Source organism: Pseudoalteromonas sp. C12FD-1 (assembly GCF_037414265.1).
Classification (GTDB): Bacteria; Pseudomonadota; Gammaproteobacteria; order Enterobacterales; family Alteromonadaceae; genus Pseudoalteromonas.
This window is the reverse complement of record NZ_JBBEVD010000071.1, coordinates 1-57,671: the sequence shown is the minus strand read 5'-3', so window position 1 is coordinate 57,671 and position 57,671 is coordinate 1. Positions and strand designations below refer to the sequence as shown.

Sequence of the window (57,671 nt, the reverse complement as noted above, 5' to 3'; positions counted from 1 at the left end):
GATGAGTAAAGTTAATCGTCAAGATAAACCCATCTAATTAACGCAACCCCATGATACTTATATAAAATAAATTATTTTAAAATTATTTCATATTTTTATTGCACTGATTAAAAACCTACATTATTATCTCGCCGCTTCTTGATGATAGCCAATCCGAGTACATTACAAACCCCGTTTGTAGCAAGGCGATAGAGCAACTATCCAAGAGTGAATTTGACTGTGCATATGCACTATTGATCTCACTCAACCGACTCGTGGATACACCATAACCCGAGCGGTTGCTTAACTGACTCGGAAAACTATAATGGCTTTATCAACTCAACTACAAGACACCGTAACTAAAGTACCTGCAGTAGCGGTTGCTGCAAATCAAACAATTGATTATGTACAACCGACCAACATGCATATAGAACAACTTGCAGCACAATTTGGCGCGCCACTGATGGTGCTTGATTGCGAAGCTATTCGCCACCAATACCGTGCACTTAAGCACGCACTGCCTGGCGTTGTATTACATTTTGCTTTAAAGCCTTTACCCCATGCTGCTGTTGTGCGCACGTTATTAGAAGAAGGCGCAAGCTTTGATTTAGCAACCAGTGGCGAAGTGGACTTAGTCGCTAGCCAGGGCGTGCCAAGTGAACGTACTATTCACACACACCCAATAAAACGCGACAGTGACATTCGCGACGCACTTGCTTACGGCTGTACAGTGTTTGTGGTGGATAACATTAACGAGCTTGAAAAGTTTATTGCCTATAAAGATCAGGCTGAAATTTTAGTGCGCCTTAGCTTTCGTAATAAAGATGCATTTGCAGATTTATCTAAAAAGTTTGGCTGCAGCCCAGAAGCAGCAATTGACATTATTAGCTATGCACAACAGCTTGGTATTCGTATTAAAGGGTTATCGTTTCATGTAGGTTCGCAATCACCTAATCCTACTAAATACGTTGAGGCGATTAATGCCTGTGCAAAAGTGATTAAACAAGTGAGCGAGTTAGGTTTACCAGCACTAAGTACTCTAGATATTGGCGGTGGTTTTCCTGTGCCGTACAGCGCGGATGTGCTACCAATTGATGTGTTTTGTGCACCTATTAATACTGCACTTGCACAGCTACCAGAAACAATGCAAATTTTTGCTGAACCTGGGCGTTTTATTGTAGCAAGTAGTGTTACGAGCGTTGCCTCTGTAATGGGGCAAGCAATGCGCGAAGGTAAAACATGGTACTACTTAGATGATGGCATTTATGGCTCTTTTAGCGGCTTAATGTTTGATGAGGCAGCCTACCCTATCGGTAGTGCCAAACAAGATGGCGAACGTTTTGAGTCAGTACTTGCAGGTCCAACTTGCGATAGTATAGATGTAATAAGTGATTCAATTATGCTGCCAAAATTAAACAACGGCGATTTAATTATAAGCCGTATGATGGGTGCTTACACGCTAGCTACAGCAACCGACTTTAACTTTTTTAAACGTGCTGAAGTTGTTGTATTGAACGAGCAAGTACACAGCCAAGTTTTAACCGGTTAAGAAAATAAGTTCCTCGCTATAGGTACGTTGGCTTGTACCTGTACACTTCAACGCAGTTGCTCATTCCAACTGCGTTTTTTTATATTTTCTGCAATCGATATAAATGTAGCTCTACCTTTGAAGCAATAAAAAGGAGCTAACGCTCCTTTTACAAAAATAACGGCTTGTAGTCGTTTTCTAACTGCTCAAACGATAAGTCACCTATAAATCTGCCAAAGCTCAACCACGTCGCCAAACCACGTAAATCTTTAAAATGTGGTGGTACAAATTTTGGGCTTTCAATAACACCTAAACTATGTAATTGCGATATAAGTCTAAAGTCATCAATAGATATTTTCCCTACTAATAGTAATGGCAGCTGATCAATGCGCCCAAGCTGAATAGCGACACGAATTAAGTTATATACCAGCACAAACCCTTTTATATAAGCAATATCCTTAGTAAAAGGTAAGCCTGTTGCCGTGCTACCTCTAAATACACGTTGTGCTAACGTATAGCTTTCATCTTTAGACAGCCCCTGCGCTAAGTAATCACGGAATATATCTACAAACTCTGCACCATCAATCACTTTGGTAACCGCTTGAATACGATTTACTAACTTTGATAAACGCCTAGGCGTTGATTTGAGGGTAATTATTTCTGTTAAAACAGCTAACCCTTCTTGGGTTACCGTTGAACTTGGCGTACCTTTACTCAAGCATGTTAAGTAAGGTTGAGCTAAGCCATTTTGAGTGGTACCTACATGTATCCAGCCTTCATGAACTTCTAGAATATCAAGCTCACGTTGTGAGAATTTAACATCTTGGTTTAGCTTAATATTATTTGCGCCTGCTGCCGCATCACTAACAATCCCGTCACTGAGCATAACCTCTACATTAATACCTGACATACTACTGTTGACTTGCTCTGATAGTATTCGCACCGCATCGCTTGCATCAATATTTTTAGGGTCATCAGGTAAAATATCGGCTACTAATAAATTTTGGAGCGGTTTTTCTAGCATATTTGCAAGTTCGAAGAGTGAAGGCTCACCCGCATGAAATAAATCTTTAGGGTGCCCAAAAAGCTCTACCGACAAATCATGAAACTCGCTCGTACCTCTATACTCAAGCATACTGAGCACCGTTTTATACTCGCTACACATTTTACCCATATATTGAGAAATAGGATTAAGTTGCCCAAGCTGGTTAATGATATTGCGATGCAAAGTCGAAAACGCTTGGCGTAATTCGCTAGGGGTAAACCCTAAATCACGCTGCTGATAATAAGCGCTATCGACTAACGGATTTTTTTGGCACTTTTGCCTAAAAAAATCCTCTTTTACTTGTTTATCCCAATTAATGGCATCGAGTATTCTAATCGGCGTTTGTAAAGCAATTAATTGCTCCGACAGTTCGCGAGTTTTAAGAAGTAAAGCCTTGTCTATCATGGTGTAAGCTCAACAAAAAATGAGGCTTGAGCATAAGGTAAAATCAGTTAATAGCAAGTATATTTATCACTTTTTAAGCATTGTTTTTAAGGTGATCGTCCCTCATATATAAAACGTAACAAGATAAAATAATAAAGGGGTAATGATGAAAAACGAACTCGATAACAAGCAGATCCTCTCTGTGTACGAACGTATTCAGCAGCGCGGTAGAAAAAACGATATTGGTAAACATTATCAAGGTGTTACAGCTTACTCTGACATTGATGGCTACACTATTTATTTAGAAGGTAGCGGCGTATTATTGCGCTTTGGGTTTCATAATGCCTACCACTTAGATTATGAGCATGACAAACATAAAGACGACTTTTTAAAAAAACTATACAACATTGCTAATGAGGAATAATGCAGCCAAGACGCATTCGTAAACGCACCACAAACAAGCAAACCACCTCGTTTATAAACCAGGTAATTACTGAGCTGCAGGCGCACCCAGAAAAACTGCAGATAATCCGTCGAAACCTAAATGAATACCGCGAACAGACCCACCTTAAACGCGGTTTTTTGCTGGCTATTGAACGCTTTGACTGGGTGTTTGAGGCCAGTAATGATGTTAACTTTATATGCCAACAAATTTTAGCCGATGATTACATAGGTAATCGCCTTAGACGCTACCCGCTTTTATTTAAAGGCGTTATTAATAGCGCCTAATATACACGCTTTTTATAACTTCAGCGTCCCCTATTATAGCCAGTGCACACTGCTACTTTTTAATTAGTACACTAATTAAACGTGTGAAAAGGTGAGGTTTGCTTAATTAAAATACCCTTCGTACTCTAACTATTACCATTCTAACGAATATTTATCTTTTTTATTACTCATACCCCGTAAACAAATCCTTACTATTCTTACCATTTAACAATTAAATAGTAACCTATTGAATATAATTAATTTTATTTATGAAGACCTGCGAGAAGCACTACTAAAAATTACCCCGCATTTGTTAATGATTCATCTACATCTTGGTATCTGGCTGTTTACTTACACCTTGAATTGTTAGAGCTATTACATTAAACTTATCTTTATTGAACGTTCAATTAATAAAAATCATGCCTAAAGTCGGAATGGAACCTGTCAGGCGTCAGCAGCTAATTGACGCGACCATTGAGTCAGTAGCAGAGCGCGGTTTGCAAGGAACAACCATTAACACCATCAGTAAAAATGCAGGTTTATCATCTGGCATTATTAGCCATTACTTTGGTGGCAAGCAGGGGTTAATAGAGGCAACCGTTAGGTATTTGTTATCGAATTTAAAAAATGAATTAATTGAAAAAGTTGAGCCAACCACCAGCGCAATTGATCGTTTGATGTTTATTGTTGAGGCCAACTTTGCACTTGTTCAACAGCGCAATGACACCACACGTACGTGGTTAAGTTTTTGGGCGCAGTCAATGCACGATCAAGAGCTGCACAGGCTGCAAAATGTAAACAGTAACCGCTTGCAAAGTAATTTAGCATTTTCTTTTAAGCAACTAATGCCCGTAAAGCAAGCAAAACAAGCTGCAGAACTTAGCGCCGCCATGATTGATGGCCTATGGTTAAGAGCAGTATTAAGTCAATCTGACGAAAACCAATTTAAACACAGTGAAACATTAGCAAAAAGCTATGTACATTCACTCATCAAGCAATATGGAGCCTAGCGTGACTACACCTGTCTATCAAAACTTTATCAACGGCCACTTCCTTGCAAACCAAAGTGGTGAAACTTTTGATGTAAAAAATCCAGCTACAGATGAAGTTATTTACTCGGTAGAAATTGCCGACGAATTTATTCAAAACGCGGCTATCGAAAGCGCAAAACAAGGCTTTGCTCAATGGTCAAAAATGAGCCCAATAGAACGGAGCCGGATTTTATTAAAAGCGGTTGCTTTATTGCGTGAGCGAAATGACGAGCTTGCCTTAGTTGAAGTAGTTGATACAGGCAAACCAATGCAAGAAGCTAACTGCGTTGATATAGAAACAGGCGCAGATGTAATTGAATACTTTGCAGGCCTAGCACCAGCGCAAGTTGGCCAGCAGCAAATGGTTGGCGAAGATTTTTACTATACCCGCAAAGAGCCACTAGGCATTTGTGCTGGTATTGGTGCATGGAACTACCCGCTGCAAATTGCATGTTGGAAATCGGGCCCTGCCCTTGCTGCAGGTAATGCATTTATTTTTAAACCTTCTGAAGAAACCCCTTTAGGTGCTATTAAACTCGCTGAAATTTTTGTTGAAGCAGGCGTACCTGCCGGCGTATTTAACGTTGTGCAAGGTGCCGGTGATGTAGGTCAGTGGTTAACCTCTCACAGTGAAATAGACAAAGTGTCGTTCACTGGTGAAGTAGGCACAGGTAAAAAAGTAGTGGCAAGCGCTGCGGGTACATTAAAAGACGTCACAATGGAACTCGGTGGTAAATCACCTTTATTAGTGTTTGAAGATGCCAATATTGAGCAAGCAGTCAGTGCTGCCATGTTAGGTAACTTTTATACACAAGGCGAAATTTGTACTAACTGTACCCGTATTTATGTTCATAAAAATGTATATCAACAATTTATTGAAGAGCTTAAAACCCGTACAGAGCAAAATATTATTGCCGGTGATCCTCAAGATTTAAATACTAACTTTGGGGCATTAATTTCTAAAAAGCATCAAGAATTGGTAATGAGCTACATAGAAAGTGGATTGGCCGAAGGTGCAACGCTACTTACTGGCGGTACAACACTTTCTCCTGAATCAGCGCCTAATGGCTACTTTGTAGCACCTACGGTATTTACCGATTGCAACGATAACATGACTATTGTTAAAGAAGAAATTTTTGGCCCAGTTATGAGCGTGCTTGTTTTTGAAGACGAAGACGATGTTATCGCCCGTGCAAATGGTACACACCTTGGATTAGCCGCAGGCGTATTTACAAGCGATATTAAACGTGCACACCGTGTTATTCACCAATTAGAAGCCGGTATTTGTTGGATTAATGCTTATGGTAATTCACCTGCTGAAATGCCTGTTGGTGGTTACAAGCAATCAGGTATTGGCCGTGAAAATGGCATAGAAACGCTTGAACATTATACGCAAACGAAGTCTATTTATGTGGGCATGGCCGACATAGAAAGCCCGTTTTAAGGTGGTAACTATGAGTAACACTTTCGATTATATTATTGTTGGCGCCGGCTCTGCAGGTTGTGTACTTGCAAATCGCTTATCTGAAGATACAAACAATAAAGTGCTATTGCTAGAAACCGGTGGTAGCGATAAAAGTATATTTATAAAAATGCCAACTGCGCTCTCTATTCCTATGAATACAGATAAATACGCATGGCAATTTCACACTCAGCCAGAGCCGTATTTAGATAACCGAGAAATGCACTGCCCACGCGGTAAAGTGTTAGGCGGTTCGTCATCAATTAATGGCATGGTATATGTACGTGGCCACGCGAAAGATTTTGACGAGTGGCAGCAACACGGTGCTAACGGCTGGGATTATCAGTCGTGCTTACCTTACTTTAAAAAAGCAGAAAGCTTTTATTTAGGTGAAAACGCGCACCGAGGTGGCACCGGCCCGCTCGGCGTTAATAACGGTAACGAAATGCAAAACCCGCTTTACACCACCTTTATTAAAGCAGGTGTAGAAGCAGGATATGCACACACAGACGACTACAACGCAGCTCAGCAAGAAGGCTTTGGCCCGATGCATATGACTGTTAAAGACGGTGTGCGTAGTTCGGCCTCGCGCGAGTATTTAGACCCAGTAAAATCACGCAGTAACCTAACAGTTATTACAGGTGCTTTAGCACAAAAAGTGATTTTAGAGGGCAAAAAAGCCACAGGCATTGAATACACAGTAAATGGCACACTTAAAACGGCGCATGCGACTAAAGACGTTGTATTAAGTGCTGGCCCAATTGGCTCACCGCATATTTTACAGCTTTCGGGGATTGGTGATAAAGCCATACTTGAAGAAGCCGGTGTTGAGGTAAAACATCACTTACCAGGCGTAGGTCAAAACTTACAAGATCACCTTGAGTTTTACTTTCAGTACAAGTGTAAGCAACCTATTACCTTAAACGGTAAATTAGGTCTTATTTCAAAAGGCTTAATTGGCGCTAAATGGCTACTGACCCGTAAAGGCTTAGGCGCAACGAATCACTTTGAGTCGTGCGCGTTTATTCGCTCAAAACCAGATGTTGAATGGCCAGATATTCAATACCACTTTTTACCAGCGGCGATGCGCTACGATGGGCGCAGTGCGTTTGCGGGTCATGGTTTTCAGGTGCATGTAGGCCATAACAAACCTAAAAGCCGTGGTAGTGTCACCATTCAATCAGCTAATCCAGAGCAACCGCCGAAGATTTTATTTAACTACTTGCAGCATAAAGACGATATTGAAGGCTTTAGAGCATGTGTACGCCTAACTCGCGACATTATTGAGCAAAGCGCATTTGATGACTACCGCGATGAAGAAATTCAACCTGGTAAGCACATTCAAACTGACGAAGAAATAGATGCCTTTGTACGCCAAGCAGTAGAAAGTGCCTATCACCCGTCTTGTTCTTGCAAAATGGGCGAAGATGACATGGCGGTGGTTAATTCAAATACCCAAGTTCATGGTATTGAAGGGCTGCGCGTTGTTGACTCGTCAATCTTCCCAACGGTACCTAACGGTAACTTAAATGCCCCTACAATTATGGTTGCAGAAAAAGCAGCTGATCTAATTTTAGGTAAAACACCGTTACCGCAAGCATCTGTAAACGTTGCCATGAGCAGTAATTGGCAAACAACGCAACGTAATAGCGAGATTTAATTAAGCCATAGCGTGCCTAACATTGTGTGGGCACGTTCAACTTGCAGTGGCTCACGGCGTAAATTGGTTGCGCGGTGTTTGTGCAAGTAATAAAACAAAAACGGAGAACTTATGAGTTACTTTTATTCATTTTGGGAGGGCGATAATGACTATATGGCTTAGTGCTGGCATTATATTTACGCTACTTGCTGTTATTACTATTTTATTTAAATGGGGTAACGTACGCGTAGTAGGCGTAACACCAGTGAGAACTTTTACCTTTATCGCAATCTTATTTACCTCAGGCCTAGACGTTGGCCTAATCATGTTTCCATTAACCGAATTTGCAGGTTATGCAGACATAAAAGCAAGCCCAGAATACGCGTTTGCAAACCCACTGGCTATTGAGTTTGGCTACTGGGGATTCTTGATCTGGGGATTTTACTTTCTTACGTGTTTTTATTTCTGTGTAATAGAGCCCAAAGTTAAATTTTTCGAAATTTCATGGGTAAAATTCATTAATAACGTAGTTATTATTGGCACATGTGCCTTTACAGCTTACTTACTGCTTTCTAATTTACCGTGGTATTTACCTGAGCTGGGCGATGGGTCGAGCGTTATACCCACCTTTTATTTAATTGTATTTGCGGCTATTTGCTTTGCAGTGTATTCAAGTACAGATATTAAATATGTACGTTTTTTGAGCATTTCTACAACCTGGTTATTTATTGCGTTAATTGCCTTTATGTGGGTTGGTGCATTTGTTGTTGGTGACAGCGAAATGTCGGCATTTACTAATAACCTTGCAGAAATAGGTACTTACTTTGCCAATATAAATGAGTTTGTTTTACCACTTAACGATTATCATGAGTTTTACCTGTTTTGGTGGTTTGCCTGGAGCATTATGATTGGCCAATTTACATCTCGTTTTGTTGGCGGCCTTAAAACATACCAAGTATTAGGTGCAATGTTGATATTCCCTTCTATCCCAATTGCAATTTGGTTTAGCGTACTTTATCACTACCACGAAATGGGTATTTCAACAGCGGGGATTAAAAACTTTGCTATGGTGTTTGTTGGTATCGTGTTTGTAATTAATTCGCTTGATTCATTAATACGCTTATACACAGATAACCTTAACTTAACGGTTAAACGTTTAGGTAAAATGAACTATATGATACTCAATATTGTTGCCCTTTCGTTACTAACCCTATTGTTTAAGCTGGAGTTTTTACAAATTCAGTGGGTTGGCGCGTTAGTAATCGCACTATTTTTTGCCTGTGCTGCATTTATTGGCTACAGCAAATTTAAAACAGTTAACAACATAGATAGTTCGCCAAAAGCAAACAAAATTGACTACACAAAAATAGAAACTGTACATTAGGGATCAACAATGAATAACAAACTAAAACAACTTGCAGTAGCACTGCCTTTCGCGCTTTTATCAACAACTGCAACAGCGAACTGGTCAACAACCATTACAGCGGCATCTGACTATACTTTTAACGGTGTAACACAAACAGATAGCGACCCTGCAATTCAAGCAAGCCTTGATTACGCATTCGACAGCGGTGTTTACGCAGGTGCATGGGCTTCTAATGTCGATTTTGGTGATGACACTGACTTTGAACTTGATGCCTACTTAGGTAAATACGTGCAATTAACTGACAAGGTTAGCGCAGATTACGGCATCGCTTATTACACATATCAAGGTAATAACAGCGATGGTAACTACGCAGAAGCCTACACAAAATTTGGCTATGCAAGTGAGTATGGCCAAACGGAGCTTAACTTTTGGTATAGCTGGGATTACTTTGGTACAGGCGCTGGCCATGTTATCTCTATGATTGCGCACACCTTTGAAATTGCACCAAACCATGCAATTCGTGCAAGCTTTGATATTTCAAATTCACTTGATGGCGAAAAGTGGGCATGGGATGTAAACCAAAAGAAATCATACAAACATTACCGCTTAGCGTATCAAACTAGCTACGAAGGGTTTGGCATTGAGATTGCTGCCGAAGATACAAGCTTAGATTACGATTACGCTGATGAGCGTATAGTACTTGCTATATCACGCACATTCGATTTATAAAATTGTAGTTATTAGATTCTACAAACAAAAATGCCACTTTTAAAAGTGGCATTTTTTTTACTTAATTTTCAGGCTATTGCCCAAAAAAACTTTGCTTTATTTAGGGGCGATTAGCGCAATATAGGGTTTAACTTTTCAGAGCCTACATAGTTGCGCCAGTGAATGCTCAACTTCATTGCCTATAGGTAGTTGAATTTCATCGTATAGCCTAGCCAAAAACCCTACATTACCTTGCATAATAAACAGGCTCTAACCTTCTATTTCCCAGGCGCTGGTACCCGCTGCAGATAAATTAGCGGTATTTTTACGTAACACTTTGTTACCCACATTGATAGATGATTCTGGGCGACTAACCAAATAGCCTTGCACAGAGCTTACTCCCATGCGTTTTACGAGTTCAAACTGCTCTATCTCTTCTACGCCCTCGGCTACTATTTTAAGTCCTAACTTTTGACCTAGTTCGCTGATTGTATTAAGGATGTCATTGTACTTTGGACTTTTATCGGCTTGAGAGATGAACGAACGGTCTATTTTTATTACATCAATGGGTAAATCAGCCAATGTACTTAATGAACTAAAGCCGGTACCAAAATCGTCAATGGCAATTGTCACACCTTCACCACGAAGTCGTTCAAGCTCTTCAATCATACTTTTACTGGCTTTAATAAACGTAGATTCCGTTATTTCTAGCATTAAAGAATGCGATGGCAGGCCTGTGTTTTTTAGATTTTTCATTATCCAATCATACACTGAGCGGTGCTTTAATTGCACGCCTGATACATTAACCGAAATTTTTACTTTACGCATACCAGCATTATGCCATGCGGCCATTTGCCTACAGGACTCATGCATAATCCAATCACCAAGCTCTAAAATAAGATTAGACTCTTCTGCAATAGGTATAAACTCCGCCGGTGAAATCATCCCTTCAATTGGATGATCCCAACGAGTTAGCGCTTCAAAATAATCTATCATGCAATCTTCAACATGAACGATAGGTTGAAAAGATAAGTAAAAGTCTTTACATGCAACCGCTAAACGCAACTCTTCTAATAAATAGTGATAGCGGCGCATTTTATTACCCATCTCTGGGGAGTACACTTTAAAAATGCCTTTACCATCGCTTTTTGCACGGTACATTGCCACATCCGCTAACTGTAAGAGTGCTTGTGGTGTTGATGCGCTCTCTGGGTAAGTAGCTATTCCTATACTGGCGCTAATTTTTACTATTTTATTACCTAGTACAAAGTCTTTTTCAAGTTCACTGAGTACGTGCTTAGCAATATCGACCACTTTATTATCGCTATCTACTGACTCAATAAAAATTGAAAATTCGTCACCGCCTAAACGTGATAAATTTTGTTCTAACTGATTAGCGCCATTAATATTACTTAGCTTATGATGGCGTAATACATTGGCTAGACGCGTAGCAACCTGCACCAAAATTTCATCACCAAAGCTGTGGCCAAACGAATCATTTACTTGTTTAAATCCATCTAGGTCAATAAACAACAAGGCGCATTTAAGCTGCTCTTCATCAGTAAAATTTATTTGCCTATCTATATGCTCAATATAAGCATGGCGATCAATAAGCAAGGTTAGCTTATCTTGGCAGATACTTGTTTGTGTTTGCTTTAAATAATTAGCAACATGGGTGTTTAAATTGTTTATTGACTGGCTTAAATTACCAAGCCCTGATGGGTTATCGTTTTGGGGTTGTAAGTTAAATGCAACAAGCAATTGATTAGCATTGTTATTTAGCTGTGCAATTTGTTGCTGATAAGATATTTTTCTACGCTCTTTACGAATAATCGAAAAGCCAACAAACAATACCATACACACCAAAATAAAGTTTATTGGCGAGGTTAAAGTCATTAAAATAAGTTTTGTTGCGTTTGCAGCTATAAATTCCGTGTCGGTAGTTTTAACTAATAAAAAATCGGCAGAGGGCTGATGTATTAAATAATGCCCATTAAGCAAAGGGTTATACCAAGGCGCCATTTCGAGCGTTGTATCTACAATATCAAAGTGGCGTAAATCTATGTCAGGGTTGAATAAATTAATGCGGTTAATTTGATTTGTTAGTTCGATGTTTAAACAAAAGCAAAACAAGATAAATACAAAAAAAATGCTGCCTAAGGGTTTAAATTTATTCATCAATAAAATCCATCTAAATTACTTATCCTATAAACCCATTACTAAAAGGCGATTATATCGTCTGTTTTTAGTACTAAGCAAGCCATAGTGCAGTCCTAAGTTATTAAAAATTTTTAGAACTGCACTTTAACAGAATAAATTAGTGCTTAATAATTAGCTAATTATAGAGTGTGATGAATAAAAATAAACCTTAAGCTTAAAAATGTTTGTACAACTAATATGGTAAGTATTTAATACATGCCATCAATTAGTTCGATAATTTTTTCCTTTGCATCTATAAACTTATCTAGCCCACCGCCAGTGCGATAAGATGCTTGCGCAATCTTTTTATTCGTTTTAGCGTCAGTAACCCAAATATTTGCATATGACATGTACAGCGCTAAATCCCAATGCCAGTTAGCTACGTAATAAGCAACAGCATTACATCCTGAAATATCAGCATTGGGTAACTCAGTTTGATATTCCTGATGTTTTAAAACATAGTTAGCAGCAATTACACGTGTTTTAACGTTATGCTTTGCAAACCCTTCTTCCATCGCAGTAACAACACCTTCTTTAACTGCTTTATGTTCAGCTATACAAACTACTTCAGGTTTCACAGTGTCAAAGCGAGTTATATCTTGCTTAGCAGCACAACCTGCTAAAGTAGCTACCATTGCTCCTGCAATAGTTATTTTTATTGTTTTCATATTCATCCTTTTATGTTTATTTAAAGTTGCCATGCATAGCTCACTTTTGTAAAAAATGTGCGTTGATCTCTTTCAACGTGTTTTAGGGAATCGTCTTGATAGCTTTTATCTGAGTAGCCTAAATAAAATAATGTTTGAGCATTAATTTTGTACGAGTAAACTAATTGGCTGCCATAGTCTTTATTAATGTGACTAACTTGGTAATAGTAAGCATCTTTATTTCTATCAATGTCTTCAAATTGCAATATAAGCTTGAGCATAGCGCGCATACTAAATTTATAATAAAGCCTAAAATCTAATAAGTTAGCAGTATAAACTCGCTCCCCTTGAGGGTTATCTAAAACGCTGTAGTTATGTGTAGCGTCTACTTGCCAATGATCGTTTATATCCCACGTAACTTGCGTTTGCGTCGCATACGAATCGCCAATTTGCTCGTTAGCGTAATCAATGCGGCTGCCATACTCGCCATAAAACGAAAGCCATATATTATTTTTAGGTTTAAAGCCCGTATAAACAAAGCCAATATTTTGGTTATAAAAAGCATCATTATAGTTTTCATAACGATGCAGTAAGCCAATTTCAAAAATAGACTGCTTTTGCCCTTTTAATGTTATAAACCCTTGGTACTCTTCTTCAAGTAGGTCGCCATTTTGCGCCCATGTTTTATCCCAATCAGCCTCATAAGACCATGACGTTAATAAGCCAGACTCATCTGCGTACCAGGTTTGGCCTCCGCCAAAGCCTACGTTCTCATAATCTACTTTTTCTTGATAACCTAAGTCAGTGCGATAGTCTTTACCTATATTTTCGTAGCTAGCAAACAAATTGTAGTCACGTTTATCACGAGTAAACTCTAAAGCGTACGCTTCATCAGATTGAGTTTTAGATAAGTTATAGCTACTTGTTAAAAAGTCAGAGTTTTTAGAATCTGTTGTAGCCACTTGATAAGTGAGCAGATCAGATTGATTAAACCAGTAGCTGCCATCGACAGAAAGCACTGTATTATAGTAATCATCGTTTTCGCGGTGGGTCGTACTTAGCCCTATAGTGCCTTGTTGGCCAATATCGTATTGATAACGTGCCGCTGCTGCGTGGGTTTTATCCTCTAAAATTGCAAAACCAGAGCCTTGATTTGTAGGCAATAAAATAGTGCTATTATTGTCATCGGCATACATAAATGCATAGCTATGTTGCCCTGTTTTACCTGTTAATTTTGCCCCTATTTCAGGCTCTGCAATGGTGCGGGTATACAATAGTTCAAACAAACTGCTTTTAAAGTAGGATGCGCCATCTAAAAAAAACGGCCTTTTTTCAGCATAATAAATTGAGTACGTGGTGTTTACATCAAGCTCTAATGCATCACTCTCTATTTGCGAAAAGTCGGGGTTTATAGTGGCATTAATTACCGCATCTTGTGTAACCCCCCAACGTAAATCAAGGCCAGCTTCGGTGTCTATATCACCATTATCCCACTGCCCCGGCAAAGTAGGCTTTGAGTCATTTCTGAGCGCCGTAAGCGTGGGGGTTAATTGCAGGTTTTTGCTGGCTTTTATATTTTTAAAACCAATTAATTTATCAAACTGACATAAACTGCATTTGATATCTCGGTCAAACCCCATATTTGAAAGCTGATACAGTACATCACGTTGGTAATTTCGCATAAGGGCAAAGCCCCATGTTAAATCTGTTTGATTTTCAGGAAATCTCAGCGCTTTAAAAGGTATGCGCATTTCAACCACATACCCTTGGTCGGTAATTTGCCCTGCACTATCCCATATTGCATCCCAAGAGGGGTCTGATTGCCAGCCATCGGTGTCACTCATTCGCGTATCACCTTGTGCACCCAATGGGTTTACATAAAATTCGTAAGCTGAGCGTTCATCGTTAAAAGTATCAATAATTAAAATAACCGTATCATCTTGCCAAAGCGTATCTCTGTCGCGTAGAGAAGCTGTTATTTCACTCGGCTGTGGATCTTCGGCTACAAATGCAACATATAAGTTGCTTCCATCCTCATACATGTAAGCATCGGTTTTAACCGGTGGGGTGCCCTTTTCGTTAGGCTCATCTTGAAATGCTATAGGGAGTAAAGTGGCATTTTGCCAATGGGGCTCATCTAGTACGCCATCTACAGTAATATCTGCTTTTATATGTATAAGAGAATGCTGCTGTTTCTCACTGGCATAAAGGTGGTTGGAAAATAAAAGTGCTAATAAAAAGGGAAATAAAGCACTGCATTGTTTTTTTATAATTATTAAGTACTGCATAAACATCCATTTAGACGTGTTTACCCTTAAAAGGTAAACTTATTTATGCAGTGTAATTTAAGTCAGTACATTTGTTAATAGTTTGATACTAAAAACATTGGCTTTTTTAACTAATTAATATTAAAGGCTTAATTTAAAAGTTAGGTTTCAATTAATTTAAGCTTATCAGCCACGCCATTCCAACTATCGGCATCAGTGGGCGCTGGTTTTACTTCAACAATGCGTGGCCACACCAATGCAAGCTCAGCATTAAGCTCGGTAAACTCTTTTTGGTCTTCTGGCAGCTCGTCTTCTTGGTAAATTGCTTCAGCTGGGCACTCTGGTACGCATAATCCACAATCTATGCAATCAATAGGGCTTATTGCTAAAAAGTTAGGGCCTTCGTAAAAGGCATCTGCAGGGCACACCGCCACACAATCTGTGTATTTACACTTAATACAGTTTTCGGTGACCACAAACGCCATAATAGTTTAAACCTAGTAATTAATTATCTAAAGCGAGGATCATACCCAACCCCATTAAAAACACAATAAATATGTGCCATCTGCGGTCAATTTAACGTAATATATGCGCCCTTAATGTATAGCCATTACGTGCCCTACACTTCTTATTGTGAGCGGATACTATTACCGCTAAGACACCTAAAAGAGATAATAATGATACGTTTAACCGAAATAAAGCTGCCGCTTGATCATAACGAAGACGCTATAGGCCAAGCCATAGTTGATAAACTAAAAATACAGCCAGCGCAGCTACATAGCTACAATGTGTTTAAACGTGGGTACGATGCACGTAAAAAAACGGCTATTATGCTTATTTATACCCTTGATATTGAAGTAGATAACGAAGAGACGCTGTTAAACGCATTTGCAAAAGATCAGCACGTAAAACCAGCACCTGATACTTCATACAAATTTGTTGCCCACGCCCCCGCTAATCTTACTGAGCGCCCTGTAGTAATTGGCTTTGGCCCGTGTGGATTATTTGCGGGCTTAGTGCTGGCTCAAATGGGTTTTAATCCTATTATTTTAGAGCGCGGTAAAGAAGTACGTGAACGCACCAAAGACACCTTTGGCTTTTGGCGAAAACGTACCCTTAATACAGAGTCTAATGTGCAGTTTGGCGAGGGAGGCGCTGGTACATTTTCAGACGGTAAACTATACAGCCAAGTAAAAGATCCTAAACATTACGGGCGTAAAGTTATCACCGAATTTGTAGAAGCTGGCGCACCCAGTGAAATTTTATACGTAAGTAAACCACACATTGGTACATTTAAACTTGTTACCATGATTGAAAAAATGCGCGCGCGTATTATTGAACTTGGTGGCGAAATCCGCTTCAGTACCCGCGTAGACGATATTCATATAGATGATGGGCAAGTAACTGGTTTGACGCTTTCAAACGGTGAAACGCTAAATACCCGCCATGTAGTACTTGCTGTGGGACATAGCGCCCGTGATACCTTTAAAATGATTCACGATAAAGGCATTTATGTAGAGGCTAAACCGTTTTCTGTTGGCTTTAGAATCGAGCACAAGCAATCGATGATTGATGAGTGTCGTTTTGGGCCTAACGCGGGTAACCCCATTTTAGGCTCTGCTGATTATAAGCTTGTTCACCATTGTGATAACGGCCGCACAGTGTACAGCTTTTGTATGTGCCCAGGAGGTACTGTTGTAGCCGCCACCTCTGAGGAAGGCCGCGTAGTAACAAACGGTATGAGCCAGTACTCTCGTAGTGAGCGCAATGCAAATAGTGCCATTGTAGTAGGTATTACACCTGAAAAAGACTTCCCTGGTCACCCGCTTGCCGGCATTGACTTGCAACGTAAACTAGAAGAGCAAGCCTATGTATTAGGCGGTAGCAACTACGATGCACCAGCACAGTTAATTGGCGACTTTTTAAAAGGAAAAGCATCGGGAGATTTAGGTGATGTACAACCGTCGTTTACACCAGGAATAAAACTCACCGATTTAGCAAAAGTGCTTCCGCAGTTTGCTATCGATGCAATACGCGAAGCCATTCCAGCCTTTAATAAGCAAATTCGTGGTTTTTCTACAAACGACGGTTTATTAACAGGAGTAGAAACTCGAACATCTTCACCTATTAGTATCAAGCGCGATAGAAGCTTCCAAAGCATAAATACTAAAGGTTTATACCCAGCGGGTGAAGGCGCAGGCTACGCAGGCGGTATTTTATCTGCCGGTATTGATGGTATTAAAGCGGCTGAAGCCGTTGCACTTTCGATGATTGAAAACGCTTAAACCACTTTTTAAGTTGTTCAGCGAAAAACCTCACTTTGTGAGGTTTTTTTGTTTAAACCTTGGGTTACATTAAAGCATAAAAAAACCTGAGTAAACTCAGGTTTTTTATAGGTGCTAAAATTTGTAAACTTACTTTTTAAGGGTAAGTTTGGCGCCTTTTAAGCTTTTACGCACATTTGAAATACGTGAACGATTTACCGCACGTGCTTCGCCTGTTGCTTGGCCTGTTGGCTTATTAGTACGGCTACGACGTAAATGCGCTGGCTTTTTACCTATTTTATCAATAAGTACTTCACGGCTACTTACTTCATAGCCCTCTAAGTAAACACGCTTGATTTTTTGGCCAATTAACGACTCTATTTCAAATAAGGTGTTTTCTTCTTCGCGGCTTACAAACGAAATAGCTTGGCCTTGGTTGCCAGCACGACCTGTACGGCCAATGCGGTGAACGTAATCTTCTGCAAGCCACGGTAAATCAATATTAATGACTCGTGGTAAGCCTTCAATATCTATACCACGTGCAGCAACTTCGGTAGCCACTAAAACACGTACTTTGCCTTCTTTAAATTCACGAAGTGCACGTCGGCGGTTACCTTGCGATTTATCACCATGACATACGGTAGCAGGAATACCATCAAGGTTAAGCTCTTTAACCAGCTCATCCGCCGTTTCTTTCATGTTTACAAACACAAGTACCTGTTGCCAGTTCTTTTTACCAATAAGCTCAGAAAGTAGCTCTTGCTTACGTCGCTCTTCGACAGGGTAAACAACATGCTGTACCGTACTTGCTGTACTGTTGGTTTGATCAACACGAACAATTTCAGGCTGTTTTAGTACTTTTGCTGCAAACTGCTTAATAGCTGCGGGGAAGGTAGCCGAGAAAAGTAAAATTTGGCGCTGTTCATCACAGCTTTTAATTACACTTTGCATGTCTTCAATAAAGCCCATATCAAGCATACGGTCGGCTTCATCAAGTACTAAGTGTTTAACACTTGCTAGGCTTAAATTACCTAAACGAATATGATCAAGTAAACGCCCTGGGGTTGCAACTACAACATCTACGCCGTCTTTAAGTGCATTTGCTTGGCCTGCGGTATTAACACCGCCAAATAGGCTCACTACTTTTAAAGGAGTATGTTTTGCATAGGCTTTAAAGTTATTTGCTATTTGCTCTGCCAGCTCACGCGTTGGCGCAAGCACTAACGCGTGCGGAGCATTGCTTGTGCTTAGCTCAGATTCAACTAATTTTTGGATGATAGGTAAAGCAAACGCTGCCGTTTTACCCGTGCCGGTTTGGGCACTTGCTAAAACGTCTTTACCTTTACGAACAGCTGGAATAGCTGAACGCTGAATGGGCGTAAGGGTGTGGTAATTAAGTTCGTCTAACGCCTGAATAAGTTCAGGGGAAAAACTAAAAGATTTAAAATTCATGCTGTATAACCTGCGGCCACATTTATCAAGGGTCGCAAATTATACAGCAAAAATGAGAAAACAGTTAGTGAATCCTCATTATTAGAAAATTTAAGCTGATTTATAGCGCTTAAAAATCAAAGAAGTATTAATACCCCCAAATGCAAAATTATTACTCATTACATAATCGGTGTTAATTTCACGGCCTTGAGACTGAATGTAATCTAGTTCAGCGCAATCAGCATCTACCTCTGTTAAGTTTATTGTAGGCGCAAACCAATTATCCCTCATCATATTAATACTAGCCCATGCTTCAATTGCGCCACACGCGCCTAAAGTATGCCCTAAATAACTTTTTAAAGAGCTAATTGGTTTGGCACCTAAGGCGTTAAATGTTGCATGTGATTCAGCAATATCGCCTCTATCAGTTGAGGTTCCATGAGCATTAACATAACCTATTTTGTCGGCTGCTAAATTTGCATCTTGCAGTGCCATTTCAATAGCAATTTGCATGGTATCTGAAGATGGTTGAGTGACATGTTGGCCGTCTGAGTTACAGCCAAAACCAACAACCTCCGCTAATATATTTGCCCCTCTAGCTTTAGCATGTTCATACTCTTCAAGTATTAAGGTACCGGCGCCTTCACCAATAACTAAACCGTCACGGCTTTTATCAAATGGGCGTGGTGTATTTTTAGGGGTGTCATTTTTAATACTTGTCGCATAAAGCGTATCGAAAACTGCCGCTTCAGTAATACAAAGTTCTTCAGCTCCCCCTGCTACCATTACTTTTTGACGACCAAACTTAATTGCCTCATAAGCGTAGCCAATACCTTGGGAGCCAGATGTACATGCCGAACTTGTGGTTATTACCCGCCCTTTTATACCAAAAAAAACACCAACGTTAACTGGCGCAGTATGCGCCATCATTTGAATATAACTGGTCGCTGTAACACCAGACATTGAACCACTTTCCATCATATTGGCAAATGCGAGAAGCGGCGGAGTTGAGCCGGTGGATGAGCCATATGCTACACCGGTAGAGCCATCGGTAAGACTTTTATGGTCAAGTAAATCAGCTTGCTCAAGCGCACGCTCAGTTGCACGCGTTGACATCAGTGCCACTCGCCCCATTGAACGAATTTGCTTACGCTTATAATGGCTAGGCTTTTCAAAATGAGTGATTGGGGCAGCTAGCCGCGTATTAAGCCCATCAGCTTTCTCCCACTCATTCATAGTAACAACGGCATTTTCACCATTAATCAATGCGCTTTTAAATTCATCCCAATCATCACCTAATGCGGTTATAACCGACATCCCTGTAACTACAACACGTTTCATTACACCATCCCGCCGTTAACTGAAATAACTTGGCGAGTAATGTATGCAGCATCATCAGACATTAAAAATGCAACCGTGCCAGCAACTTCATTCACTGTACCCATACGTTTAAGCGGAATCATTTTCATCATATCATCAACAGGCAGATCATCAGTCATTGCTGTTTCAATTAATCCAGGAGCTACGCAATTAACTGTAATTTTTCGTTTAGCAAGTTCAAGCGACAGTGCTTTAGTTGCACCAATAATACCTGCTTTCGCTGCGCTGTAATTTACTTGTCCTCGGTTGCCCGCAATACCCGACACTGAAGCCATAGTAATAATGCGTCCACCTTTTCGAGTTTGTACCATGGGCATGACGGTTGGGTGCACAACATTATAAAAACCATCTAACCCCGTCCTAATTACGCTATCCCAATCATCACCCTGCATTGCAGGAAAAGCCATATCGTTGGTAATTCCGGCGTTACACACAACACCGTAGTAAGCACCGTTGTCTGTAATATCTTGTTCAATTTGTTGTTTTGCTGAAGCTCTATCACATACGTCAAACTGTAATAGTGTTGTACTTTGTCCTAGTGCGTGTATTTCTTCACAGGTTTGTTGTGCTTGCTCTAAACCATTTCTGCAATGAACTGCAATGTCATAGCCTTGAGTTGCAAGTTTAAGTGCAATAGCCTTGCCTATACCCCGGCTAGAACCGGTCACTAAAATTCTTTTTTTCATTGGTTTTCTCTTATAAATTTCAGCGGATTTTCTGGCTGAAATACATTTATTTTTGCATCACAAAGTATTTTTTTATTTTCAGTTATCTGGCATTCAAACACACTTAATCCAGATTCTTCTTGGTAAAGCTTTTGAACAAAAATAGTCAATGTGCTGCTTTTGTAAAATGTGGCCTGATGTGTTTTATATTTTCGAGTACCGATTAAAAAACCGATTTTAACAGCTTCATTAATATCCTTAGCTAAAGCCCCCGCATAAGCCGCAATAGACTGAGCCATATACTCAACACCAATGTAACTTGGCACTCCCTCAATTTGCTCACTATAAAAAGGGCTTTGAGGTGTAATAGTCACAGAGCAGGTTGCATTTTCGTCACTATAATCAACTAGCTGATCAATTAAAATCATAGGTGAATCATGAGGTACAACTTGCTCTATAGAATAATTATTCATTATGAGTACCTAAAATTAAACTTGCATTATTACCACCAAACGCAAATGAGTTTGATAAACAGTAATTTAATTTAGCCGTACTTGCATGCCTTATAATATTAACATCAGCCAGCTTATTTGTTTTTGTGGACTTATTATATGGCAAAGTAATGTCGCCACTTCCTCTGAGTAATAGCCAGCAGATCCCCGCTTCAATTGCGCCCGCAGCACCTAAAGTGTGCCCAGTTAAGTACTTACTGGAGCTAAGCGGTGTATTGTTGCCAAACACACTATTAATTGCAAGGGCTTCCATTTCGTCATTTTTAATTGTTGCTGTGCCGTGTGCATTTATATAGTCAATATCACTAGGTAATAAGTCAGCATCGTCCAGAGCTGCTTTCATTGCCGCTTTAGCACCTTTACCACTTGGATCTGGCGCCGAAATATGATGAGCATCAGAGCTTTCTCCTCCGCCTAAAAACATAACGCCATTATTTGTTGGCGCTTCTTTACTCATAACAAATAACGCAGCCCCCTCACCTATATTAATGCCATCTCTAGAATCACAAAAAGGCTTACATACGCTAGGGCTTAATGATGCTAGCGCATTAAATCCATTAATAGTAAGTTTACAAAGGCTGTCTACACCACCACAAACTACTATATCGGCTAAGTCGGCAGTCAGTAAGGCCTTAGCGCTAATGAGTGCTTTGGCACTTGATGTACACGCCGTAGAAATGCTATAGCATGGGCCTAATGCTCCTATTTTTTGGGCTATATAGTGAGCTGGTGTAGCAAGTTCTTGATCAACATATAAAAAATCACTTGGCCAATCACCTGTCCTATCGTGAGTCGCTCGAGCTCGTTCGCCATCATGCACACCTGACGTACTTGTACCTATTACAACAGCAACCCGCGATTTATCAATATGAGAAAAAGTTTTAAGTGTTGGGGATATTTGCTCAAACGCTAGATCAATTAAAGTATCAATACGGCGCTTGTTAGTTAGGGGAACTGAGTCAACATGGCCAACATAAAATGGCAGATTATCCGTACTTAAATCTTTAGTTTTTAAAAGCAGTGATGCCTCATTATTTTGTAAGTTATTTAAGCTATTAACTGTATCATTTAGGCCAATCCCCATGGCACTTACTATGCCTAAATCATTTAACCAAAAAGTCACTGGTTTACCTTCTCAAATGTAATTTGATAATGTCGTCCACTATTATTTAGGACCGTTTTATTATCGGTATAATCGATTAAAATAACCGAGCGGTTATCTTTTACTAAACGCCTTTGTACCCCAGTCTGCTCTATAAGCGCCCCAGATATTTTCTCATTAAGAAATGATATAGGCCAATGTACTAATGCGATGTCTGCCAATATATAAGCTGGGTCTATATCAACACCTACTATCATTTTAGAAACTGTTGGTGGCTGATTATTTAATTTCTCGAGCGTTAAAATAGGTAAGCCTTGTGTAGTCATTAACAATAAACTGATTGTACCCTGCTTGTTTATTTCTAATTGTGCTAATAACGTATGCTCTTTTTCGTTGTTTTTAATATATAAAACATGCTGCCAACTTTTATCAAACATTTGCTCTGGTACATGTGAAATATCAAGGGTAGTAGCTGCAAAAATATCAACACGCTCACTGCTTTTATACGTGCTACTACATGCTGTGACATAAACACACGCTAAAACTATAAAAGTACATCTGAGAAAGTAACTGATATGAGCCTCAATCACTGGGATTAATTTTGACATAGCTGCGCTAATACATTTAAGCGGCGCTCACTTTGAGCTACAAATGGGTTATTTTTATCCCATGCGTAACCCGCTAAAATAGCACTGATCATTTCACGTACCTGCGAGTTTTGTTCTGAATAGAAAATAACGTCTTGAAAACGACTATCGTACCAACCTTTGACAAAGGTTTTAAAACAATCAACCCCTGCCTGTAAAGGCTTGGCATAACATTCTTCAAAATCGACTACCTCTCCTTTTAAGTAATCATCAACAAGGGGGGCAATTAAATAAGCAGATTTTAGTGCAATAGTTACTCCAGATGAAAAAACCGGATCCAAAAACTCGCCCGCATTGCCTAATAAAGCAAAGTGCTTACCGTATAGTGTACTTACATTAGCTGAATAACCACTTATGCTTCGTGCCTGTGTGATAGGTTCGCGATTAACTAAAAGGTTTTTTAAATAAGGGTCTTGCTCTATAAACTGCTTTAAGGTGTCGGCTGCGCAACCATCATTAAACCGTGCTTGCTTTGCCACAACCCCAATGCTGGACGTGCCATCACTAAAGGGGATGAGCCAATACCACACATCATTAAATTTAGGGTGAACGGTTATTAAAATTTTATTCCTATCAAATAATTCGTCAGTAATCCCATCTTTAAAATGACTAAAATAAGCACTACGCACAGGAAAAGTAGAAGGTTTTTCTAAATTTAAAAGTTTTGGTAAAACTCGGCCAAAGCCGCTCGCATCGAGTACGAACTTAGCTTTTACGTTATATGTCTGCTTATTATTTTTTTGCACATGTAACGTTGCACCAAACGCTTCATCAGTAAAATCAATAACACTATGCTGATAGCGAACTTCAACTCCGTGTTCTTGTGCTTTATCAGCAAGCAGCTTGTCAAAATCAGCCCTTTTAACTTGAAACGTAGTACCGGGGCCTGGGCTAAATTTTTCAGTAAAATTTATAGCAGTATTTTGACCATCACGATGAAACGCCGCACCATTTTTAAATTGAAAGCCGAGCTCTTCTGCGTTCTCATGTATTATGCTAACTAGCTTAGCTTCTGCTAAATATTCCATGCATTGAGGTAATAAACTTTCACCAATCGAAAAGCGAGGAAACACTTGCTGCTCAAGCATTAACACTTTCCAGCCCTTTTGCACTAATAAGCTACTAGCAAGAGCACCTGAAGGCCCTGCTCCTATAACTACAACATCGTACTGCTCAAAGTTATTCAACTTATTATTCCTTTTGAGACTTTAATACACTTAATGGAGATAAAAAATATACCGTTAAAATCCCTACCATAACAGTAAGGCCAAAACTAAATATCGCGGGTGTATTCGAAAAGGCGAGCATGCCAAATACACACATTGAAGAAGCAGCCGACAAGCTGATCGCTAACACATTAACAGCTGTAAGTTTGTTTATTTGATAAAAGACTAAATAATCTATCGCCAAACCAACAATGAGTAAGCCTCCTAACAAATTAAAAATTGAAATACTTCCTTGCACCATATTACAAACCCAAAGCATACCCAACACACTGGCACTTATCGTTACCACCTGTACACTGGCAATCCGAAAGCCAAACTTGTAGCTAAATAAAACAAAACAAACAGCAATGGCAATGGCCAATGTAAATAATAAATACTGGCTATAGTTATCAAGTAGGTTACTAATTTGCTTTGGCTTGTTATATATAAATGTGTCTTTATAGTCACTGACACGCAAAGCAACCTCTTCCTGTGGTATGCCAGATACAGAAAACCAAGTAGCGGCGATATTTGGTTCAACGAACATTTGTGTGCTTAAAAGAGTTGAAAAATGACTATTTATTAAAGCATCATAGTTCAGTAGTTTTGTCTTAGCTAACTCAACTTTTACACCTGTATATGTTTCGGTAGTAGTAAATACATCCTTTTTAATTGCTTGATTAAAAATAATTAAATTATTTTGTTGCGCTTTTTCGCTTGGCAGCCAACGGCTAATGCCATTGTGTTTAAGATCCGGATAAGCTCTTTTAAAATCATCAATTAACAGTTCTTGTTTTTGCAGTAATTGTTCAGCATTTTGGGCAAACAAAAATACAATTTGGCTATTTAATTGCCCCATTAAATTTAAATGTTTTTCTTCATTTAGCATTAGTTGCTGTGAGCTTGCACTTAATAAACGCACATCGCTATTAAATGTAATTGGCTTAACATAAAATAAAAATATTAACGTTAAACCCAATACAAAAAAAACTAATTGCTTATAACGATTAAAATGCTCCATTAAACAAACTAGTTGCTGGCTTTTAATCAAACTAAATTCTGAGAGCTTAAGCTTAGATTGCCAGGTAGGTATAATTATCAAAGTAAATAACCATGCACTCGCAAGTCCAGCAATTACAAACACCGCTACTTGCGATAAAAGTGAAATTGGCGCACCTAACAAACAGCTATAGCCCAAGCTCGTTGTAATAAAAGATAAAAGTAGCGCTGTTTTTGTGCCCTTAGTTAACCTACCACTTTTGTACAAACTATTGCCATACGCTAAATCTGCCATTGCATGAAATGCATAATCAATAGCTATACCTATTAATGTTACTGCAAAAACAAGTGTTAATAAGTGGATAGTATTAAAGAGAAACACCATAGCCACAGCACCACCTGCAAGTGCACTTAGCACAGTTAAGCTTGCAAGCAAGATACTACTTACTTTTCTAAACACCCAAAAAACCATTAAAAGTAATGCTAAAATACTAAGCCCACCAAATAGGCTCATTTCATATTTAGCTTGCTGAGCATTTTCTGCAGTATGAAAAAGCGCTCCTGAATAACTAATAATCGTTTGAGGGAATGCAATTTTTAAGCTTTCGACCTTGTTTTTAATGTTGCTAGCAAGGTTAATCGACTCTTCAATTGAGAGGCCATCATCAGGAATTGTCGCTAATAAAACGACGTAATCTAATTGGTTAAAACTGCGGGTTAACCGCCCATCTTTTAAAGAAAAAAGCTGACTTTGCTTTAAACTATCGCCTATGAATGCTGCTAAGCTCAAGCTGATATCAGCTTTTATCGTGGCACTTACGAATGGGTTTCCTAATTGGTTTAATTGAGTAAGGTAGAATGACTCAAATCGCGTTTTATCAGCAATTCTATATTTATAATTGTCACTAAGTAATGCATATTTATAAGGAGAAAATACTGCTGTTAATTGCTCAATACTTGGCAGCTCAAAGCTACTATTAATATTGTGTGTTGAAAGCCATGATTTGAGTTCATCGTGCGCTAAATTTTTATCATTACCAGTGAATGAAAACATTATCCGGTTAGCGTTTTGTTTAAAAAACGCCTCTTCGCCATAAGCTAATTTAGAATGTGATTTTGGTAATAAACTAAACATATCAGCATTTAGTTCAGGCTTAGTAATATACAAAGCCGTACAAAGCAAAGTTGCTAATAAGCTAAACCATATAAAAAGTACACTTAAGCGTTTAATCACATCACCCTTCTACTGGTTACTTACATATTTCAATTATTAGACGTATTTGCATACGAAAAATCTATTTGGGTACTGCTACCTGAGTGTTCATTTAGGGTTACACTTTCTACACGCTCATTATTTTCACAGAGTATAAAATGACTAAACAACTGTTTTAACATTGCATCTTTTGGCTTTAATAATAAACAATCCCCTTGATTTGATACATCAAAACGCGTACGCAAGGCTTCCATATTTAGTGCAAGTAAATCAGTTAGTAAACCTACAAACTGTTCACTACCTGGTTGATGAGTAAGCTCACCCCCTTTGTTCTTAACAAATACCTGGCCATCCTCTATTAGCAATGTACTTTGCGCCGGTGTTTTTACATGCCAAAGCAGCTTTTCACCCTCAAGTGTAAACTCCCCTTTGGAGATGAATGGTTTAGAGAAGCCGGAAAAATACTTTAATTGTTTAAACTCACCCGATACAGACGGTGTAGCTAATAAGCTTGTACTAAAAAAAACAAAATAAAAACAACTAACAAACACACAATTTTTTAAATAATTCATAGCATCATCCAATATTAGCTAAGTACTTTCGCGAGCTTACTAATTATCACTGCCGGTGAGGCAAACTGCATTTCTTTACTTGTTATTTCGACAGCAACTTGAGTGGTAGTAGCCTTAGTAATTCGCTTATTAGTTAAGGCATCTGTAATTACATAATCAATTTTTAATCGATTTTCAAACTCTTTTAAATACGCAACCACTTTTATTTTTTGTGTAAATACAGCAGATGCCACGTATTTAATTTGCATATCCACTATTGGCCACGCATAGCCCGACTCCATCATTTGAGGATAGTCGTAGTCAAATAATCGTAGTAACTCACAGCGAGCCACCTCTAAGTAGCGAGGGTAATTACCATGCCATACCACATTCATCGGGTCGCAGTCATGAAATGGAATTTCAATTTCCACTTCATGTGTTAGCAAAGCGCCTTTACTATTCATATAAAGCCCAGCGTTTTTCTTGAATATAACTAATGGTTTGTCTAAGTACCGCTTCCATTGGCCTATCTTCAGTTAGGTTTTCGAAATAATGGGTTATGTCAGTATACATAGCTTGCATATCTGCAGTTAAACTTGAAAATTCAAGTTCGCCTTGTTTAATACGCAGCCTCACCGCTTGAATACTTGCAAGTAACGTACTTGCAATAACCTGCTCTGTAAGCTGCAAAATACGTAAACAATCACGAGCTGCAATAGTCCCCATACTTACTTTATCTTGATTATGGCACTCAGTGGAGCGAGAAAATACACTTGCAGGCATCGTTAGTTTAAGCGCTTCAGCAGTATAGGCACTGGCGCCTATTTGCACGGCTTTAAAGCCATGATTTATGTAACGACGTTCAGCCTCACTGTCTGATAAATTTGAAGGTAAGCCATTATTAAATTTAGTATCGACCAATGAAGCAATTTGCCTATCAGCTAAATCGGCTAAATTCGCAATTGCCGTTTTCATACTATCCATAGTCATTGCAATGTGACCGCCATAAAAATGCCCCCCATGAAGTACATGCTCACCTTCGCCATCAATAATGGGATTATCGTTTGCAGAATTAAGCTCGTTTTCTATCATCTGCCTGAAAAATGGCAAACTATCTTGCAATACACCAATAACATGCGGTGCACAGCGAATCGAGTACCTATCTTGCAGTCTATCAGCGTTACGAGGATGGTCATGATGGTTTAAATCATCTCTTATCCATTTAGCAACTTGTTGTTGTCCTGGATGAGGCTTAACGGAGAATAAAATTTCATCAAAGTGATGACTATTACCTTTGAGAGCAAGGCTAGACAATGCAGTAATCCTACTTGCAAGTTTTGCTAAGTAATTGGCTCTATCAAACGCTAAACACGCAAGCGCGGTCATCACAGCTGTACCATTCATAACTGCAAGCCCCTCTTTTGGGCGAAGCGTTAAAGGCTTTAAACCAGCCGCTTGCATTACCTGTGCGCTGTTAAGTATTTTATCTTTGTAAAAAACATCACGTTCACCAACCATAGCACCCGCTACATACGATAGTGGCGTTAAATCACCGCTAGCGCCTACCGACCCTTCTTGAGGAATAACAGGCACTATATCAAGGTTTAAATAGTCTTTGAGAAGATTAAGCATTTCCCAGCTTACGCCAGAATAGCCTTGTGAAAGTGATGCTAAGCGCGTAGCTAAAATTGCACGCCCTTGTACTTTATTAAACACATCGCCTAGTCCACACCCATGAAAACGCGTTAAATGTAATGGCAGCTCATCAACTAAGTTAAGTGGCACAGGAACCGTGACTGAGTCACCATAGCCTGTAGTTACCCCATAAATCACACCATCCTCTTTGAGTAGAGAGTCTAAAAAGCTAAGCGCGCTATCAATTTTTGCGCTAAATTGCTCGCAGCCACTTAATTGCACCTGAGTATTTTGATGTGCAATATTAACAATATCTTCAATAGAAAGTTGTTGGTTTCCAAAAAGCTGTACTTCCTGAGCTGACACTCTAGTTCTCCTTTGCATTGCTGCGTTCTACTTGCTGATCGTTTTGCCAAAAATCATAAAAATTAAACCACTGATAAGGATATCGCGCGGCATAAAAGCCTAAACGTGCAGAAAAATCTGTAATTACAGTGGTTAATAGACCTTGCCTTTGTGAGCGGGGTATTTTTAATGTTTGGCTATAATGTTCAAAAATCACATGATACTTTTTTGTTTTTTTATCTTTTAAGCAAAATAAAAAGTAAACGGGGCAATCTAATAATGCAGCTAATATAAAAGGCCCTTGAGAAAAATATGCAGGCTTACCTAAAAACTCAACACGTGTTGATCGCTCACCCGTGGTAGCGCTTGTTCTATCACCAACAATAACGACTATTTCACCCTGCTCTACTTTATCTTTTAATAAAATAGCTAGATCAGGCCCCATATCGCTCACTTGAATTAAGTTAACCGACACCGCAGGGTTAATTTTTTTAAGCATTTTATTAAATTCAACAGCGTGATGAGTAAATACAAGCACATTAATTTTTTTACTGCTGCGATGCTGGCTCAGTGCTCTACATACCTCAAGGTTACCCAAGTGAGAGCCAATAAAAATGGCCCCTTGCTGTTGCTCATTTAAATCAATAAACAGCTGTTCATTAGTATATTGGATATCCTTTTTTGAAATTCGACCAAGCCAACCATCAATTTTATCAAGGGCGCTATCGGCAAAACTACAAAAATGCATAAGCTGTTGTTTAAAAGTTACTTTGCATGCCAAATTATTGTGTTTGTTAACTTGAGTTAAAAACTGCTTAGAAGCCGCGCGTGCAACTTTACCAGTTATAAACAAATAGCAAACAACCGGGAACAAAATAACCCAAAGCCCTTTACGACCAAATACTTTATAGGCAAATAGTAATATTTGTATACCTAAAAAGTTACCTCGCTCTTGCATTTTAGACCAATGTTTAACGGTCATAACGTCTCTTATATTTATGCCATAGTAAAACAGGTGAACGAAGCAGCATGCCAAAAAATAAACGCGTATGTAACCACGAAATACGCACATTATCTTGAAGTGGCTGAAAGTGTGACAAGCCATTTTCTGGGTAAATAACCTGGCTTGGTAAAAAAACAAATGGAACGTTGCGCCAATATAGCCTAACCAGTATTTCAGGATCAAAGTCCATACGCTTACCGAGCTTAACCTCACTTATAAGCTTATTAGTCACATTTAAGGGGTAGACTCTAAAACCACACATTGAGTCCACAATTTTAAAACTGAGCGTTTCTATCCATACCCACACATGGGTTAAATAACGTGCTAAGTAGCGGTGCTTAGGGACCGATTCATCATACACTGGGCAACAACTAACTAATGCCTGTGGATGTGTATTTGAAAGCTCAATCAACTTTTTGATATCTGATAAATTATGTTGCCCATCTGCATCTACTTGTATTGCATGGCTATAACCTTGCTCATACGCGCAGCGCAATCCTGTCTGTACCGCACCGCCTTTACCTTCGTTGTGCTCATGCGATATAAGAGTGAGGTGAGCATATTTTTTCTCAAGAGTAGCAAAAAGAGATTTAGCCTGCACACTACTGGCATCATCAACCATTATTATTGGCAGCGTATACTCAGTTAACGTTGCAAGTACTTCATCAATAACACTTACATGATTAAAATTAGGTATAACAATACAAAAATTATTCATCTGTATCACTTTTAAACACTATACGCCCAGAGGCGTGTTGCCCTTTATCTGATTGATACGAAAAGCCATACTTACCGCCAGGCTTTTCTTCTACCGTTAATTTAATTGTTAGACCAGGGGTAATAACAACCTGAAACTTAAGCACTTCAATATCTTTTACTTCACGTTTAACATTAAAGTATTTTCGCACGGCATCTACGGCCCAATCGAGCTGCACTACACCTGCTAAAATAGGACCTTGACTAAAGTGACCTTTAAAATAATCTAAACTTGGCGGTATAAAAAGCGTTAGGCAATGGCTCTGTGTTGACGATACACAGTTAACAAGTTCAGGCTTTGTGTTAATCAGCTTTGACAAAAAGAGACTCCAATACTTTTAAATTTATTTTAGCCTGCGTGTTGTAGGGTAATTGATTTATAAAACGCCATTTTTTAGGCGTGCAGATCCCTTCAAAACGATTCAATGTATGTGTTTTTAAAAGCGTATTAGTTGCTAACTTTCCATTGGCGTTTAAATATGCTTGTCCTTTATGTGTAAGCACTATAACAGCGCCTAATACTAAACGTTTCCCATTTAGCGTTATTACTTTAGCCTCCTGTACCCACTCACTTTTGCATAAATGTAGCTCTAGTTCGTCAAGGCTTAAGCGTTTTTCTTCAAGCTTTATAATACGGTCAAAACGACCTAGTAATTCAAATTGGCCATTTTGAAATAAAGTACCTCGGTCATCTAATAAATAGTTTGTTTGCTCAACTAAAGGCGAATTCAACACTAATCGTTGTTCAGAGGTACTGTGTAATGTGATCCCTAAAAATGGCTGCCAATGACTAACGTTCTTTAAAGACACAACCTGACGATATGCAATTCCGCCAGTTTCGGTGCTGCCAAATACTTGAGTAATGGGTTTATTTAGCTGTTTATTTAAAGTAACAGCGTCTTCATTTTGAAGCGGCCCACCGGATGAAAAAATCCACTGTAAATGTGACTTTTCTTCTATTAAAACGTTATCTTGATGCAGCCGCTTTAGCTGTGCCGGACTGGATATAAACACGGCCTGTGTAATTGTTTTAAGTTTAGTAGCAATATGCTCGGGGTAGTTAAGCAAGTCTGTATCAATTATATGGTTATTGCTAAGCGGCCATAACACTCTAAATAACAAACCGTAAATATGCTGATGCGAAACACTAGCAATAAATACAGGGTTACATTTTAAAGCAAACGTGCTATTGAGCGTTTTTATCTCTTTATTAAGCACTCGCCACGATTTAAAAATAGGCTTAGCTTGACCTGAAGAGCCAGAAGTATAAAAAACAAGGTTACCTTCACTCGGCCAAGCAATTTTATTAAGCGGTGTGTAGTTAGGTGTAGTTGTTAAGTTACCAATATTTTCAAATGGCGTAGTCGCATGTTCTACTAAATCACTATCGCCCAAATAGTAAGGGGTTTGCTCCAAAAGCGCATTGAGTGTTTCGCTTTGACCATTAGGCGGTAAAATTATAGTCCAGCCTTTATGCGCCAATGCAAAAAGGTTTACAGCAAAATCATAACTATTAATGTTAAAAAGCACTGCCGATGCTTTAGTAGGCAATTGCGGAATTTTAGCCAAAACTTGATTAATATCATTAACAAATTGACGCTCAGATAACGCTGAGCCGTTATGATTAAATCGAATATTTATGCTTGCATTATCTAAAGAATTAAACACCTGCATTCCTTTTTACTTTTTTCCTTACTAACCACTCCACTGCAAATAAAACCCCCATAATAATGTATGCAATAAAACCGTTATAAAATGCCCACACATCAAGACTTGTAAACACACTAGTGTATAACGCTATACTGGCGTTAAAAACAAAAAAAATGCACCATATTTTTGTTACATTTTTAGTGTACGAAATAGCTCTTTTATCAAGCTTTGGTTCAGTAATACGCGCAAACGTTTCTATGACACTTGGACCTTTATAAAGCGAGTAAGCAAAAACAAAAAACATAACAGAATTTACAATAACCGGATAAAGCCGAATACCAAAATCACTGCCCATAGTTTTTGATAAGCCAATAGCTAAAATTCCAAGTAATGAGGCTGGCTTTATCCATGGCATTTTAGCTAATAGAGGTTTGCTTAACCAAAGCCTTATTATTAACAGTGTTAATAAAATCACAGTGAGTAAATAACTGTTGAAACGTGTCAGCCCTATATAAACAATGACAGGGTAACAGGTTAAAAAAATCATTATTAACGCTGTTAAAAATGCCTTAAACATGCTTATTAAACGAGCTTTTCTATCTCAGATACAACATCTTGCACAGAGCGAACTTGTTTAAATGCGTCAGGCTCAATTTTCTTACCTGTAATTTCACGTAACTTAACAACTAAATCTACAGCGTCGATACTGTCTAAGTCTAAATCTTCGTACAGGTTAGCTTCTAAAGAGATATCTTCAGCATCTATTTCAAATTCATTTTCTAAAATGCCGTGTAATACATCATAAATTTCAGCAGCGGTTTTCATTATTATTCCTAGTGTGTGTTAATTAAGTACGTGATTGTTCTATAAATTGCGCTAAAGAGTTAACACTCGCAAAATGCGCTTTAGTTTGTTCTGAATTTGCATCAATTTTTACGTCGAATTCTTTTTTGATAGCAAGCCCGAGCTCTAGCGCATCAATGCTATCTAGCCCTAAACCATCTACAAATAAAGGCTCGTCGTCTTTTATATCGGCAGTGGTCATATCTTCAAGATCTAGGCTCGAAATAATCAATTGTTTAATTTGTTGTTTTAATTCACTCATATATAGCTAAGCTCTTTTGTAAAGTATTGTTGTAAGCCTTTCGTAAGCTGGCGGGACTGTATTGCAGGTACGTCACTTGTATAAATAATATCGCTTTTGAAAGAATGTGGTGCTAGTTGCATAGAAAAATGCGCTTGGTATGGGGCTACTTTGTACCAAGGCGTCCCTTTAGTTAACGTATTAGGTTTCATTTTAATCAATACGGTTGTTATAGGGGCATGGCATCTAAGGGCTATATTTGCAGCCCCTCTTTTAAATTTAAGCGTATTATGAGGGACAGTTCGCGTCCCTTCAGGAAAAACAATTAAGTTATTCCCTCTTTTTAGTGTTTGCTCGCATTCACGCAATAATTCTTGCGGGTCTTCATTGCTTATATAACCTGTACTTTTTATTACACCACGCATAAAAGGGTTAGTAAAAAGGTGTGCTTTTACAACGCAATCAACATTTTTAATAACCGATATAAGTACCACAACATCAATAAGTGATGGGTGATTAGCTAATACAAGCTCTCCTTTCAAATTAGCTAAATGGGCTTTATCTTTAATATGAAAGCGGATAGCGCCAGTGTGATGCATTAAAGCGACAAAAAATTTAAAGCTATAATGCACTACCGTACGCGCATTCTCTTTTTGCTTTAAGGGACAGTGCTGAAATAAACGTTGTATAGGGAAGATCAGTAAGGCTAAAAATAGCCCACCTAAACCAAATACGCTAAAACAAAGGCCAGTGGCTATAATGCGCCAAACAAGGCCTATTACTCTTATTATTGTATTAAGCATAGTGTGTTAACAACCAACCATTAGCACTGGCGCTTTTTTTGTTAAACATTGCTTTTGCGCACTCTAAACTTAAAGGAGTAGTTGTTTGTTCGCTATTGTTAGTGGCGTGTTTAGTTAAACTAAAATGAGCTTCTTTTTCTGTAGCTAAACGTATAACTAACGCAATAGAATGTGTTATTTGTGCCTCATCAACAAATGTTGTGTACGGCTCTGGAAGTGACTCATCTGTATGCACAAGTAATATATGTGGTTGTTTATACTCAACCAACTTTATATATGCTTCAATCAAAGCGCAAGCAAAGCTATCCTTACCCGCTGCAATAGCGTTCATAGGTTGGGTGTTACCGCTAATAATGCTATACATACCGATTGCAGCGTTGTGCACACTTAAACCAAAGCCTGTCGGAGATAATAATTGTTGCTGTGCAAGTTCACTTAATAAATTAGCTGTTTTATGGAAATCGCCATGGCGTGATGAAAAAACAACAGGCATGTTTTCATACCCTTTATCATTTGTTACTTGATGAGCGCTATGTAAAACCATTTTTACAAATGGTGTCATTCTTCTGCGCTGCATTGCAGGTACCCAACTTAATGTAATTGGTGATGAGTCGTACCAATTTTCAGAGGGGCTTTGTCGCTGTTCAGGCTTAATCCATGTAGCGAGTTGTTCAACAACAAATTTCACAAATAAACGTTATTTAGTAAGTAAAGGGGCGAGAATTTTACCGATATTAGCAATAAAAGTAAAATATTCATTAAATAAATGCCAGCACTTACTAACTGTTCAGCGCTGGCTCATATAACCTAAGAAAGCAAAGCAAAATCACTTTGTTTTATACACTTAGCTTTATTGCCCACAATATCATCAACGTTAAGTTCGTTTATTAAGGCTTCGCCTTGTGCTTGTTGCTCATCGCTCAGTGGCATATACGGCAATCTGAATACGGGGTTTACAGCGCCTGTCATCATCATTGCGGTGTTTATTGCGATCGGATTTGGCTCGCAGAATAACCAGTTCATTAAAGGTTGTAATGAGGTATTTAAGGCATCATTTTTAGTATCCATTAACTGGCGGAACAACCCTGGTATAAGATTAGATGTGACTGATATAACACCGTGTGCATTATGTGTGTGGCGCGCATCGTGTGCTTCGTCATCGTTGCCTGACCAACACGCAATGCCTTGCTGTTCGTAATGGGCTATACGCTCGTTACCACCACATTCTTTTACGCCAATTAAATTAGGGTGTTTTGCTAACGGCTCAATAATATCAGGAGTTAAATCTTGCCCTGTGCGCCCTGCTACGTTGTAAATAAACGCAGGGCCAATATCGAGTACACGTTTAAAGTGCTCGTTAACACCGGCAATAGAGGTGCGGCCATAGTATGGGTTAATTTGCAGCGCGGCGTGCATACCGCTTGCAAAGCCGTACTTAGTGGCTTTAATAGCTTCGCGGGTATTATTGCTACCCGTATTCCCTACAATTAACAGCTTATCGCCATATTTATTTGCACTGTGCGCGATAAGCATTAAATGCTCTTCCCAGTTCATCAGCTGGCCTTCGCCGGTTGTACCACCAACCACAATGCCATCTACACCCGCTGCAATTTGTATTTCAACGAGTTCATCGTACTTTGCTAGGTCTATTTCACCATTGGCTAAGTACGGGGTTTTAATAGCGGTAATTAAGCTTGCTTGTTTAATTTGTTCTAGGGTGCGCATAAAAATTCATTATTTATAAAACTTGCGCTATTTGTAACATACTTGCAGGTATTTTTGCAGGCCTAAGCGAATAATAAACGTAAAATGACTTGTGTTATTTAATTTGATAATACAAAATACACACACTGTATATTTAAACAGTATTTGTATTTTTAACTTTAAGCGAGCCATTATGCGTTTATCTGACTACTTAGCCACTCATTTTTATAACACCGATGAGCTTTGCCATGCTTTAAATATTGATGCTGAGCAACTAGATACATGGCAGCAGCACAGTATTTTTCCTAAACCAAGTTATTGTATAAAAAGCCAATTAAGTTGTAGCTCGTACTCTGGTTTGTATGAATGTGAAGAGTACGATGACTATTACCCGCGAGGCTGTGTAAATTGGGGTCAAGGGCTAATAAAGCAAAAAATTGAATCCTCCAGTAATGCTTTTAATTACTTTGCGCAGCAGTATACGGCAAGCCTTAGTAAACTTGCCCAGCAAGGTTTTAGTTTTAACGAAGAATTATTTGGCTGCGAAATAGACGAGCATTTACAGCAAGTGTGGCAACAGTTTTTATGCAGCAAATACGGCGTACTGACACAAAACGGTTTAATTGATGAAATAGTGTGTGTGGATATAGGCCGCTTACTGGTAGACGATATTACTGAATTGCGCACTAAAGGAAGTTTAAACCAACAAGAGCGCACGCAGCTTCACCCCGCGATGAAGTTGCTCAATAAAGCGTTAGGCCACGGCGCCGATCACGAAAAACAACACACATTGCGTGCCCGTTACATAGATGCACTTATATTGAAGTACGATTTATCGATTAAATAAAGCAACTGAGGTTTTAATACGGGCTGAGGGCTAAAAAGATTGAGTATTGTAATGGCGATGTATGTATACGCCGCCACTGTAAACAACAAATTCAACTAACTACTTAGTTTTGCTAGCCAATAGATTTGTACACATCAATATGACTGCTAGTTACTAAACCCGTTATTTGCGTACCAAAGGCTTTAAAATGCGGCTCATTTTTGTGCGCTTCAAAATGTTCTTCAGATGCCCATTGCTCACTAACTAAATAAGTCGTTTGGTCATCATCACTTTTGACCGATAACTCATAACGCAGGCAACCCACTTCTTGACGTGAATACTTTTGCAGGTTTTCGAGCGCAGTTAAAACAACATCTGCATCAATATTATTACTCGAAATAGTGGCAATTACCGTTAACATACGGAGTCCTTTTATAAAAATAAAGGTGCAGCGTCACTGCACCTAATGTTGTTTTGTGTATTTATTACTGATCCCACTGCGGCGCAAAATCAGGCGTTGCTTGTCGATCGCCGCAATCTAGTCCGTCAATGCGGGCAATATCTTCAGCGTCTAACTTAACATGGTCATTAAAGTTATCTTCTAAGTTTTTACGCTTGGTTGATGATGGAATGGTGGTCATGCCGTTGGCATTAATCCATGCAATAACGACTTGCGCTGGCGATGCTTCATGCTTATTGGCAATATCAATAATCGTTTGGTCTTTAAGTACTTTACCGACAACAAATGGCATATACGCTGTAACGTGAATGTCGTGCTGGGCACAAAAAGCGCGTAGCTTGGTATTGGTTAAATACGGATGCACCTCAACTTGGTTAGTAAATATTTCTCGCGAATCAAGTGTTTGCATTGCTTCGTTTAAGTTGGCAATAGTAAAATTAGACACGCCAATATGTTTTGTTAAACCAAGCTGCTTAGCTTTTAAAAGCTCAGTAAGGTACTCGCTCATTGGCTCATCATTTGAAGGCGCAGGCCAATGAATAAGCAATAAATCAACAGAGTCTACTTGTAATTTCTCAAGTGATTTTTTAACGCTGGCAATAAAGTCAGTTTTGTTAAGCTTGTTGTTCCACACTTTGGTGGTTAAAAATATCTCGCTGCGCGGAATATTGCTATCTTTTATGGCTTGGCCTACTTGCTCTTCGTTACCATAAATTTGCGCAGTATCTATATGACGAAACCCCACTTCTAACGCCATTTTTACTGAATTGTAGGCGGTATCGCCTTCTAAACGGAATGTTCCCATGCCTAAATCTGGCATTTCTATTACACGTTGTGTCATGGCTCTATCCTTATAAAATAATCGGTTAAAAATACAAACTGTTTAAGTTTTACGAAATACACCTTTTACTTCTTTTGTGTTGTCACCTAAAATTTATGACCTCAATACAGGTAATGAGGCCATAAATTTAAGTTTCAACCTTAACAGAATACTTTATGCTTGTTTCACTTCTCGCTTATCAAGCATGCCACTATAACGGGTTACGACTAATGCTAGAGCAGAAATTGCTGCGCCAATCCAAGCGGTATCTTGAAGTGACATGCCCTCTACTACACTGCCACCAATAATTGAGCCCAGTGCGATACCAATATTAAACGCTGCTATGTTTAAACCCGATGCGACATCTACTGCATTAGGGGTATGCTTTTGCGCCTGTTTTACGACATAAAGCTGTAAGCCCGGTACGTTACCAAACGCAAATGCACCCCATACTAAAATAGTTAGTACGGCCGCTACTTTTGATTCCATCGTAAAGGTAAATGCCAATAAAATAATTGTTAACGCGCTAAATATAATACTCAATGCGCTAATTGGGCCGCGTTTATCAGCCAGTTTTCCGCCCCAAATATTACCAATGGCAACCGATACACCATACACAAGCATAATTAAACCAATCGCTGCAGGAGCAAACCCTGTTTGTTGCTCTAAAATAGGTGCTAAATAAGTAAACGCAGTGAATGTGCCGCCATAGCCTAAAATTGTCATTAAATATACAAGCAATAAGCGAGGCTTAACAATAACCTGAAGCTGTTCTTTAAACGTGGCCGGAATAGACTGTTTTAAGTTTTTTGGCACTAAAATAGCGCTGCCAATTAACGCGATTAAGCCAAGTAGCGACACCACTAAAAACGTTGCACGCCAGCCAAAGTGTTGGCCAATCCAAGTACCTAGCGGCACACCCGTCACTAGCGCTACAGTCAGTCCGGTAAACATAATAGCAATAGCGCTGGCTTCTTTCTCTTTACTCACTAAGCTTGTGGCAATCATAGAGCCAATTGAAAAAAACACCCCGTGAGCTAGGCCTGTTAGTATGCGAGCCAATATTAATGTTTCGTAACTCGGTGCTTGCCATGCAAGTAAGTTACCTAAAACAAATAAGCCCATTAAGCTTACAAGTACAATTTTACGATTCCAACGCCCGGTTAATGCAGTCAGTACCGGTGCACCAATGGCAACCCCAACTGCATATAAACTAACGAGCAAGCCCGCTGAAGGTAGGCTTACAGCTAAATCGTTTGCAATAGTAGGCACTAATCCCACTATTACAAACTCGGTTGTTCCTATTGCAAATGCGCTCAAGGTGAGCGCCCACAAAGCCAATGGCATAATTAAATCCTCATCATTAGTTAAGACCTACAGTTTGACTAATAATGTGTTTGCAAAAAATAGCATTAGTGACAAAATACTTTTGTAATTAATGTAAAAGTAAGGTGGTCACATATGGCTCAACATGCAAAAACCGAAGACTTAGAAATGTTTTTAACGGTAGTAGATAGCGGCAGTTTTTCAGCGGCAGCTAATTTGCTTGATCAACAAGTAGCTAAGGTTTCGCGTGCGGTGTCTCGCCTTGAAAACACCTTACAATGTACGTTATTAAATAGGACCACCCGCCGATTAGAGCTAACCGAAGAAGGCCATACTTTTATAAAATATGCACGTGATGGCTTAAACACCTTACAAACCGGTGAAGAAGCAATTAAGCTTTTAAAACAAGCCCCTAGTGGAAAATTACGTATCGATGCAGCCAGCCCTTTTGTGCTGCACCAATTGGTGCCTTTAATTGCTGAATTTAATAGGCAATATCCCCACATCACACTTGATATAACCTCCCACGATAGCATTATTGACTTGCTCGAACATAAAACAGACTTAGCAATTCGTATAGGTGAGTTAAAAGACTCTAACCTACATGCAAAAAAGCTCGGCGTAAGTAAATTGCACTTAGTTGCAAGCCCAAGTTACCTTAAACATACACCGACTATTTCGCACACCAGCGACTTAACCCAGCATAAACTCATTGGCTTTACCGACTCTCCTAAACTCAATAATTGGCCGCTAAAATCGCCCGTAGCTTTAAATTTTGGTTTAACCGCCAGTAGCGGCGAAACTGTACGCCAGCTATGCTTGGCAAACCAAGGGGTTGCGCTACTTTCGCACTTTATGATTGGTGATGATTTAAAATCAGGCAAACTTATAGAAGTACTGCCAGAGTGTATCAGCACACCAAACAACCGCGAAATTGTGCAAGCGGTGTATTACAAAAACAGTGCTGTATCGTCGCGTATAATGGCTTTTTTAGACTTTATAAAACCACTGCTCAGATTATAAGTGACGTTTTTAAGCCCAAGGGCAGTATAACACCCTAAATAAAAAGGAATAAAATGGACTCGTTAACACAGGTAGTTTTAGGTAGCGCAGTAGGTTACGCCGTACTAGGTAATAAAATTGGCCGTAAAGCCGCTTTATGGGGTGCAGCGTTAGGTACTTTACCCGACTTAGATGTTTTTATTCCATATGGCGGGCCAGTGGAGGCATTTACTTATCATCGAAGTTTTAGCCATTCGTTTATTGTGCATTTATTAATTAGCCCCTTTATTGTTTGGCTTATTTTAAAAATACATTCCGGTATGCAAGTCCATAAAGCGCGCTGGTTTTGGCTGGTATTTTTATGTTTATCGACCCATGCATTACTTGATAGCTTTACTGTATATGGCACACAATTATTGTGGCCTCTAACCGAGTACCCTATTGCTATTTCTAACATGTTTATTGTCGATCCGCTTTACACACTCCCCTTAATATTTGGTGTAGCGTGTACATTACTACCAAAAATAACGAGTGCGCGTGCATATAAAATCAACACTACAATGCTTGGTCTTAGCAGTATCTATTTATGTAGTTCACTTATTTTAAAAGTTATTATTGACGATAAAGTCACTGCAGCTCTTGCTGAAAGGCAAATACAAGTTAACAACTATATAAGCACTCCTGCGCCACTCACCACCTTGTTATGGCGTATTGTGGTTATGTCTGATGGTCAATACTACGTAGGTTACGCGTCATTATTTGATGAGCCAAACGAAGTAACATTCAATGCCTACAATACTGACCCCTCACTAATAAATGAGATAAGCAATGTGTGGAGAATTAAACGCTTACAATGGTTCACAAAAGGCTTTTACAATATACGCCAGCAGCAAAGTAAAATAATACTCTCTGATTTACGAATGGGCATGGAGTGCTATTATGTATTCAACTTTGTTGTAGGAGAAAAAACCGACTCAGGTGTGAGTGTGAGTGACTTTGAAAAAATAAGCCAGCGCTCTAACTTAAGCAGTGTAAGTAAAATATGGGATAGAATTTGGAATCCTGCTGTTAATATAGCGCCACCTTTAGCAAACAAAAGCTGTGCTAAAGATCTATAAGTACATTAAAAAAGGGCAGCTAAGTGATAATACTAACCTGCCCTTTAATATTAATTTTGATGCTCGTATTGGCCCCTATAAACCTCAAATACTTTTAGCACTGTGTGTTGCTCTTTATTAAGGTTATCAAACCAATCATCAAACAATTGGTCATCATCCTGCTCACTCAGTGCCATATATTGTGCAAGTAGCTCAATAATGTCGTTATGAGTACAATCTATTGGATTAATTTGCTCAGATAAGACTGTGTGATCGCGCTCTCTAAGGGTTTCCATCACCCCTTGGTCTATTTGTTCTTGTTGTGCTGCGTCGCTCATAGCTTACCTCTAAACCGTCAAAAATTTTCTTGTTAACACTTTTTATATAGTTATAACAGCCTAAAAACTAATAGCCAGTATTTTTGGTTTAACTGGTTATTTTTTGAATTGTTTGCACAATTAGCCAGCAAAAAGCCATGTAAATGAGAGTAAAAATCATTTGCATAAGTGCAGTAAACGCGATAACCTATAGTTATATTATCACATAACAACTTAGGGCGTATTATGAAACCTAATATTCATCCAGATTACAACATGGTTGCTTTTCACGATACTGCTGCCGATAGCTACTTCATTATTGGCTCTACCATTAAAACAGACCGCACTATTGAGCTTGAAGGGAAAACGTATCCGTATGTGCCTATTGATGTGTCGAGCGACTCGCACCCGTTTTATACCGGTAAGCAAAAAACAGTGGCTAGTGACGGCCGTGTGGCACAGTTTAACCGTCGCTTTAAAAACTTATCTACAGCCAAAAAAGGTGAGTAATGAAAGTACTAAGCTCGCTTAAAAGCGCTAAGCAACGACCAGGGTGTCAAATAGTGAAGCGAAAAGGACGTGTTTTTGTAATATGTAAAGACAATCCACGTTTTAAAGCAGTACAAGGAATGAAGAAAAAGTAACACTAATTCCGTGAAGTATACGGGTAAACGATACATGTTTACCCGTATTTTTTATTTAACAACTACTGAAAACTCAGGTTGGGCCTGAATCACTTTTTTAACAGTACACGTATTAACCGCAGCAATAAGTGCTTTTTTATATTTTTGCGGAAAGCCATCAGGTAAATTAATTTCGATAGAAAATAATTTTTTACCTTCTTCATCTACGTTTTCATTATTTTGCGTAAGCGTCATTCCTTGTGTAGAGATATCGCGTTGCTCACAAAATTTACGTGCATAAAACCCAGCACATAGCACCATGCTTACTAAAAAGTAGTCAAACGGTTCAGGGTGTTCGGCACCGCCACCCGCATTAATGCTTTGATCGCTTATTACTTCAAGCTCGCCAAATTTAGCACTTTGTTTTTGACCGGCTAACAATGATACTGAAATTTCCATTACTACTCCTTAATTACCAAACAGTAAGTCAAAAAAGCCAGGAGGCTCATGTAACTCATGATATTTTTTACGTAAATCATCTATATTTTTAAGGGCTGGCTTTGCTGCATCTAGCCCGCGCTCGTTAGCTAACTTTTTAGCCAGTTTTGCTTGCGCAATAACCTTATCTAGCCCTTGTAACGACATTTGCGCTTCTTTATGAAAGGTCGCTTTTTTACTGTTTTCAACCAAGGCAATAAATTTATCAATGGCGGTATTAAAGCCACCAATACCGACTGCTTGCACCGCATTTTTATAAGCAAGGCCAGTGTTTTTCATATTAACTTCGAGATCAATTTCTTGCTCTGAAAAAGCTGCCGTACTTATGGAAAAAGTAAAAATTAAAACTAAAAACTTCATGGTAAAACCTATTTATAAAAAACAGTATAAGTGTACCAAGTTTACGTAATAAAGTAACTCAAGGCGCATAGGAAGCTAGATAACTGTAAAGGGGCTTTACAAAAAATAGTGATACGGCAAGTTTAATAGTGAAAAATTTTCAAATTTAATTTTTATTCTTACTATTTCAAAAAAGTTGACTCATTTAACAAGTTAAATTAAACACATAATCCTTACAAATCCGCCTATAATTAAAGCACTGCATTTGAACGTTAAAATACACTTGATGGTTATATTTTAGCCATTATTAAATTAAGGCGCTTAAAATAAACTCTTTAATATTACTAATTCAATTCCAGTGTAAATTAATTGGCAGCAAGTAATCAATAAATCGTAAACCCCATAAAACTTAAACTTCTAACATCACATCGCTTTATTGTTAATTTAACAACAACTCGCCTGTAACTTATTTCATGTTAGTGATTTAGGCTTATTTTAGTTGCTTTTAATAAAATAATACGCATGCAATAATCGCCGGCCCTATAACTTTTGTTATAGGGCTTAGGCTAAATGCGCTGTGTATTTAGCTAAAAAGTTAATGTATTTAATTATTATAAAATCTCCTTTGGGAAACACATGAAACGTCATAATTTACTTTCAACTAGCATTAAATGTGCATTGATTACTGCTGCTGCAACAGCGAGTAATTCTGTACTTGCACAAGATGAGCAAGCGACAAAAATTGAACGCGTTGAGGTAACGGGTTCGCGTATTTTACGTGAAGGTGCTATTGCACCGGCACCAGTAACAGTTATAAGCGGCGAGCAGCTAATTAATACTGGCGCTGTAAACATTGGTGAAGCGCTAAACAACTTACCAGCACTTGGCAATACATATTCAATGGCTAACTCAGGCCGCTTTATTGGTACTGCTGGTTTAAACATTCTTGATTTACGTAACATGGGTACCGACCGTACCTTAGTACTTGTAAACGGTAAACGCCACGTATCAAGTTCAGCAGGCTCTCAAGCTGTTGATACAAATACTATTCCGAGCGTCTGGGTTGAGCGAGTAGAAATTATTACGGGTGGTGCATCAGCTGTATACGGTGCTGATGCAGTGACAGGTGTTGTAAACTTTATTTTAAAAGACAACATTGAAGGCATGGACTTTAGTGTTACCCGTGGTGTTGCCGATTTAAACAATTATAACAACGAAAAAGCAACGTTCTCGTACGGCTCAAATTTTGATAACGACCGTGGTAATGCCGCTTTTGCTATTGAGTACTCAGGCCAGGATTCATTAAACGCACTTGACCACCCTTGGACTAGCACATCTTTTAGCAGCTTACCTAACCAAGCTCAAACGGATGAGAACAAAAATAGTGCGGACTTCCCAGACGATATTTTAACACCTAATGCAGGTTATTACGCCATCAATGATGCTGGTGTGTATGCACTTGAAGATCCAACTAAATTTATTAATAGCTTTAACCCTGATAGCAGCGCACGTGACTTATACATAGGCAATAACGCAGATCTATATTCATGTGCAAACTGTGACTTTTTTAACTTAGGCCAATTTGAAGAAATTCAACCTGAGTTTGAACGCTACAACGTAAACTTTAAAGTTAACTACGATGTAACCGACGATTTAAACGTCTATTTTGATGCAAAATACGTAAACAGCCAAGGCGAAAGCATAGGTCAGCCTGCGTTTTTCTTTTTTGATAGCGACAACAGCATTAAAATTGATAACCCTTACTTAGACCCTGATATCAAAGCGCGTATGGAAGAGGAAGGCGTTGATTCTATCATGATAAACCGCATGATGAGTGATCTTGGTCGCCGCGTTGAAAACAATACCCGTGAAACAACACGTTTTGTTACAGGCTTAAAAGGGACTGTGTTTGAAGACTGGGAATTGGATACCTCAGTTGTTTACGGTCAAACTGACTTAGAGCGCGAAAATGGCGCTAACATGATTTTAGCCAACTACTTTAATGCCCTTGATGCCGTTGAAGATACTGATGGCAACATCGTGTGTCGCAGCGCTGCAGCACAAGCTGATGGCTGTGTACCGGTAAACATTATGGGTTTTGGTGCGCCTTCTCAACAAGCGATTGATTACATCAATACGGTATCTGTAGGCACATCAACTATTAAGCAAACGGTTGTTTCTGGCTCACTTGCTAATGGTGCTATTTTTGAATTACCAGCAGGTTATGTAGGTGTTGCATTTGGTGCTGAATACCGTAAAGAAGAAAGCGAAACAAAAGAGCCAGATAACGCAGAAGGTACTTTCTTTAATGCTTTAGGCGAAGATAAAGGCTCGTTTAATGTTCGCGAAGTATTTTTTGAAGCAACTATGCCTATTTTAACTGACTTACCGCTTATTCAAGATTTAGTATTTGATACCGCAGTGCGTCATGCTGATTACAGTACAATTGGCGAAGCAACTAGCTGGAAGCTAGGCCTTGATTGGACTGTTAACGATGAGCTACGTGTACGCGTAACACAATCTGCAGCACTTCGTGCGCCAAACATAAGTGAAGTATTTGGTGCAGCAAGCCAAACTTTCTACACTGTAGAAGACCCGTGTCGCGCTGAGAATATAGCTAATTTATCAAATGCAGCAACACGCACAGCAAACTGTGCTGCATTAGGTGTTGCAAGTGACTTTAACTCAGGTTACGACTCAGCCTCTTTAGATGGCTTAACAAGCGGTAACCGCGATGTTAAAGGTGAAGAGTCAACAAGCACAACGGTAGGTATTGTTTACCAACCAGAGTTTTTAGAAAATGCAGTGCTTACTATAGATTACTGGAAAATTGATCTAGAAGATGCCATTGACACAATCGACGCGCAAGAAATTCTTGATCGCTGTGTAGATAGCGCAACAGGCATAGACAACCAATACTGTAATTTAATTACGCGTAACGCCAGTGGCGAAATCACTTTAATTCAAAACTCAGTATTAAATGTTGCTGGTCAAAAGGCCTCTGGTGTTGATTTTGAATTAGGTTACGACTTTGACGCCCTTGAAGGTAGCTTTAAAACACGCTTAATTGGTACTTACCTTATTGAACGTAAAGATTACCCGTTCCAGGATGATCCTAGTTCATATATTGAATATGCAGGTACAACCGGCGAAGCGAAATGGCAAACTAACCTATCGGTTAGCTATGCAGTGGATAATTTTTACTCAACCGTTGAAACACGCTTTATCAGCGAAGTTGATTTATACACAAATGTTGATCTTGCGAGTAACTCGAACCCAAGTAACCAAATGTCTTACGGTAAATACTTTATTACCGATATGACAGTGGGCTACAACTTCGATAGCGGCTTAGGCGTTAAAGTAGGTGTTGATAACCTATTTAATCGTAAACTTCCGTACGGTACACGCGGGACAGGCGAAAACAGCGCAAGTTACGATAACATTGGCCGCTTTGGCTACATTAACTTAAGCTACAGCTTATAATTAATAACAACGTTATTAATTAATTTAAAGGCTCGCACTGCGAGCCTTTTTATACCAATGCGCTTAATTGAGTGATCTATTTTGAGGATTGTTATTATTGCGCCTTATTTTATATTGCTTAGCCAGACACTTTGATACGGCTCAAGCTCTATTGTTAATTGGTCTTCACCTATAGTTTCATCAGCCACTAGGTCAAACCATTGCTGAGTATTAATTAAATTTAAATCAGCAAGGGTAAGCACTTGGGCCTTATCGCTAATATTATAAACACAAAATATACTTTGGCGCCTGTCTATACTTTGCCTCCAAAAGCCAAATAACCCACCCGCTAAATGCAGCGTAAATTGGGTTGCATTTGGGTGAAACGCCCCTTGTTTTTTACGAATAGCCAGCAAGTTTTTTATACCATTAAACACTTTGTGATGATGGCTGTATTTTTCACCTATGGCTGCAAGCAGCTTTGACTCCTGCCAGCGATGGCGGTTAATAGCACGGTTATGCTGTGAGTTTTCAAAGCGTTCGTAATCGTTAGTTGTACCCAGTAAGCTATGTATATAGAGTCCAGGGATACCTTCAAGTGCAAACATAATAGCGTGCGCGCACATAAATCGCTCAAGACCAAACTTATCCTGCCCGTTATGTGTACCTTGTAATGCATCAAACAGCGCAATATTTAACTCATATGGAGTATGCGTGCCATCGTTACTGGTGCGCATAGATACGCGACCACCAAATTGCATCGTAGTGCTTACTAATGAAGCCACTTCGCTTGGTTGCAACAGCCCTTCAATTGGTCTAAGCCCTATTCCATCGTGGGATGCAATAAAGTTAAAATAAGCGGTACCGTTTTGCGCCGGAGGCATACTCATCATCCAATGCTTTATTGCTGCGCTATCACCACTTAACAGGGTATGCAGTAATAACGGTGGTAAAGCAAAGTTATAAATGCTGTGCGCTTCGTTGGCGTTACCAAAGTAAGAGAGGTTTTCTTGGTTTGGTATGTTGGTTTCGGTAATTATGACAACACTTGGCTCAGTATGCTCTATAAGCGTGCGAATAAGCCTAACTGCTTCATGTGTTTGCGGTAAATTAATACAATTGGTATTAAGCTGTTTCCATAAAAATGCAACCGCATCTAGCCTAAACAAGCGCACACCATTATCTAAGTAATGACGAATAATACTTATAAACTCTTTTAACACTTCTGGGTTACCAAAATCAAAATCAACCTGATCGTGGCTAAAGGTACACCACACATGTTTTTCACCGCTTGGTGTAGTTACTGTGTTTAGTAATGATGAGGTACGCGGGCGTACAACATTGCTTAAATCATCGGTTAAACTAGCGGTTTTAAAGTAGTCTTTGCCTGGGTGTAAATCATTTAAAAAGTTTTCAAACCATACGCTTCGGCTAGAGCAGTGATTTATAACTAAATCGGCCATTAGCTTTACATCTTTGGCAATATTTTTAATATCTTGCCAATCCCCTAACGATTCATTTACCTGCACGTAGTTCATAACCGCAAAGCCTTCGTCTGAGCTGTACGGGTAAAACGGTAAAATATGCAATGCATTGAGCTGCATATCGCACTGCTCTTTTATAAATCGGTGCAAAGTTTTAAGCGGTGCCTCTACCGGCTTTGCAACAGCTTGCTCTCCTTCATCGTGCTTAATAATAGAGTCGCCATAGGCAATTAAAATTATATCTTGCTCATCCCAACGGTTGGTATGCGGTGTGGGGTCGCGCAGTGGGCTGTCGCCTAAAATAATAGTAATAAGCTGCTCAGCCAGCTCAGTAATGCTTAAAGGCAGCTCAACATCTTTGTATATTATATGAAGGTGTTGCTCTACCCGCTGTAAAAATAACTCACTTACTGTATTCACATGCGCCCCTTATTATTGTTAGATTTATTCACTAAACTCTTTGTTATCAAGATCAACCGCTTCTTTTAAGCGCTCAAATACATCTGGCATGGCCGATACAACACGGTTCCAACTTGGCACAAATGGCGCTTCCATTGGGTTATCTAAAAAGTGCTGGCCAGCTTCCATAATGTTTTGTGCAAACATTTCTACGGCTTTTTCTTCTTGGTGTACATCAAGAGTTAGCCCATTCATTAATGCATCATTATGGTAGGTTTCAATAAAGTCTAACCCAATACGATAATATGTTGCTTTTAATGACCGAATGGTTTCACTGGTAAAGGTTACCCCTTGTGTAGCCAGTTTTCTAAATAATGCTTTGGTTATATCAATCGACATTTTAGATAAACCTGCACTTTGATCATCCAGCGAAAGCGCTTGGTGTTTATGATCGTAGTTATCGGCAATATCTACTTGGCATAAGCGATTGTGTGAATAATTACGATACATTTCACTCAATACGCCAATCTCAAGACCCCAATCACTCGGTATACGAATATCGTTTAGCACATCGCGTCTAAATGAAAACTCCCCGGCTAATGGGTATCTAAACGAGTCCATATATTCTAGATAATCGGTATTGCCTAAAATAGTTTTAAATGAGCGTAATAATGGCGTAACTAATAAACGCGATACTCGGCCATTAATTTTGCCGTTAGCAGTACGTGGATAAAACCCTTTACAAAATTCATAATTAAAACGAGGGTGTGCTACAGGGTAAATTAAGCGTGCTAACAAGCCTCTGTCGTAAGTTAAAATATCGCAGTCGTGTAAAGCTATCGACTCTACCTCTGAGGTGGCCAATTTATAACCCATGCAGTACCACACGTTTCTACCTTTACCAAGTTCACGCGGTGCAACGCCTAATTCTTGTAATTCTTTATCAAGCGCCTGTAAGCGCGGGCCATCGTTCCACAATACTTTGTGGTTTTGATTAAGCTCTTTAAAAAAGCCTAAAGCATGGCGGTATTGTGACTCGTCTGCCCTGTCTAAGCCTATGGTAATTTGTGATAAATACGGTACTTCTTTTAACTCTTTAACAATATTTTGTAGCGCAGGGCCTTCAAGCTCACTAAAAAGTGAAGGTAATATTAAGCCCATTGGGCGTTGCTTACTAAAACTTACAAGCTCTTCTTCAAGTGCTTCTACAGGTCTGTCGGCAATGTTATGTAAAGTAGTAATAATGCCATTTTGATAAAAATCAGCCATGTGATTTTCGCTCCTCAATAGTATTTAAAATGCTGCTAATACAAGGCAATGTGGTTATTTCTTCAATCCAACCCAGTGGAGCGGGCGATTGCGAATAACGCGCCTTGTTATGTGTTAACTTAACCGGCTTTTTACTGCTTGGGTTATGTATGATAATGGCGATATCAGCTTGCTCTAGCATCTGCTTATCGTTGTCACTATCACCTAGTGCAATTACCGTGAGAGGCTTTCTGAAATGTTGTGAAATTTGTTTAACTAACCACTGCTGTGCAGCGCTTTTATCTGTATTTTTAGCAATATGTATAAATCGCCCGCCTATTTTTATTTCGTAGCCGAGTGCTTTAACATCGTTTACAAACGAATTTAGTAATTCATCGCTTCCGTGCCAATAAAGTGGGTCTGAAAAATCGCGAGTTTGAGCGCGCCTTGCATGCGCTTCATCAAGCCCGGTGAGGGAGGATATTTGCTCACTCGACAAATCACTAAATAACTTATAATGCGATTTATACTCGCTGCTTAAGGAGTCTAAATCACTAAGTAAGTTAGATAATGGTTTTGCAAATGCATAACACCAATACGCCCCTACTTGCGTGCAGCCAATGGGTTTAAGCTCAAAATAATCTACCGGTAAATAAGCAGCCGCGCCATTTTCAACAATAAAGGGTTGCTGAATATTAAGCTCGTTTTTAAGTTCAACCACTTCGCAAAAAGTTTTACTGGTATTAAACACCACAGGAATGTGGGCTGCTTGTAAACTTTGCAGTAAACTACTGATATTTTTAGTATTGTAATCGGCGTGATCGAGTAGCGTGCCATCTAAATCAGTAAATATGATAGGTTGCAAAGTATCATCGCTGGTCAAGTGCATAGCACTAATATCGCGATTACTATCAAGCTCTAACAGTGCATTTGCTTTAGCGCTTAGGGTGTTTAAATTTTCGCGAGTGATACGCTCAAAGTGAGAAATAAAGTGCACCAGTTGCTCATCACTCATGGTGCCATCGCCCTCGCCTTTAGCGGCAATAAGCTTTTGCTCTTGCTCTTGTCGCCACTTAAATACATCTTCAAAGCTCGGCGCTTTGAGCATCACCGTGTAGTCTATTTTACTAAATACACTTTTGTATTCATTTGCTAGGCAACTGTTTACACAGCGACGCCATACACCTTCTTTATCGTACTGACTTTCTAACTCGTTTATAGGCTCACTTAAAGAAAATAACGGTTGTGGCTCACTGCCAACACACCAGCCCTCTAAAATAATAATATCAATGGGTTTATTGTTACATTGCCATGTTTGTTCGGGGCTGCAATCGTCATGTTGCTTATCAAATTTAGGCAAAGGTACACCAACCCCCTTTGCAAGTAACCGGCTAATGGTGGTATTCATTAACCCAACATCGTGGGTGCCAGGCACACCGCGGGTGGCAAATAATGGGTGTACGTCTTTGGCAAGTCCTTGGCGGTGCGCTTTAGATAAATAAAAATCGTCAATAGAAAGCGCGACACTGGTAAACGGCGTGTTGTTACTAAACCAAGTAACTAAAAAATCTGCGAGGGTAGTTTTTCCTGAGCCTTGGCAGCCATTTATGGCGACAAAAATAGGGGTGTTATTTTTTTTTGATTCTAGAATATCGTGTGCAAGCGGGATAAAAAATTGCTCACTAAGGTACTGATACTTTAAAGGCAATTGGTGCTTTGCTAAAAATGGGGTTATATCCACAATACTGGCCTCTGACATAGTAACTCCTTATATTATGGAGTAACAAATGCAGGTACTAGACCACTATTATTTTTATTTAATTATTAGCAACTTACAAAAATAGCGCAATTGATATGCGCTATTTTGGTGCGTGAATTTTACATACAGTGCAAAATTAATCAGTTTCTGGTTCGGCTTTTGGCAATACCAGATTAAGTACAATACCTAAAATGGCGCACAAGCTAACCCCTTCTAAGCTAAATTGGCTACCCCCAATGTGCATACCGCCAATACCGCACACTAATATAAGTGCCACAATACTTAAATTACGGGGTGCAGTTAAGTCATCACCCGATTTAACCAATGTATTTAAGCCCACGACCGCAATTGAGCCAAACAACAAAATCATGATGCCGCCCATCACAGGTACAGGAATAGTTTGTAAACCAGCGCCCATTTTTGCTACAAATGCCAGCACAATAGCAATAATGGCAGTCCACATCATCACTTTAGGATTAAAGTTTTTAGTCAGCATCACTGCGCCTGTCACTTCTGAGTAGGTTGTATTAGGTGGACCGCCAAACATTGAAGCTGCCGCTGTTGCTAAACCATCGCCAAATAGCGTACGGTGTAACCCAGGCTTTTTCAAAAAATCTTTATTGGTTACTTGGCTAATAGCCATCATATCGCCAATATGCTCAATAGCAGGGGCAATGGCTACAGGTACCATAAATAATATGGCTTGCCATTTAAATTCTGGCCATGTGAAGTTTGGTACAGCCAACCAGCTCGCTTCATTTACACTGCCAAATTCAACAACGCCCATTACAAGCGATAAAACATAGCCAGATATAACACCTGCTAATATAGGTATAAGCTTATAAACACCTTTCCCCCATACCGCAAAAATAAGTGTTACAACAAGAGAAAACAGCGAAATAATAATGGCTTTATCGTACGCGATGAGTTCAATACTGCCGTCGCCACTTTTACCCATTGCCATATTTACCGCAACCGGCGCTAGGGCTAAACCAATTACCATAATAACAGGGCCCACAACCACTGGCGGCAAAATTTTATGAAGTGTTGCCACCCCTTTAAATTTAACCAACAGCGCTAACAGCATATAAGCACAGCCTGCTGCCATCAAACCACCCATGGTGGCTGGTACGCCCCACATTTGCACTGAGGCAATAATAGGCGCAATAAACGCAAATGATGACGCCAAAAATATAGGTACTTTTCCTTTAGTAACTACCTGAAATAGCAAGGTACCTAAACCCGCAGTAAACAAAGCAACACTTGGGTCGAGCCCTGTTAATAAAGGCACAAGTACTAACGCACCAAATGCAACAAACAGCATTTGCGCGCCAGTTAAAATAGTTTTGACTGAAAAAGTGGCGTTATTTTGCACTGAACACTCCTAAACCGTACCAAATATTTTGTCGCCTGCATCACCAAGACCCGGGATGATATAACCTTTTTCGTTTAAGTGGCTATCGACTGATGCGGTAAATATTTCTATATCTGGGTGAGCTTCTAGTGTTTTTTCTACGCCCTCAGGTGCGGCAACAAGAACAATTACTTTAATGTCTTTACAGCCTGCTTTTTTAAGCATATCAATTGTTGCAATCATAGAGCCGCCAGTTGCAAGCATAGGGTCGATTACTAAGCTTAAACGTTCATCAATATTGCCTACTAACTTTTCAAAGTAGGGTACTGGTTCAAGTGTTTCTTCGTTACGTTCAAGGCCCACAACACTCACTTTAGCTGCTGGTAATAACTGCATTACACCGTCCATCATGCCAAGGCCTGCGCGTAAAATTGGCACTACCGTAATTTTTTTGCCTTTAATGTGTTCTACTTTTAATTTGTTGCCGTCCCAACCAGTAATTTCGTTATCTTCTAGGGGTAGGTTTTTAGTTGCTTCGTAGGTTAATAAAGTACCCACTTCAGAGCATAATTCACGAAAGCTTTTAGTACTTATACCGTGAGCGCGCATTAAGCCTAATTTGTGTTGAACTAGAGGGTGTGAAATTACGTGAATTGACATGATAAAAACCTACTGATACAAGAATTGGCGGTATTTTATATTAAAAAAGGTCATTTGACCTGCAATTTTAAATAAGTTTTCATAGATCGTGCCAAAATTTATTGATTTGATTGATATTTATGCAAGCTGACCTAGAGTTTATGTTTATAATTTGTTGCCTGATAACGTTACATTTACTTGCGCCAGCATGTAGCTGTTTATTTTAAAATGGTCAGGGCTCCAACCCGCTAAAAAACGATAAAAATCGGCCCAAGTTAATGACCACAACACTTGCCACTTTGCAATAACGTCATCAGCATTTATAGCTGGCTGATAAACGTTAAGTGCACGTTTAAATTGCGAAAAATAATAAGCTAAATGCGCATCAGCATACTTATGTAACTGCTCGTCGTTAAAACAACTCGTCATAAAGTACATTACATCTGTAACCCCTACCCCAGTGCCTACGTATTGAAAATCGTAGCCTAATATTTCGCCCTGTTCATTTGCAGCAAAATTGGCAAGTTTAGCATCGCCATGTATGAGAGTTTTATAGCGCGATGCTTGCAGTGTTTTATCTATTTTGTGTGCCGCCTTTTTAATATCGGACTTTTTATCAAGGTTATCTTTTAGTTTATTAAACTCATCAGGGCGTGTGCTTAAATGCCAATAGTTCCCTTGCTTCCATAAGCCCTTTGCGGGCTTATTTAAATTAAAGGCATGAAAAGATGCTAACCAGTTTAGTATTGCCTTTATATGCTGGGAGCTTGCTTGAGCAAAACCATATTGAGTAAAGTTTTTAAATACTAACGCATAATCATCACCATCATTAATTGCATTAATACAGGTAATAGTTTTAGCGCTTGTCGGTAAGTACGCGCTGGATAACCTATAAAAATTATATTCAACTTTATAAGACTGCTGCTTTCTGTTTAATGCAAATTCGCTTTGCTTAATTTTTGGATGGTTTATGTGGCGTGGTATTTTAATCGCTTTGATAACACATGGCTCAGCATCAAGTATGCACTCGACAATACTGCCACACCCGCTCCAAAGCGATGTTAGCGTATCGCCCATTTCAATGTCTTTAAAATGAGGCTGTAAAAGAGGAAGATAAAATGCCATAGCTATATTAAGTCATTAAGTTTTTTATAGTTTAACATTAGAAGGTATTTTTAATAAAACGATAGCATCTATAAGCCCTGCTTAGTTGTTCGTAAATAAGCACCTTTATGTTTAAGGAGACACTCACCTTAATTTACCTGCCCAAAGCGTACACTAAATTCTTATTGGAAATGCAAAATTTAAGATGGGTGTCTTTTTATTTCCACGGGCAATAATGTTCAAGAAAGCTTGCGACCGACTTAATGTGATTGTTATGTTTTATAGCTACAAAGCGCTTTCACCACAATGTTATAAATACAGATAGCACCAAAAAGAGATTACAGAAATAGCAAACCCAAGAATCCTGACCGCTACTCCTTGAGTTTTAATAGGTGTTTCCGGGGAGCCGGCTCTTACGTGAGAATTAATTCCAGACTGACCAATAGAAACAGTGACATTAATTTTACCCGTAAGCATCAAATAAATGCCAATGATGATAAATATGGTTAGAGCAATTTCCCGTTCAGTCATTCATTCACCTATTTAAAACATAACTTCCGAATTTGCTGCACAACCTTGTAGCCTATACTCTGTGAAGCAAGAACAATGGTCGCGAGTTTGGGTCTGCAACATTTGTTTGTTATATTGCAAATGCTACAGTCCTTGCTCTTTAAGTTGCCTGTGTTTTTTAAAAAATACTGATACCAATACGGAAATCACAAGCATTAATATCGCTATAATAATTACTGCAATTATTGTGAATGGGTCAATATAACCAAGCACAAAGTAATCAATAATGGGCAGTAATAAGGGCACCACTAAAGTTGGAATAACAGTAGCCAAAATACGGTTACTGAGCCAATAATGAAACCCAACTGCGATAAGTACCAAAACAGGTATCACCAATAGAAATCCGATTAAATCACTCATACGCTATCTCCCTTTCATTATAACTTTTAAATAAAGGGCGCAGGCACGTAGGGCACAATGGCGAAGCCGGCCTGCGTGTTTGCGTCCCAGCCCGCGAAGCGGGCGTACTTTATTTTTTTGTTATGTGCCATTAACCGATTTAGCCACAATAAACCCACTAAAACCGATGGCTGACTCGATATACCAGCCGCTGTAATTATTACTTTCAAGATAATTTACTGTAGTTTCAAGATCATCTTTCCATATATCGACGCCATAATTTCGATTCCAATTTTGGATGTTATTCTTTTGTTCCTCGAAGAGAGAGCTAATCTGTACGTTTTCAATGTCAGTAATAATCGAATATGCAGTATGCACGAAATGATATATAGCTACTTCCGTGAAGGTAATTTCCGAAAAATCAGTTTCTTTACCGGGGTAACCAAAACCCAAATATAATTTTACAGTTTTGCCATGATCGGTAACTTCGTATTTTTGAAGGTGATAATCGTGAAATCTTAACATAGCCTGTTTAGCTTCCTTGGTATATAACACCAAATTACGCGGCGTTGCCCGCTCTTGGCAATGTCCGCTTTAATTTTTTGTTATACGTAGTGGTCATAATAGACTCGCTGGATCAAAATAACTTTTGTTGCAAAGAGAGTAGCTATTCCCGCAAAGACTAACATGAAAACATATTCATAAAACGTATCGAACAGCCCTACAACCTCCTGACGAGATTTTAATATCGCCAACGTAAGCAACACCGTACTGAGAACAATCCCAATAATAGATGCCGTCAGTACAACCTCACGTTGCTGCTTATCTTTTTTTGTATCTAGATGAAATGCAGATATCCCATCTTTCAAGGCTGTAGAAAATAGCGCAAGAGCTAAGAAGGGCCAAGCTGCTAACTTTTTAACTTCTTCAGGAGAACCTCCAAGAGAGAATATAACGACAGACCAAACTAAAACCGGAACAGATATAAACGCTACTTCGTAACTAGCCTTTACAGCTGATGAAAAGTAAAGGTTTAATTTTGAGACTTCCTTCGACATCACTGAAACTTCCTTAAATACGTATAACACTCAAATAAGCGGCGTTGCCCGCTCTTGGCAATGTTTGCTTCATTTGCTTTGTTATTTGTACGGTGCTCACCAACCTTCCAATTTTGAACCAACCTCTTCTCCCTTTTCAATATCACTCTTAGCCATATAGTCTGAACGAACATCACAATCGCGTAGTGACAGTCTATGAAAAACCAAACAAAGTGAAAAATAGACACCCCAAAAAAATATCAGAAGGCCAGCCAGCAATAGCGCACCCTCTATTAAACTTAAACCATGAGCAAAAAAGATAATTGGTATACCTATCAGCAAAACTAACCACGATATGTGAAAAAAGGACTTTCGTGCAGCAACCTTTAAAACTGCTTTATTATAGGTCGACATCAAAATAGCCTCGAGTACATATAACGCTTTGAATATGGAGATTTTAGGAGCGCTTTACAGCGAGTAAAATTCCCGGTGAGTTTACGAACAACATAATTCATTTGTTATATTGCGCCTTTAACCATGCTCTGATTGATTTTATGCTGCATATAGATAACGTGAAAAATTGAAGTTACAAATGGATTTAACCAAAGTTGGTCGCCTCTGATAGATCCAGAAATTAAATTAATACGATTACGAACCATGATTATCCACGTTACATCAAAAACACTTGAAACAATATGAATCCCGATAGAGCTTTTTAAAATAGTTTGGTCATGAAAACTAGCTAAAGCATATATTAAGCTAACTAGTGAAATAGCAAATAAAGTGATAGCCGTATAGATGAAAGAATTAGGTATCTTATGGTTTGTATGTCTATTAATTTGGCTTGAAAAGCGATAGAGCTTATATATTAGATACGAGCCAATAGTTACAACGCAAAGAACTAAAATTTTTATGACCGAATCAGTCTCAAAAATGTCAGCAATTCCCTTTTTCATTTATTCTCCATAGTTTGATACTTCACGGAACTATTTAGCAATATAGACATAATGACTCCCACACGGTGTTAGCCTCCGCTTTTCGTGGGTTAGCTTAATT

The 57,671-nt window shown here is 39.1% G+C and carries 60 protein-coding genes (1 of these 60 running past the window's edge); 16 read left to right on the top strand and 44 right to left on the bottom strand.

From position 1 onward, the window contains the following. Together WDB87_RS12625 and WDB87_RS12620 are read left to right on the top strand one after the other, a co-directional pair. On the top strand, positions 1 to 9 hold the 3' portion of the coding sequence (locus WDB87_RS12625; RefSeq protein ID WP_337850033.1) for a hypothetical protein. The gene continues 846 nt to the left of window position 1, outside the view; only the last 9 of its 855 coding nucleotides appear in the window; the start codon falls outside the window, past its left edge; the stop codon is at positions 7 to 9. 295 nt (positions 10 to 304) lie between these two features. Continuing rightward, positions 305 to 1,528 (top strand): type III PLP-dependent enzyme, encoded by a 1,224-nt coding sequence (locus tag WDB87_RS12620; protein WP_286247963.1) that lies wholly within the window; start codon positions 305 to 307, stop codon positions 1,526 to 1,528. Between the two features lie 148 nt (positions 1,529 to 1,676). On the opposite strand, the gene WDB87_RS12615 is transcribed toward WDB87_RS12620, so the two are convergent. Beyond that, positions 1,677 to 2,957, bottom strand: coding sequence for a flavohemoglobin expression-modulating QEGLA motif protein (locus WDB87_RS12615; protein WP_337850032.1), 1,281 nt, complete (start codon positions 2,955 to 2,957; stop codon positions 1,677 to 1,679). Between the two features lie 145 nt (positions 2,958 to 3,102). Between WDB87_RS12615 and WDB87_RS12610 the strand changes: the two genes are divergently transcribed. The 7 genes from WDB87_RS12610 to WDB87_RS12580 all read left to right on the top strand — a co-directional run bounded on the left by WDB87_RS12610 (position 3,103) and on the right by WDB87_RS12580 (position 9,871). Then, positions 3,103 to 3,360, top strand: a complete 258-nt coding sequence (locus WDB87_RS12610) for a DUF3081 domain-containing protein (protein ID WP_286249264.1) — start codon at positions 3,103 to 3,105, stop codon at positions 3,358 to 3,360. After that, complete coding sequence (locus WDB87_RS12605; RefSeq protein ID WP_286247959.1) at positions 3,360 to 3,665, top strand: hypothetical protein; 306 nt, start codon at positions 3,360 to 3,362, stop codon at positions 3,663 to 3,665. Before WDB87_RS12610 ends, WDB87_RS12605 begins: the two co-directional genes overlap by 1 nt. Before the next feature lie 413 nt (positions 3,666 to 4,078). Beyond that, the gene (gene betI, locus WDB87_RS12600; RefSeq protein WP_286249263.1) at positions 4,079 to 4,654 is read left to right on the top strand and encodes a transcriptional regulator BetI; all 576 of its coding nucleotides are present in this window, start codon (positions 4,079 to 4,081) and stop codon (positions 4,652 to 4,654) included. 1 nt (position 4,655) lies between these two features. After that, complete coding sequence (gene betB, locus WDB87_RS12595; protein ID WP_337850031.1) at positions 4,656 to 6,119, top strand: betaine-aldehyde dehydrogenase; 1,464 nt, start codon at positions 4,656 to 4,658, stop codon at positions 6,117 to 6,119. Positions 6,120 to 6,129: 10 nt separating this feature from the next. Then, a complete protein-coding gene (betA, locus tag WDB87_RS12590; protein ID WP_337850030.1) occupies positions 6,130 to 7,797 on the top strand; it encodes a choline dehydrogenase in 1,668 nt (555 codons plus the stop codon). Between the two features lie 145 nt (positions 7,798 to 7,942). Further along, positions 7,943 to 9,160 carry a BCCT family transporter gene (locus WDB87_RS12585; RefSeq protein ID WP_286247954.1) on the top strand — a complete coding sequence of 406 codons (1,218 nt, stop codon included), beginning with the start codon at positions 7,943 to 7,945 and terminating at the stop codon, positions 9,158 to 9,160. A gap of 9 nt (positions 9,161 to 9,169) precedes the next feature. Further along, positions 9,170 to 9,871, top strand: coding sequence for a TorF family putative porin (locus WDB87_RS12580; RefSeq protein WP_286247952.1), 702 nt, complete (start codon positions 9,170 to 9,172; stop codon positions 9,869 to 9,871). Between the two features lie 249 nt (positions 9,872 to 10,120). Here WDB87_RS12580 and WDB87_RS12575 read toward each other — a convergent pair whose 3' ends face one another. The 4 genes from WDB87_RS12575 to fdxA form a co-directional block, all read right to left on the bottom strand. Then, positions 10,121 to 12,028: a putative bifunctional diguanylate cyclase/phosphodiesterase gene (locus WDB87_RS12575; RefSeq protein ID WP_286247949.1), complete on the bottom strand. Its 1,908-nt coding sequence runs from the start codon at positions 12,026 to 12,028 to the stop codon at positions 10,121 to 10,123. 230 nt (positions 12,029 to 12,258) lie between these two features. Further along, the gene (locus WDB87_RS12570) at positions 12,259 to 12,717 is read right to left on the bottom strand and encodes an Sbal_3080 family lipoprotein (RefSeq protein ID WP_337850029.1); all 459 of its coding nucleotides are present in this window, start codon (positions 12,715 to 12,717) and stop codon (positions 12,259 to 12,261) included. 20 nt (positions 12,718 to 12,737) lie between these two features. After that, complete coding sequence (locus WDB87_RS12565; RefSeq protein WP_337850028.1) at positions 12,738 to 14,984, bottom strand: carbohydrate binding family 9 domain-containing protein; 2,247 nt, start codon at positions 14,982 to 14,984, stop codon at positions 12,738 to 12,740. Between the two features lie 140 nt (positions 14,985 to 15,124). Beyond that, entirely contained in the window at positions 15,125 to 15,448 is a 324-nt protein-coding gene (gene fdxA / locus WDB87_RS12560) for a ferredoxin FdxA (protein ID WP_055019086.1), read from the bottom strand. A gap of 192 nt (positions 15,449 to 15,640) precedes the next feature. On the opposite strand from fdxA, the gene WDB87_RS12555 reads away from it, so the two are divergent. Continuing rightward, a complete protein-coding gene (locus WDB87_RS12555; RefSeq protein ID WP_337850027.1) occupies positions 15,641 to 17,248 on the top strand; it encodes an NAD(P)/FAD-dependent oxidoreductase in 1,608 nt (535 codons plus the stop codon). A gap of 129 nt (positions 17,249 to 17,377) precedes the next feature. Here WDB87_RS12555 and WDB87_RS12550 read toward each other — a convergent pair whose 3' ends face one another. From WDB87_RS12550 to dapA, 21 genes are all read right to left on the bottom strand, one after another. Beyond that, on the bottom strand, positions 17,378 to 18,679 hold the full coding sequence (locus tag WDB87_RS12550) for a DEAD/DEAH box helicase (protein ID WP_286247943.1): 1,302 nt from the start codon (positions 18,677 to 18,679) through the stop codon (positions 17,378 to 17,380). 90 nt (positions 18,680 to 18,769) lie between these two features. Further along, positions 18,770 to 19,999 (bottom strand): beta-ketoacyl-ACP synthase, encoded by a 1,230-nt coding sequence (locus WDB87_RS12545; RefSeq protein WP_286247941.1) that lies wholly within the window; start codon positions 19,997 to 19,999, stop codon positions 18,770 to 18,772. Further along, positions 19,999 to 20,724 (bottom strand): 3-oxoacyl-ACP reductase FabG, encoded by a 726-nt coding sequence (gene fabG / locus WDB87_RS12540; RefSeq protein ID WP_337850026.1) that lies wholly within the window; start codon positions 20,722 to 20,724, stop codon positions 19,999 to 20,001. Before fabG ends, WDB87_RS12545 begins: the two co-directional genes overlap by 1 nt. Continuing rightward, positions 20,721 to 21,176 (bottom strand): hotdog family protein, encoded by a 456-nt coding sequence (locus WDB87_RS12535; protein ID WP_286247936.1) that lies wholly within the window; start codon positions 21,174 to 21,176, stop codon positions 20,721 to 20,723. Before WDB87_RS12535 ends, fabG begins: the two co-directional genes overlap by 4 nt. Next, positions 21,169 to 22,338, bottom strand: a complete 1,170-nt coding sequence (locus tag WDB87_RS12530) for a beta-ketoacyl-ACP synthase (protein WP_286247934.1) — start codon at positions 22,336 to 22,338, stop codon at positions 21,169 to 21,171. Before WDB87_RS12530 ends, WDB87_RS12535 begins: the two co-directional genes overlap by 8 nt. Next, entirely contained in the window at positions 22,335 to 22,925 is a 591-nt protein-coding gene (locus tag WDB87_RS12525; RefSeq protein WP_286247932.1) for a DUF3261 domain-containing protein, read from the bottom strand. Before WDB87_RS12525 ends, WDB87_RS12530 begins: the two co-directional genes overlap by 4 nt. Further along, positions 22,913 to 24,151 (bottom strand): NAD(P)/FAD-dependent oxidoreductase, encoded by a 1,239-nt coding sequence (locus tag WDB87_RS12520; protein WP_286247931.1) that lies wholly within the window; start codon positions 24,149 to 24,151, stop codon positions 22,913 to 22,915. Before WDB87_RS12520 ends, WDB87_RS12525 begins: the two co-directional genes overlap by 13 nt. Before the next feature lie 4 nt (positions 24,152 to 24,155). After that, a complete protein-coding gene (locus WDB87_RS12515) occupies positions 24,156 to 26,402 on the bottom strand; it encodes a transporter (protein ID WP_337850025.1) in 2,247 nt (748 codons plus the stop codon). A 29-nt stretch (positions 26,403 to 26,431) separates the two neighbouring features. Continuing rightward, a complete protein-coding gene (locus WDB87_RS12510) occupies positions 26,432 to 26,953 on the bottom strand; it encodes an outer membrane lipoprotein carrier protein LolA (protein ID WP_286247928.1) in 522 nt (173 codons plus the stop codon). A gap of 14 nt (positions 26,954 to 26,967) precedes the next feature. Then, entirely contained in the window at positions 26,968 to 27,396 is a 429-nt protein-coding gene (locus WDB87_RS12505; protein ID WP_286247925.1) for an acyl-CoA thioesterase, read from the bottom strand. After that, a complete protein-coding gene (locus WDB87_RS12500) occupies positions 27,389 to 28,951 on the bottom strand; it encodes an HAL/PAL/TAL family ammonia-lyase (RefSeq protein WP_374761408.1) in 1,563 nt (520 codons plus the stop codon). The genes WDB87_RS12505 and WDB87_RS12500 overlap by 8 nt, the downstream gene beginning before the upstream one ends. Beyond that, a complete protein-coding gene (locus WDB87_RS12495; protein WP_286247919.1) occupies positions 28,935 to 29,894 on the bottom strand; it encodes an LpxL/LpxP family acyltransferase in 960 nt (319 codons plus the stop codon). The genes WDB87_RS12500 and WDB87_RS12495 overlap by 17 nt, the downstream gene beginning before the upstream one ends. Beyond that, on the bottom strand, positions 29,884 to 30,633 hold the full coding sequence (locus tag WDB87_RS12490) for a glycosyltransferase family 2 protein (RefSeq protein WP_286247917.1): 750 nt from the start codon (positions 30,631 to 30,633) through the stop codon (positions 29,884 to 29,886). Before WDB87_RS12490 ends, WDB87_RS12495 begins: the two co-directional genes overlap by 11 nt. Beyond that, on the bottom strand, positions 30,626 to 30,991 hold the full coding sequence (locus tag WDB87_RS12485) for an ApeI family dehydratase (protein WP_029771994.1): 366 nt from the start codon (positions 30,989 to 30,991) through the stop codon (positions 30,626 to 30,628). The genes WDB87_RS12490 and WDB87_RS12485 overlap by 8 nt, the downstream gene beginning before the upstream one ends. Beyond that, entirely contained in the window at positions 30,975 to 32,345 is a 1,371-nt protein-coding gene (locus tag WDB87_RS12480; RefSeq protein WP_286247914.1) for an AMP-binding protein, read from the bottom strand. Before WDB87_RS12480 ends, WDB87_RS12485 begins: the two co-directional genes overlap by 17 nt. Then, complete coding sequence (locus WDB87_RS12475) at positions 32,332 to 32,868, bottom strand: hypothetical protein (protein ID WP_286247911.1); 537 nt, start codon at positions 32,866 to 32,868, stop codon at positions 32,332 to 32,334. Before WDB87_RS12475 ends, WDB87_RS12480 begins: the two co-directional genes overlap by 14 nt. A gap of 35 nt (positions 32,869 to 32,903) precedes the next feature. After that, positions 32,904 to 33,146, bottom strand: a complete 243-nt coding sequence (locus WDB87_RS12470; protein ID WP_286247909.1) for an acyl carrier protein — start codon at positions 33,144 to 33,146, stop codon at positions 32,904 to 32,906. Between the two features lie 22 nt (positions 33,147 to 33,168). Further along, positions 33,169 to 33,426, bottom strand: coding sequence for a phosphopantetheine-binding protein (locus WDB87_RS12465; RefSeq protein ID WP_004586478.1), 258 nt, complete (start codon positions 33,424 to 33,426; stop codon positions 33,169 to 33,171). Beyond that, positions 33,423 to 34,208, bottom strand: coding sequence for a lysophospholipid acyltransferase family protein (locus WDB87_RS12460; RefSeq protein WP_286247904.1), 786 nt, complete (start codon positions 34,206 to 34,208; stop codon positions 33,423 to 33,425). The genes WDB87_RS12465 and WDB87_RS12460 overlap by 4 nt, the downstream gene beginning before the upstream one ends. Next, the gene (locus tag WDB87_RS12455; protein ID WP_286247903.1) at positions 34,201 to 34,896 is read right to left on the bottom strand and encodes a beta-ketoacyl synthase chain length factor; all 696 of its coding nucleotides are present in this window, start codon (positions 34,894 to 34,896) and stop codon (positions 34,201 to 34,203) included. The genes WDB87_RS12460 and WDB87_RS12455 overlap by 8 nt, the downstream gene beginning before the upstream one ends. Before the next feature lie 119 nt (positions 34,897 to 35,015). Next, complete coding sequence (gene dapA, locus WDB87_RS12450; RefSeq protein ID WP_286247901.1) at positions 35,016 to 35,933, bottom strand: 4-hydroxy-tetrahydrodipicolinate synthase; 918 nt, start codon at positions 35,931 to 35,933, stop codon at positions 35,016 to 35,018. A 172-nt stretch (positions 35,934 to 36,105) separates the two neighbouring features. Between dapA and WDB87_RS12445 the strand changes: the two genes are divergently transcribed. Continuing rightward, entirely contained in the window at positions 36,106 to 36,759 is a 654-nt protein-coding gene (locus WDB87_RS12445; protein WP_286247900.1) for a DUF6058 family natural product biosynthesis protein, read from the top strand. A gap of 112 nt (positions 36,760 to 36,871) precedes the next feature. Here the strand turns inward: WDB87_RS12445 and WDB87_RS12440 are convergent, their stop codons facing one another. The 3 genes from WDB87_RS12440 to WDB87_RS12430 form a co-directional block, all read right to left on the bottom strand. Then, complete coding sequence (locus tag WDB87_RS12440) at positions 36,872 to 37,159, bottom strand: putative quinol monooxygenase (protein WP_286247899.1); 288 nt, start codon at positions 37,157 to 37,159, stop codon at positions 36,872 to 36,874. A gap of 64 nt (positions 37,160 to 37,223) precedes the next feature. Next, positions 37,224 to 38,039: a 2,5-didehydrogluconate reductase DkgB gene (dkgB, locus tag WDB87_RS12435; protein ID WP_337850024.1), complete on the bottom strand. Its 816-nt coding sequence runs from the start codon at positions 38,037 to 38,039 to the stop codon at positions 37,224 to 37,226. Positions 38,040 to 38,192: 153 nt separating this feature from the next. After that, complete coding sequence (locus WDB87_RS12430) at positions 38,193 to 39,365, bottom strand: MFS transporter (protein WP_337850023.1); 1,173 nt, start codon at positions 39,363 to 39,365, stop codon at positions 38,193 to 38,195. A 114-nt stretch (positions 39,366 to 39,479) separates the two neighbouring features. Between WDB87_RS12430 and WDB87_RS12425 the strand changes: the two genes are divergently transcribed. Further along, complete coding sequence (locus WDB87_RS12425) at positions 39,480 to 40,367, top strand: LysR family transcriptional regulator (RefSeq protein WP_337850022.1); 888 nt, start codon at positions 39,480 to 39,482, stop codon at positions 40,365 to 40,367. A 53-nt stretch (positions 40,368 to 40,420) separates the two neighbouring features. After that, entirely contained in the window at positions 40,421 to 41,464 is a 1,044-nt protein-coding gene (locus WDB87_RS12420; RefSeq protein WP_337850021.1) for a metal-dependent hydrolase, read from the top strand. 50 nt (positions 41,465 to 41,514) lie between these two features. Here the strand turns inward: WDB87_RS12420 and WDB87_RS12415 are convergent, their stop codons facing one another. Then, complete coding sequence (locus tag WDB87_RS12415; protein WP_286247889.1) at positions 41,515 to 41,781, bottom strand: hypothetical protein; 267 nt, start codon at positions 41,779 to 41,781, stop codon at positions 41,515 to 41,517. Positions 41,782 to 42,006: 225 nt separating this feature from the next. On the opposite strand from WDB87_RS12415, the gene WDB87_RS12410 reads away from it, so the two are divergent. Next, positions 42,007 to 42,270, top strand: coding sequence for a type B 50S ribosomal protein L31 (locus WDB87_RS12410; protein ID WP_055254017.1), 264 nt, complete (start codon positions 42,007 to 42,009; stop codon positions 42,268 to 42,270). Continuing rightward, positions 42,270 to 42,404 carry a type B 50S ribosomal protein L36 gene (ykgO, locus tag WDB87_RS12405; RefSeq protein ID WP_004586489.1) on the top strand — a complete coding sequence of 45 codons (135 nt, stop codon included), beginning with the start codon at positions 42,270 to 42,272 and terminating at the stop codon, positions 42,402 to 42,404. Before WDB87_RS12410 ends, ykgO begins: the two co-directional genes overlap by 1 nt. A 51-nt stretch (positions 42,405 to 42,455) precedes the next feature. Here ykgO and WDB87_RS12400 read toward each other — a convergent pair whose 3' ends face one another. Together WDB87_RS12400 and WDB87_RS12395 are read right to left on the bottom strand one after the other, a co-directional pair. After that, positions 42,456 to 42,842 (bottom strand): OsmC family protein, encoded by a 387-nt coding sequence (locus tag WDB87_RS12400; RefSeq protein WP_286247881.1) that lies wholly within the window; start codon positions 42,840 to 42,842, stop codon positions 42,456 to 42,458. A 9-nt stretch (positions 42,843 to 42,851) separates the two neighbouring features. Then, the gene (locus WDB87_RS12395; protein ID WP_337850020.1) at positions 42,852 to 43,241 is read right to left on the bottom strand and encodes a cytochrome b562; all 390 of its coding nucleotides are present in this window, start codon (positions 43,239 to 43,241) and stop codon (positions 42,852 to 42,854) included. Between the two features lie 615 nt (positions 43,242 to 43,856). Here WDB87_RS12395 and WDB87_RS12390 point away from each other — a divergent pair. Then, positions 43,857 to 46,703, top strand: coding sequence for a TonB-dependent receptor domain-containing protein (locus WDB87_RS12390; protein ID WP_337850019.1), 2,847 nt, complete (start codon positions 43,857 to 43,859; stop codon positions 46,701 to 46,703). A 104-nt stretch (positions 46,704 to 46,807) separates the two neighbouring features. Here WDB87_RS12390 and WDB87_RS12385 read toward each other — a convergent pair whose 3' ends face one another. From WDB87_RS12385 to WDB87_RS12330, 12 genes are all read right to left on the bottom strand, one after another. Next, complete coding sequence (locus WDB87_RS12385) at positions 46,808 to 48,586, bottom strand: sugar phosphorylase (protein ID WP_337850018.1); 1,779 nt, start codon at positions 48,584 to 48,586, stop codon at positions 46,808 to 46,810. A gap of 24 nt (positions 48,587 to 48,610) precedes the next feature. Next, positions 48,611 to 49,834, bottom strand: coding sequence for a glycosyl transferase (locus tag WDB87_RS12380; RefSeq protein ID WP_337850017.1), 1,224 nt, complete (start codon positions 49,832 to 49,834; stop codon positions 48,611 to 48,613). After that, positions 49,827 to 51,572, bottom strand: a complete 1,746-nt coding sequence (locus WDB87_RS12375; protein WP_337850016.1) for an HAD-IIB family hydrolase — start codon at positions 51,570 to 51,572, stop codon at positions 49,827 to 49,829. Before WDB87_RS12375 ends, WDB87_RS12380 begins: the two co-directional genes overlap by 8 nt. 136 nt (positions 51,573 to 51,708) lie before the next feature. Then, a complete protein-coding gene (locus WDB87_RS12370) occupies positions 51,709 to 52,947 on the bottom strand; it encodes a uracil-xanthine permease family protein (protein ID WP_286247869.1) in 1,239 nt (412 codons plus the stop codon). Positions 52,948 to 52,956: 9 nt separating this feature from the next. After that, positions 52,957 to 53,586, bottom strand: coding sequence for a uracil phosphoribosyltransferase (upp, locus tag WDB87_RS12365; protein WP_286247868.1), 630 nt, complete (start codon positions 53,584 to 53,586; stop codon positions 52,957 to 52,959). A gap of 144 nt (positions 53,587 to 53,730) precedes the next feature. Next, positions 53,731 to 54,690, bottom strand: coding sequence for a phosphotransferase (locus WDB87_RS12360; protein WP_337850015.1), 960 nt, complete (start codon positions 54,688 to 54,690; stop codon positions 53,731 to 53,733). 288 nt (positions 54,691 to 54,978) lie between these two features. Continuing rightward, positions 54,979 to 55,200 carry a hypothetical protein gene (locus WDB87_RS12355; RefSeq protein WP_286247866.1) on the bottom strand — a complete coding sequence of 74 codons (222 nt, stop codon included), beginning with the start codon at positions 55,198 to 55,200 and terminating at the stop codon, positions 54,979 to 54,981. 123 nt (positions 55,201 to 55,323) lie between these two features. Beyond that, complete coding sequence (locus WDB87_RS12350; protein ID WP_286247865.1) at positions 55,324 to 55,599, bottom strand: hypothetical protein; 276 nt, start codon at positions 55,597 to 55,599, stop codon at positions 55,324 to 55,326. 120 nt (positions 55,600 to 55,719) lie between these two features. Then, on the bottom strand, positions 55,720 to 56,103 hold the full coding sequence (locus WDB87_RS12345; RefSeq protein WP_286247863.1) for a hypothetical protein: 384 nt from the start codon (positions 56,101 to 56,103) through the stop codon (positions 55,720 to 55,722). Positions 56,104 to 56,183: 80 nt separating this feature from the next. Further along, complete coding sequence (locus tag WDB87_RS12340; RefSeq protein ID WP_286247861.1) at positions 56,184 to 56,636, bottom strand: hypothetical protein; 453 nt, start codon at positions 56,634 to 56,636, stop codon at positions 56,184 to 56,186. 96 nt (positions 56,637 to 56,732) lie between these two features. Further along, positions 56,733 to 57,029, bottom strand: coding sequence for a hypothetical protein (locus tag WDB87_RS12335; RefSeq protein WP_286247859.1), 297 nt, complete (start codon positions 57,027 to 57,029; stop codon positions 56,733 to 56,735). A gap of 104 nt (positions 57,030 to 57,133) precedes the next feature. Then, positions 57,134 to 57,571, bottom strand: a complete 438-nt coding sequence (locus WDB87_RS12330; RefSeq protein ID WP_286247857.1) for a hypothetical protein — start codon at positions 57,569 to 57,571, stop codon at positions 57,134 to 57,136. Positions 57,572 to 57,671: the final 100 nt, after the last annotated feature.

Bases quoted from the DNA above. Each gene is read 5' to 3' on its own strand.
- WDB87_RS12570 (WP_337850029.1), bottom strand. From the start codon at position 12,717: ATGAAAACAATAAAAATAACTATTGCAGGAGCAATGGTAGCTACTTTA.
- WDB87_RS12445 (WP_286247900.1), top strand. From the start codon at position 36,106: ATGCGTTTATCTGACTACTTAGCCACTCATTTTTATAACACCGATGAG.
- WDB87_RS12360 (WP_337850015.1), bottom strand. From the start codon at position 54,690: ATGGCATTTTATCTTCCTCTTTTACAGCCTCATTTTAAAGACATTGAA.
- WDB87_RS12345 (WP_286247863.1), bottom strand. From the start codon at position 56,103: ATGTTAAGATTTCACGATTATCACCTTCAAAAATACGAAGTTACCGAT.
- WDB87_RS12400 (WP_286247881.1), bottom strand. From the start codon at position 42,842: ATGGAAATTTCAGTATCATTGTTAGCCGGTCAAAAACAAAGTGCTAAA.
- WDB87_RS12355 (WP_286247866.1), bottom strand. From the start codon at position 55,200: ATGACTGAACGGGAAATTGCTCTAACCATATTTATCATCATTGGCATT.
- WDB87_RS12395 (WP_337850020.1), bottom strand. From the start codon at position 43,241: ATGAAGTTTTTAGTTTTAATTTTTACTTTTTCCATAAGTACGGCAGCT.
- WDB87_RS12340 (WP_286247861.1), bottom strand. From the start codon at position 56,636: ATGTCGAAGGAAGTCTCAAAATTAAACCTTTACTTTTCATCAGCTGTA.
- WDB87_RS12440 (WP_286247899.1), bottom strand. From the start codon at position 37,159: ATGTTAACGGTAATTGCCACTATTTCGAGTAATAATATTGATGCAGAT.
- WDB87_RS12350 (WP_286247865.1), bottom strand. From the start codon at position 55,599: ATGAGTGATTTAATCGGATTTCTATTGGTGATACCTGTTTTGGTACTT.
- WDB87_RS12525 (WP_286247932.1), bottom strand. From the start codon at position 22,925: ATGTCAAAATTAATCCCAGTGATTGAGGCTCATATCAGTTACTTTCTC.
- WDB87_RS12580 (WP_286247952.1), top strand. From the start codon at position 9,170: ATGAATAACAAACTAAAACAACTTGCAGTAGCACTGCCTTTCGCGCTT.
- WDB87_RS12565 (WP_337850028.1), bottom strand. From the start codon at position 14,984: ATGCAGTACTTAATAATTATAAAAAAACAATGCAGTGCTTTATTTCCC.
- WDB87_RS12460 (WP_286247904.1), bottom strand. From the start codon at position 34,208: ATGCTTAATACAATAATAAGAGTAATAGGCCTTGTTTGGCGCATTATA.
- ykgO (WP_004586489.1), top strand. From the start codon at position 42,270: ATGAAAGTACTAAGCTCGCTTAAAAGCGCTAAGCAACGACCAGGGTGT.
- WDB87_RS12425 (WP_337850022.1), top strand. From the start codon at position 39,480: ATGGCTCAACATGCAAAAACCGAAGACTTAGAAATGTTTTTAACGGTA.
- betA (WP_337850030.1), top strand. From the start codon at position 6,130: ATGAGTAACACTTTCGATTATATTATTGTTGGCGCCGGCTCTGCAGGT.
- WDB87_RS12470 (WP_286247909.1), bottom strand. From the start codon at position 33,146: ATGAAAACCGCTGCTGAAATTTATGATGTATTACACGGCATTTTAGAA.
- WDB87_RS12495 (WP_286247919.1), bottom strand. From the start codon at position 29,894: ATGACCGTTAAACATTGGTCTAAAATGCAAGAGCGAGGTAACTTTTTA.
- WDB87_RS12610 (WP_286249264.1), top strand. From the start codon at position 3,103: ATGAAAAACGAACTCGATAACAAGCAGATCCTCTCTGTGTACGAACGT.
- WDB87_RS12500 (WP_374761408.1), bottom strand. From the start codon at position 28,951: ATGCAAAGGAGAACTAGAGTGTCAGCTCAGGAAGTACAGCTTTTTGGA.
- WDB87_RS12380 (WP_337850017.1), bottom strand. From the start codon at position 49,834: ATGGCTGATTTTTATCAAAATGGCATTATTACTACTTTACATAACATT.
- dapA (WP_286247901.1), bottom strand. From the start codon at position 35,933: ATGCGCACCCTAGAACAAATTAAACAAGCAAGCTTAATTACCGCTATT.
- WDB87_RS12490 (WP_286247917.1), bottom strand. From the start codon at position 30,633: ATGAATAATTTTTGTATTGTTATACCTAATTTTAATCATGTAAGTGTT.
- WDB87_RS12390 (WP_337850019.1), top strand. From the start codon at position 43,857: ATGAAACGTCATAATTTACTTTCAACTAGCATTAAATGTGCATTGATT.
- WDB87_RS12475 (WP_286247911.1), bottom strand. From the start codon at position 32,868: ATGATTTTTTTAACCTGTTACCCTGTCATTGTTTATATAGGGCTGACA.
- WDB87_RS12375 (WP_337850016.1), bottom strand. From the start codon at position 51,572: ATGTCAGAGGCCAGTATTGTGGATATAACCCCATTTTTAGCAAAGCAC.
- WDB87_RS12585 (WP_286247954.1), top strand. From the start codon at position 7,943: ATGACTATATGGCTTAGTGCTGGCATTATATTTACGCTACTTGCTGTT.
- WDB87_RS12410 (WP_055254017.1), top strand. From the start codon at position 42,007: ATGAAACCTAATATTCATCCAGATTACAACATGGTTGCTTTTCACGAT.
- WDB87_RS12555 (WP_337850027.1), top strand. From the start codon at position 15,641: ATGATACGTTTAACCGAAATAAAGCTGCCGCTTGATCATAACGAAGAC.
- upp (WP_286247868.1), bottom strand. From the start codon at position 53,586: ATGTCAATTCACGTAATTTCACACCCTCTAGTTCAACACAAATTAGGC.
- WDB87_RS12605 (WP_286247959.1), top strand. From the start codon at position 3,360: ATGCAGCCAAGACGCATTCGTAAACGCACCACAAACAAGCAAACCACC.
- WDB87_RS12510 (WP_286247928.1), bottom strand. From the start codon at position 26,953: ATGAATTATTTAAAAAATTGTGTGTTTGTTAGTTGTTTTTATTTTGTT.
- WDB87_RS12430 (WP_337850023.1), bottom strand. From the start codon at position 39,365: ATGCCATTGGCTTTGTGGGCGCTCACCTTGAGCGCATTTGCAATAGGA.
- WDB87_RS12335 (WP_286247859.1), bottom strand. From the start codon at position 57,029: ATGTCGACCTATAATAAAGCAGTTTTAAAGGTTGCTGCACGAAAGTCC.
- fabG (WP_337850026.1), bottom strand. From the start codon at position 20,724: ATGAAAAAAAGAATTTTAGTGACCGGTTCTAGCCGGGGTATAGGCAAG.
- WDB87_RS12615 (WP_337850032.1), bottom strand. From the start codon at position 2,957: ATGATAGACAAGGCTTTACTTCTTAAAACTCGCGAACTGTCGGAGCAA.
- WDB87_RS12575 (WP_286247949.1), bottom strand. From the start codon at position 12,028: ATGAATAAATTTAAACCCTTAGGCAGCATTTTTTTTGTATTTATCTTG.
- WDB87_RS12535 (WP_286247936.1), bottom strand. From the start codon at position 21,176: ATGAATAATTATTCTATAGAGCAAGTTGTACCTCATGATTCACCTATG.
- WDB87_RS12420 (WP_337850021.1), top strand. From the start codon at position 40,421: ATGGACTCGTTAACACAGGTAGTTTTAGGTAGCGCAGTAGGTTACGCC.
- WDB87_RS12545 (WP_286247941.1), bottom strand. From the start codon at position 19,999: ATGAAACGTGTTGTAGTTACAGGGATGTCGGTTATAACCGCATTAGGT.
- WDB87_RS12480 (WP_286247914.1), bottom strand. From the start codon at position 32,345: ATGCAGGTGTTTAATTCTTTAGATAATGCAAGCATAAATATTCGATTT.
- WDB87_RS12550 (WP_286247943.1), bottom strand. From the start codon at position 18,679: ATGAATTTTAAATCTTTTAGTTTTTCCCCTGAACTTATTCAGGCGTTA.
- WDB87_RS12620 (WP_286247963.1), top strand. From the start codon at position 305: ATGGCTTTATCAACTCAACTACAAGACACCGTAACTAAAGTACCTGCA.
- WDB87_RS12415 (WP_286247889.1), bottom strand. From the start codon at position 41,781: ATGAGCGACGCAGCACAACAAGAACAAATAGACCAAGGGGTGATGGAA.
- WDB87_RS12505 (WP_286247925.1), bottom strand. From the start codon at position 27,396: ATGAATAGTAAAGGCGCTTTGCTAACACATGAAGTGGAAATTGAAATT.
- dkgB (WP_337850024.1), bottom strand. From the start codon at position 38,039: ATGACACAACGTGTAATAGAAATGCCAGATTTAGGCATGGGAACATTC.
- WDB87_RS12330 (WP_286247857.1), bottom strand. From the start codon at position 57,571: ATGAAAAAGGGAATTGCTGACATTTTTGAGACTGATTCGGTCATAAAA.
- betI (WP_286249263.1), top strand. From the start codon at position 4,079: ATGGAACCTGTCAGGCGTCAGCAGCTAATTGACGCGACCATTGAGTCA.
- WDB87_RS12465 (WP_004586478.1), bottom strand. From the start codon at position 33,426: ATGAGTGAATTAAAACAACAAATTAAACAATTGATTATTTCGAGCCTA.
- fdxA (WP_055019086.1), bottom strand. From the start codon at position 15,448: ATGGCGTTTGTGGTCACCGAAAACTGTATTAAGTGTAAATACACAGAT.